The following is a 57,671-nucleotide window of genomic DNA, read 5'->3' on the forward strand; positions in this document are numbered from 1 at the left end:
CTAGAAGCTGTTTCAAAACCCTGACGTTATAAGCTTGCGCCAGGCAACGATTTGCGTTACACCTACCATCGAAAGGAGTCCTTCGATGGCTGGAAAGCGTGAGGTTCTGCTCACCGACGAGCAGTGGAAAATGGTGAAGCCGTTCATTCCAGAGGTCCCGACAACTCGCCGGGGTGGAAGACCTCGGGCGGATGATCGGGCCTGTTTTGAAGGCATTTTGTGGGTGCTTCGCAGCGGGGCACGCTGGAAGGATCTGCCGGATTGGTATCCATCGCCCAGCACCTGCTGGCGACGATTGGCCGAGTGGGAGGAAGCAGGCGTCTTCGTCGATATGTGGCATGCGTTCATCGATGAGCTCGACGAACAAGGCCGCATCAACTGGGATGAGATCTTCATGGACGGCAGCTTCGCTCCAGCAAAAAAAGGGGCCACGACGTGGGCAAAACCAAACGTGGAAAAGGTACAAAGTGGATGGTGGTGGCAGATGGCCAAGGAGTACCTCTGGCATGTTCCGTCCACTCGGCGTCGAAGGCGGAAGTGAAGCTGGCCGAAGAGACGCTCCAGAAAGCGAAATTCCCCGAGAAGCCGACGCCAGTGGTCGCCGACAAAGCGTATGATAGCGACCAACTTCGAGACGACCTGGCCGAGCAGAATTGGGAACTGGTCTGCCCACACCGCAGGAACCGAAAACGAAAGCCTCGGCAGGATGGCCGAAAGCTGAGAAGATACCGCCGCCGCTGGATCGTCGAACGAACGATCTCGTGGATCGGCAACTTCCGTCGACTGGTCGTGCGGTACGAACATCACTCGTGGATTTACCAAGCCTTCATACATGTAGCGTGCGGGCTCATTTGTTTACGTAGGTTTTGAAACAGCCCCTAAGACCGTTGAAGCTGCGATGCCGCAGCAAATTACACCTCCGCCCGCCGACTCTACGAAGGCGGTAAAGTGGGAAGCGGGATACGCTCCGGAACCCGTCTTTATCGGAACGTGCAATAACGTAGCAGGTAAGGAGATCTTCCTGCTGGGCGTGCGTTTTGACAACGACAAGCGACTAACGGACCCTTCCTCCGGGTTTTTCCTGCATTTTCTCATCGTCGATCCCAGCGACTCGAAAACGAAGATGCACCGACTATTTCAGCAGAGAAACGTGGCGTATTCCGAGAGCGGGGTACCAGGTGACACGTTATCTGTCAAAGAAGTCGATAAGTCGGAGCGGCAAAAGATCTCACTGCCCAAACGTCACGAGAGAGCAGTGAGATGGCCTTTGTTCGATGGGAACCCTATGCAGTTCCTGGCACAGTTCTACCTGCCCAACACCGCAACTACAAAAAAGTATTTGTCTTGGGATGACACGGTCTTTCTTTTCCAGGCCATCAAGGACGATGAGCCTATCTATGCGGCAACGATGCATGATATCGGACAGCAGACGGCAGAAGATCACTATGCAGCTGAGCGGTAAGTATGGCCGAACCTTTTGCCAATCGCGGCTGGGTGGCACTGCTAATTTTAGCCTTTTGCCAGGCTTTCCGAGGTGTGCCACGGCTGCCCTCAGCAGTGTGAACCTGCGACGCAAAAGAAGAAAGAGTCTTAGCCCCTTAATCTCTTCTGTTAATCTCTTTAAAACCACGCCCTATGGGTGTGGTTGCTTAGTCCGTGAACGCCGTGTCCTTTCTTATCCATAGTTCGTGGGGAAAAGATGCTTTGCGACCCACCAATGGCTCTATATCCCCCTTGGCATGAATCCCAGAATGAAACGAGGTGACCAGGAAAAAGCAATGATCATCAGATTGAATTAGAATGTTGTACACATGGTCCGAGTTGGCAATGGTTTGCCTTCTATCTTCCGAAGGCAAACCTTTGTCCTCAATCGCCAAGATTGTACCTTGAAAGTCGTCAACATAGAAGAATCTATCGCATTCAATTGTTGTTAGGCAGTTGACAGGTTGCAGGTAGCCTTCCACTGCAGTATTTGGCGCACATCCAGCAAGAATGCCTATACACCCCGAGACCATGGAGATACACAAACGATTTAGTGTTTTGAAATTGCCACGACAGAAGTCTTTCATTTGGGAGCCTTCGATAATGCGAATGAAGGTGGCTGAGCTACCGGTCCAGAGCTAGAGTCTCCATCAACTTCAATCCACTCTTCTCCTCCAATCGTGAAAAAGTTCGTCTTCGCCTTCTCGGTGTTTATAGAAGAAAAGAGACCAAGACTCTCAAATCCTCTTTTCTCAGGTCTTTTCCCGGACGCTGACCCGCTCGAAGCGGCCAACAATTAACCCTCGTCCCAGCCTTCCAGTTGCTCCTGGAACTCAAGCCACTTGCCTTCCAGTTCCGAGATCTCGTCGGCCAGTTCGGTGAAGCGGGCGTGGACTTTCTGGGCTTCGGCGGCGTCGGTCACGGTCAGCAGTTTGTTGTTCAGAGCCTTCCGTTCGTCATCGAGCTTGGCGATTTTGCTTTCCAGCTTGTTCAGCTCTTTCCGGGCGGCACGGGCCTGTTGGTTACGCGCCTTGCGTTCTTCTTTGGCCAGGTCGCCGTCGCGGTTATCGCCACCGCTTTGACCGGCGGCAACGTTGCCATCTTCGTCGTCGATTTCCTGGCTGAGGCGATAGAGGTAATGCTCGTAGTCGCTCGGGATGTGCGTCACTTTGCCGCCACCCACTTCGATAATCTGCGTGGCGATGCGGCGGACGAAGTAGCGATCGTGGCTGGTGAAGATCACGGTGCCGTTGTAATCGTCCAAAGCTTCGCACAACGAGTCGACCGTTTCGACATCCAAATGGTTGCCAGGTTCGTCGAGGATCAGGATGTTGTATTTGCCCAGCAGCAAGCCGGCGAGGCAAAGTCGAGCACGCTCGCCACCACTGAGCACTTTCACCTTTTTCTTCACATCTTCGCCACGGAAGAGGAAGCTACCAGCGACGCTAAGTAGTTGCTGATGATTGATCGACGGATCGCGGACGCTCAGCAGGTAATCTTCGACGGTGTCGTTCGCCGGTAGCGAACTGTAAACATGCTGGGCGTAGACGCCGATTTCGGTGCCATGGCCCCATTTCACTTCGCCTGCCTTAGGATCGAGCGAACCGACCAGCGTGCGAAGGAATGTCGTCTTACCCTGACCGTTATCACCGACCACCGCCGCGCGGGCACGGTGTTCGATGTCGAGGGTAATTCCGTCCGCAATCAGCTTATCGGGATAGCCGATCGAAAGATCTTCGCAGCGGACCGCGGTTCCCTTACGAGGGTCGACCTGGGGAACACGAATGTAGGCGCTTGCTTCTTCTTCTTCGATTTCCAGCAGACTCAACCGGTCGAGTTGCTTCTGTTTGTTCTTCGCCTGGGCGGCGGTATTGGCACCGGCGCGGTTCTTATCGATGAAGGTTTGCAGTTGCTTCTGCTTCGCCTTGGTAGCGGCGTTCACGCGTTGGTCGTGTTGCTTTCGCTCTTCGCGATATTCGATGTACGATTCGATCGTGCCAGGGTAAAGCGTCAGCTTACCGCGCGACAGTTCCAAGGTTTGGTTGCAGGTCTGCTTCAAGAAACCTCGATCGTGCGAAACGATCAGATAGCCACCCTTGTAGCTCTTCAAGAATCGTTCCAGCAACATCTGGGTACGAATGTCGAGGAAGTTCGTCGGTTCGTCCAGGATCAGAAACGTCGGATCGTGCAGCAGCAGGGCGGTCAGCTTGACACGCGTTTGCCAACCGCCAGAAAGGCTGTGGACCGGAACGTCGAGCATCGCCCCTTTGATTTCAAACCGAGCGGCGACTTCGCCACACTTCCAGTCGGGCTGCTCGCTGTCGCGCATCAGAAACTCGACGACCGTCTCGCCAGGGACAAACGGGTCGTGCTGGCGAAGGTAACCAAGTCTTGTCTTGGGGTGCAGCACCACCTCCCCTTTTTCTAGTTCCTCGTCACCGAGGATCGCTCGGCAGAGGGTCGACTTGCCGGCCCCGTTGCGGCCGACCAGGCCCACTTTGTGGTCGTCGGTGATGGCGGCCGTAGCGCCGTCGAGGAGCGTTTTGTGACCGAATCGCTTCGTTGCGTTCTGAATGGTAATGACAGGAGGCACGGTGGCAGTTTTCGCTGGAAAGCAAGGTTTCAAAAAAGACGTAACACGATCTTCATCGAGTGCGACTATCGAATCTTTTCTTCGGACCGTATCTTGGTGAGTCCAAAGGAACTAACACGTTTGTGGGGTCTGTTTGCCGGTGTGAAGCCATCGCCCAGATGAACAAGTCGCAATCTTCGGTAATTGTTGCGGAATCCGCTTCCGCGTCCAAGACGGCCTATAACGAAGGCAAGCTGACGCCTGCCGTTCTGGCCGATTTAAAGGCAAAACATCCCAATTTCACGGGAGATTGGCTGCACCTGGTTCAGTTGGAGCAAAGCCTTCGCCGGCCTGGTTCCGATCCGCAGCGCTTTAGCGACTGGAATCTGTGGCGGCACGAGGCCCTGGAAGGGGACCAGCCGCAGGACAAAGTGGTTCACCTGGAAGGCATTTCGCTGCGAAGCGCCGACCTGCGAGGCGTTCACCTGGAAGGGGCCGTGCTTCGCGACGCGACCGTTGCCGCCAGCGATTTTCGGGGGGCCCGTCTCGCCGGAGCGATCCTGACCGAAGCGAATCTCTCGTTCTGCGATTTCGCCGAAGCCGATCTGGCCGAGACCGATCTGCAAGATTGTAACCTCGATCATGCGAATTTTCGGAGTGCCAATCTTGAAAAGGCAAATCTAACCGGAGCGATCCTGACCTCCGCGAAGCTAAAACAAATCCAAGCGGCCGAGGCCAACTTTGGCCGTGGCAAACTGGTGGCGGCCGACCTGACCGGAGCGAACCTGGCCAGGGCCAACTTCGAGCGAGCCAACCTGGCCGACGTGACCCTGGACTCGGCTTGTCTTGATGGGGCGAGCCTGAACGATGCCGACTTGAACTATGCCAATCTGCAGAATGCCAGCCTGAAGCAAGCTGACCTACAGCGGGCGAATCTGCACGGGGCATCGGCCCACGGAGCCAATTGCGAGAAAGCGGACTTCACCGCGGCCATCTTGCGACAAGCGAACCTTGGCAACTGCGATCTGCGGGGGACGATTGGCCTGCTGCTGGACGAAACGTTCGTTACCGGCGGCGAGTTCGATGCGAAAGCGAACGACCCCTGGACGCGGCTGCTGCAAACGTACACCTGGCGAAACCTGGCCCTGGTCGGTCTCTTTTTCGGGCTGCTCGCGATCCCATTTACGGTTGGGGGCTATTTCAAGTCGGCGAAGGAGTTGATCGAACGTCCCATCCCGCGGCAGGTCGAAGAGATCTCCGCGAACTTCTTCAAAGTGGCTCATACCGATTACGAGATCGAAGAGTTCCTGCGATTCCGCTACGACGAATTTTATGCTCCGCAGGTCAATAACCTGGCTAGTCGCTGGACGCATATCTACCTGGCGCTGGGTGGCATCGACGGGATGATCTTCTGGTGCACGGTCACGGCGATGACGTTCTGCCTGATGCAGCGCTGGGCACTGACGCGAAGCATACAGCGGCTGCAATCGCAGAACGCGATCTTTCGCCGGACACCCAAGCTGAACGAGTACATGGGGCCGTACGGTCCGATCGGTGAAGAACCGCATAGTTGGTACTTCGCGTTCGCCAAGTGGTTGCAAGGACACGTTGTCGAAGAACGAGTCGACCATGGGCAACCGCAGCAGACAATGCGACCACTGCGCTGGGCCGGGTTCCCGGGTTGGTGGCTCGCGGCGATGCGGTCGATCAATCCCCTTTGGAAGGCGACCCCGGAGAACCTCAAGCGAACGCCGCCTCCCTCTTGGATCGACGCCCTCGGCATGACGCGGATCGACCGGATGAACCAGTCGCTGACCTGGGGGATCGCCGTGATCATTCTGTTTCTGATCTGCCGACTGGTGATCGAGATGGTGCTGGGGAGCCAATTGCACTTCGGCCAATAGCCAAGATTGCCGGAATTGTGCAGTGCTTAGACACGGTTTTCACGCAGATGCGGCGATCCGAAACGTGCTGTGTTGGCCGTTACAGCCGGTACGACCGCTTCAGATGGTCGATCTTGAGCCCAACTTGCGCGGAAGAATCATCCGCTTTCCCGTATCGACACGTTTTTCCGCAGTACGGGCCGGCTCACAATGACCTACCTTTAAGAAGCATTCGGCAACGGGATATCTGGGGCCGAAGTTTTCCTGTGTTGGATCTGAACTCGGCCAGAAACAAGCATGTCTGTAACTACACCTATTGCCACCCAGTGCCACGGCTACACGCCGGTTCCGATGGCGCTAATGACGCCTGACGAGGTGCCTGCGGTAGATCTATACCGACGCGACCTGAACACGGGCCGGTTGCAGTTGTATCGCGCCGCGAACGTTCCGATCACCCAGGACGACTTGAACAAGCTCTCCGAGGCCCAGATCAACTGGCTTTACGCGGCCGAGATCGATCCGGAAGAAATGCAGATGGTCATTCGTCGCAAGCTGGACGCCCTCGTCCGCGACGACTCGGTCGGCATCCGAGATCGCTTCCGTAAATTGAACGATATCGTGACCGAAGTGTTGTCTTCGGCGTTCGAGGTGAACAACACCGACGAGATCGTTTCTTCCAGTGCCGAGATCGGCCAACTGGCGGTGCGAGTGCTGTGCGAAGACGAGATGACCGCGGGCGATCTGATCTCGCTGATGCACCACGATTTTCAGACGGCGACCCATTCGCTGAATGTTGCCTACATGATGGTGATCCTCGCGCGTAAGATTCACCTGGTGCCAGACGCAGAACTTCCAGCCGTTGCCACCGCTGGCATTCTGCACGACATCGGGAAACTTTCGGTCAGCGATCGCATTCTTTCCAAGAACGATCGACTTCAGCGTCGCGAACAACGCGTCGCCCAGAAACATCCTGCCTTGGGATTCAATCGGCTTTGCCGTCGCGTCGATATCTCGTTCGCCCAGTTGATGGTGATCTATCAACACCATGAACGGATGCACGGACGAGGCTATCCCGTCGGCGCGTGCGACGACGAAATTCATCCTTGGGCACGCCTGTGCAGTATCGTGAACGTATTCGATTCGCTTATCAGCAATCGGCCCTACCGCAAACGTTATCCATTGCACGAGGCAATCTCGATGATGGACGAACATTTGTCGGACGGCCTGGATCAAGAGATGTACCGATGTTGGAAACAGTATATTCTCAAAAAATGAAGCTGCTGTTGGATCGGCTTCGTTGCCGGATCCAGCTGCCAGACCAGTTTGCCGACCTGGAACATCGTCGTGGTGTCTTGCCGTCGCAGTCGAATGATATGCGCCGTGCGGCTCGCGTCTATTGCCCGGGCAAATTGCTGATTGAATCGTTCGCTTCGCTGCCAACCGTTCCGAGGAACCATCAATACGTGGTCGGTTACTCGGTCGATATCTCGTCGACGGGGATTCGTTTTCTTCACGACACCGAACTTTATCCTGGCGAACAAGTCACGCTGTGGACCTCGGCCCAGCGGCTGACCTGCACGGTGATTCGCTGCCGACGACTGAACAAGTCGTGTTACGAAGTGGGAGCGTCGTTTGTCGACGAAGATCCTACTTACGATTCGCCCCAGGATGTCGCCTCGCCCGAGCAAGAATCGCTCGCTGGCCAGGACTTCTTGAACTAGCCCTGCGACGGGCGGCGCCTGTTAACTTTTCTTTCAATTGTATTCACGTCTGTTGACTGTTAGTCACGCGTGCTTTATCCATGGTGTCAAGTCCCATGTAGGTTTGCCCGAAGGAGAATGGCCGTGAGCGTGGCTCGAGAGTATCTGGATGGAAACGCTGCGGATATCGTCACCGCGATCCGCACTTTGTTTCAAGAGCGAGGCAGCTCGCAGTATGGCTTCGAGGCGGTCACGCAGCTTGAACATGCGCTGCAGTCGGCAACGTTGGGTCTCGAGCAGAATGCTTCGTCCGAGTTGATCTCTGCCGCGCTGTTGCATGACGTGGGGCATCTTCTGCACGACCTGCCCGACGATGCCCCTGAGCAGGGAATCGACGATCATCACGAGAACGTCGGCTTTCACTTCCTGAAGACGCACTTCGGTCCCGAGACCTACGAGCCAGTGCGACTGCATGTCGCCGCAAAGCGTTACCTGTGTGCGACCCGAGAAGGATATCACGACCAGCTCAGCGAGCCCTCGCAGGTCAGCTTGCGTCTGCAAGGGGGGCCGATGTCGGATGCCGAAGTAAAAGAGTTTGAAGCGAACCCGCACTACGAAGCGGCGATCGAGCTGCGGATCTGGGACGATACCGCCAAGGTGCCGAACCTCGTCACGCCGGGCCTCGATCAGTTCGAGGCCCATTTGCGTCAATCGCTTCGCCCGGCTTAAGGCTGCCAGGCTTCGTCGAAGAAGTCGGCGGCGAACACCTTGCCAGGGGCCGAGCCGTCCGGGTGCTGCGAGATATCGATCAACGCCCAGTCAGGCAGCTTCGGATTTTGCAGGCTGTTGGTGCGGTCATGATCTTCGCGGAAGGTAGGACCACTGTTGATCACCAGGTACTTCTTCGGATTCAACGGATTCGGGTAGATCATCACTGGGACATGGTTGGCGGCGTCGGCGGTATGCTTGCCGATAGCGACTTCCTGGGCGTCCCACTTCAGCGGAAGCTTGTCGATGCTCTTCTTCAGAATCGAGTTCGTTTCTGGTGTACCCCAGGCCACGATGTTGTACTTCTTCAGGTCGTCGGGGGTGACGTCTTTGTCGAGCTTCGTTCGCAGCTTGCCGCGGAACAACGCCTGCCAGCGATCGGCCAGATGCTTTGACTCGAAATCGACCCAACGCTGCACGACCGCGTTGGACGACTTGCCAGAAGGTAACACGACCAGGAACGGTCCATAGAACGCGTCATCGATCGGGCCCTGCAATCCTGGCGACTTGATCAACTGCTTGGCAGGCGTGTCCTTGGTGCTGACGCTCCAATGTTCGCCTTTGGTCAGATAGATCGCGTCGGCCGATTCCTGCGTCAGATCGACCGGCAGTTTGTCGCCGTCGATTTCGAGGTTGAATTTCTTCTTGTCGCCGACGTCGAGCTTCATGCGGGCCACGTTACGCGTCACCACGAACAGCTCGTCGTCCGACTTCCATAAGGCACCGACGCGGCTGTCTTCCCAATGACGGTTCAACTCCAGCAGTTCGACCCAGTGCATCGAACCATAACGCAGCGTCGGCGTCTGAAGACTGACGTTTTGTGGGTAGGCTTCCTGACCCGCGTCCCGGGCCAGCTTTACCATTTTCAAGATTTGCTCCAGCGTTTCCGGAGCGTACTTGTGACCCATCTTGGGGCCAATCAGATGGGTGAGCTGCTGGCCTTCCTTCTTGAAGGCTTCTTCCATCACGCGAGCCGCTTGGATCTGCTTGTCGTTCTCGCCGCTGTAAGCAACGACCGGCAAGTTGAACAGGTTCGTCGTGTAGTTCGGAACGTCGTACAGCTTCCACAGTGTTTGCTCGTACTGTGGCGGGAAGTTCTCTGGCTTCAGGTTCTGGTAGCGGGCCGTTTCCGCGAAGCCGGCACCAGGGCTCATGGCGACGAAGTTCTCCGCATAATGGGCACCGATGTGCCAGCAGCCAGCGCCCCCCATCGAGAAGCCCATCAGGACGATTCGTTTATCGTCGATCTTGTACTGTTGTTTGACCGCCTCGATGGCGTCCATCACGTCGATTTCGCCCGCCGACTTGAAGCCGATGCACTGCCGGCCAAACGGATGCAGCACGATCGCGTCTTCTGGCGAAATCTGACCGGTTTTGGTCGAACGTTCGTGAATGAAGTGCATGTCGGTCGACTTGTCGCCGCGACCATGCAGCCAGATGTAGAGCGGCTGTGGCTTGCTGAGGTCGAGCTCTTTCGGAATGACCAGCCCATACGGCTGAACGCTTCCGTCGACGTCGCTGGTATAGCCACGAACCAGCAAGCCAGATTGTTCTTTCCAAGGCGTTTTGCCAGCGGCCAGGCTGGCGGCACGATTCTGGGCCATGATCAAGCAGGCCTGAGCCTTCTTGATGTCCCCTTCGCCGTAGAACTCGTTGTGCTTCAAGGCGTATTCAACTGCCTTGCAATAGACGGTTGCATCGGCAGCCAGGGCGTGGTCTTCGACTTTGGCACAAGCTTCGACCGCTTTGGCCAGGTCTGCTTCCAGCGACTTCCGGGTTTCTTCGGGCAGCTTGTAATTGCTTGGGGCGGGCAAGCGATGCGGGATTGGCTTGATCGGATCTTCAGCCGCGGCGAACGAGACAAACAACGCAATCAGAACGACAGCGACGCTGGGGCGAATCATGGCAGGCTCAACGAGGAAGGAAGGGGAGTGAGAAAGGCGAGATGGAAAATCGGCAAGCAGACAGTCGGGTGAGGAGACGCCTGCTTGCCGAAAATTCCAAAGCTCGATGAGAGCATTCGGTCAGAGAAACGACTATTTCTCGACAACCCAAATGTTGCGGTACACGACTGGATTGCCGTGACCCTGCAGGTAGATCGCGTCCTTTTCAGGGCCTTCCTGGTGACGGCCTGGCGTGTTGCTGGGCAGTTCCAGATTGTCGTGAATGACAACGCCATTGTGTTTGATGGTTACGCGAGCGTTCTCGGTCTTCTTGCCTTCGGCGTCGTACTTCGCGGCGGTGAAGTCAACGTCGTAGGTCTGCCAGGTAAGTGGCGGGTAGCACATGTTGACCTGTGGCTTCGAGATCTTGTAGATACCGCCACATTCGTTGTCTTCGCCCGACAGGCCAAACGAATCGAGGACCTGAACTTCGTAACGGCTCTGGACGTACAGGCCGCTGTTACCACGGGCCTGACCACGAGCGTCTGGCTTGAATGGCGTGCGGAATTCGAGGTGCAGCTGGTGATCGCCGAACTTGTCCTTCGACGCACAGTCGGCCAGCAGCAGGTCTTCTTGAACGATCTTGCCGTTCTCGAAAGCTTCGGCGCTCGAACCGTCGAACAGAACCTTGGCACCTTCCGGAGCCTTGGCACCCAGGGTTGGGCTCTTACGAACGACCTTCTTCAGCGTGCCGACTTCGGTACCATCTTCGCCGACGATCTTGATTTCGCTGGGGGTCAGCGTGGCCACAAAGTGCATGCCTTTGAATTCGACCTTGTCACCGCTGGCGGTGCCTTCCGACTTCAGCAGATCGCCGTAGTCGCCACCGTCGTAACCATCGCCTGGCAGACCGCCTGGGTAGGCAACGGCCTGAAACTTATCGTGACCCAGGGCAATCACCTGGACGCCGTACTTCTTCTGCTCGCCATCCGCACTGACGGTACCGGTGTACTCGCCCTGCAGTTGGTACGAGGCTGGCGCTTCGTCCTGGGTGGTATAGGTCTTGGTGTCGTCCGCGGCAATCAAAGCCAGCGGAGCGGCGACTGCGAACAGGGCAGCCAGAATTGCGTGGGCAAGGGGACGCTGCATGATGAACTCCCGGTAGTTTATCTGGGGGGTGAAAGTGCAAAGGAGAGGGACGATTCATTGTGGTTTGCCACGGTCGACGATGCAACCATCCACCCAGAATCCCCCTAGCTGGCGGTTGATCGCCGGCGAGGGAATCCGATCGGGATGGTTTGTGGCGGAAGCCGACGACCAGCGTGCAGGGCCCGAGTCATCTCGGTTTGCTCGGCCGGTTCGACCTGCTTCAGGAACTGGATTTCGCCTCCGCGTTTGAAGGCAACCAGTTGGCCGTTCTGCCAGATCAAAGCATTCGTGTGGATGGCTGGAACCTTGGCGTCGTCGGACATAACTCCAGCCAGGTTCAAAGGATCGGTGCCACTGACCGCGACCCAAGGATCGTCGGCTGCGGCCTCACGAAGCTTACGCAGGGCATAGATGGCTTGTTCGGTGCCGTACTGCTCGCCGCCGGCATTTTTCACAAAACGACCTCCACGCAGCTCGCCACGGCGTTCCATTCGGCGAAGCATCGGTACCAGTTGAGCCCACGAAGGAGCCGCCGTTTCACGATGAAGCAGGTCGCGGAAAAGCACCCCGTACCGGGCCACCAACTGCATGCACCAGCGATGCAAATAGTCTTCGGCGGTCACTTCTTCGACGATGCCGGGGAACAGAGACCAGCGACCGGCCCGGGCTGTCGCGTTGCTCTTACGGCGATTGCGAGACTTCTTTGCGCCAGACTCGTCGACGATTGTTCGCACGGCGCTAAAGCTGTCGCAGGTCACCAGCCCCAGTGCGGCCAGTTCCCGCAGTGCTTCGTCGAGGTGCGTTGGCAGTAGCTTGGTCAGAACGCGGATGTCTTGATGGAACAATGCCCCGCGAGCCTTGAGAGCTTCGAGCACGTCTTGAGCGTTGCCCCGAGCCAACGCATCGGCAGCCTGGCGAACGTCCGGGATCAGCCAGCCAAGGTTTTCGCGGCGAACAATCGCCATCGGAACACTGCGCCGCAGCGATGCCATGCTGGGGCCTTCTTCGGCATCGCCTTGCGGCGGACGGAGGCGTCCCCAGATCAATTCGCCGGAAGTCAGTTGATCGTCGAGCCAGTCAGGATCGTAGTCGTCCATACGACCAGCGATGAGGCTCCGTTCCCAACTACCGGCCGACGCCTCAAAGCCTTGCAGCAAACCCATCACCGCGTTCAGCCCACGGGCGCCGGTCGATTTGGTTTCGCGTTGCAGGTTCTGGTGCCGCACCAGAAAACGAAGGAAGACGTCTCGTTCGACCGGCTGAATTTGCTGGCGGAGACCATGTACCGTCAAGCGATGAATACGAGCCAACAATCGGCGGTCGCACCACTGCAGGTCCCCTTCGTGCGTCGAGCCTTCGGTCGAATAGTGACCTCGCAAGATCACGCCTTCTGCTTCCACCGATTCGCACGCCGCCATCACGCTCGAATGCTTCAGGCCCCATGACTGGGCGAGCTCTTCCGTCGAAAACGGACCGAGATAAGGACAAACATTGCGGACCAGTTCGACCCACGCTTCATGCGATTCCATCTCTTTGGCGACATCGGCCGGGACATTCACCGCTGGCTTCGCCGTGCCGCCGGGCAGGGCGGCGGTCAGAATCGGAAGCGTCTCGGTCGCGGTCCAGATTGGCTCGTGCCCTTCACGCACGTAGCTGGTGGCCCGGCCTGCTTTGACCAGCTTGTCGAACAAGTCTTGCCATTCCTGACCTTGGGAAGCAGGCAAAGCGATCATCGAACTGAGCACATCGTGAAGTTCGTCCGGATCGCGAGCCGTCGGCCAGGCCTCGCGACGCACCGTAGCGATTGCTTCGGGCGAGAGCTGTCCGAGTTCTTTCATCTCGCCGGGGGCCAATGTGCGACGTGTCGTGACGGCACGCGTGCGGCGGTCTTCGAGCCCGGCCGGATCGAGGAACGAATAAGGGTTCGCGTTGATTCGCTCGTGGGCGAAGGGCGATGGTTCGCGTGTTTGCCGGGCGACAAACTGCACTTCGCCTGCCTCGACCGCACGCAGCAAGTCTTTCCAGCGTTCGACATCCATCCCTTCGGTCAGGCAGTCGTGCAGCGTCTGCTGAACGAGCGGATGGTCGGGGTATTTGATATCTTCGCTATGGTTCTCGAGGCAGCCGACTTGATCGGGAAAGGCCGCCGCCAGTAGGTCGTCTGAGCGGAAGCGGATCATGTGGGGCGGAACCTTCTTGCCTCCCATAAATCGCAAGATGGCCAAGGCTCGGGTCGCGTTCCAACGCCAGCGAATCTGAAACATCGGAAACGCCAGGAGTGCCTGTTCGAGCAAGGCCTGGCCGTTGTTCGAGTTCAGCATCTTGAACATATCTTCCAGCGGGAAGCTATGCTGCGGACCGAGCGAGAGAACAATGCCGTCGTCGTCAGCGCTGGCCTGCAGTTCAAAGTCGAACGAGCGACAGAACCGCTTTCGAAAGGCGAGCCCCCACGCACGATTGATTCGCGTTCCCAGCGGCGAGTGCACGACCAACTGCATGCTGCCTGCTTCGTCGAAGAATCGCTCGAACACAATTTGCTTCTGTGTCGGAACGAGCCCCATCGCGGCGTATTGGGCGGCAATGTACCGGACGGCTTGCATCGCGGCCCACGTGGTCGCGTGACATTCCCCTTCGACCCAACGCACGATTTCGACATCGACTTGATCGAACGACGACTCCAACAGGCTGCCGTCCTGGGCTTGTAGCTTGAATCGCTCGCGCGAGGGATCGTTCTGGGCGGCGACGATCTTCTCGGCAATCTCTTCCCGCAGATCGGCGACTTCCTTCGAGAGCTCGATCGAACGACCAGGCGACTCGCCAAACCAAAAGGGAACGCTCGGCGGCTGGCCTTGGGCATCTTGCACAATCACGTCGCTGCCGCGAATCGCCAGCACTCGCCACGAGGTGTTGCCGAGCAGAAAGACGTCGCCTGCTTTGCTGTCGACGGCAAAGTGTTCGTCGACCGTACCGACGACCTGTTTCTCAGGATCGGTGACGACCCGATATATCGGCATCTCAGGGATCGCGCCGCCAGAAGTCGTCGCGCTGATCCGTGCTCCGCGACGTGGCCGCAGCTTGCCATTGATCCGATCGCGGTGGATGTGCGCCCCGGTCTTGATCGAACGGGTAACCCCTTCGTTGACCATCTCGAGCACGTCTTGATAGCGTTGATACGTCAAGTCGCGATAGGGCCACGCGCGCTTGATCAGTTCGTATAACGCCGCTTCGTCCTGTTCTTCGGCAGCCACCTCCGCCACGATTTGCTGGGCCAGAATATCGAGCGGCGCGACCGGGATCTCGATCCGATCGAGGACGCCTCGTTCGACGCTACGCATCAAGGCCAAACACTCGACCAGTTCGTCGCGGGTCAGCGGGAAGAGGCGTCCTTTGGGGGTGCCGGTCAACGAGTGGCCCGAGCGACCAACACGCTGCAGGAAGTTGGCAATGCTGCGGGCCGATCCGATCTGTACGACCAGGTCGATGTAGCCGATGTCGATACCCATCTCGAGTGAGGCGGTCGCGACGATCGCTTTCAGTTTGCCTTCTTTCAGCCGCTGCTCGGCCGAGTGGCGAATCTCTTTCGAGAGGCTGCCATGGTGGCTGGTGATCACTTCGTCGCCGAGGACTTCGGTCAGCCGGTGGGCGATCCGTTCCGCCATGCGACGCGTATTGACGAAGACCAGCGTGCTGTGATGCGACTGAATCAGTTTAACCAGATCGTCGTAGACTTCGCCCCATTGCTCGTTGGAGCAAACTGCTTCCAGCGGAGAAGGGGGGACGCTGACTTCCAGGTCAAGCTTTCGGCGGTGACCACCATCGACGATCGAGCAGTCGGGCACGCCCTCTTCATCGACGCGTTGGGCTCCTACCAGAAAGCAGGCGATCTCTTCGATCGGCTTCTGCGTGGCGGACAGGCCAATGCGTGTGGGAGGCTCGATGCATTGGGCTTCGAGCCGTTCCATCGTGATCGTCAGGTGAGACCCTCGCTTGTCGCGTGCCAGGGCGTGGATTTCGTCGACGATGATCGTATCGACATGCCGCAGCGTCTTCCGGCTTCGCTCGGCCGTGAGCATCAGGTAAAGCGACTCTGGCGTGGTGACCAGGATGTGCGGAGGTCGCCGAGTCATCGCTTGTCGCTGCGACGAAGGGGTATCGCCGGTGCGAACCGCGGTGCGGATTTGTGGCGGGAGCATCCCCATGCTCTCGGCCATCTCGCAGATTTCCATCAACGGAATATCGAGGTTGCGATGGATGTCGTTGCTGAGGGCTTTCAGCGGCGAGACATAGACGACGTAGGTGGTATCGAGCAACTTTCCGGCCAGCCAACGTCGGAAGAGCCGATCGAGGCAGACCATGAAGGCGGCAAGCGTTTTACCCGAACCGGTCGGGGCGGCAATGAGCGTGCAGCGTCCCTCGGCAATCGAAGGCCAACCCGCGTTTTGCGCATCGGTCGGCTTTCCAAACCGCTTGGTAAACCAGGCCTGAACAACAGGATGAAAAAGCTGGAGCGACATCCCGGGCATTATATCGCACTGTACGGATGTGCATAGCAATTTATCGGCGGACATGCCCGTGCCGCCTTGCAGAGGGGCTACAGCGTTTCGAGCTCGATGTTCTTCAGAGCGGCCCCGGTGTTCCAGGTTCCGATGCCCAGCGGCTTGGTCGTGTCTTGCTCGATCCAGATGCCAAGTTGGCGTCCTTCCGGGTTATACGAGATGATTTTTTCGTCATCGAGCCAGACTTGCACCTTGGTGGGTTCGACCCGAATGCGGATCTTGTACCACTTGTTGTTCTCGAATTCGGTGTAGCCGGTGGTTTCATTTTCGACGGCCGCCATGCCATCGATGTTGGACACTCCGGTGACCCCGCCACCCCAGCCGCCAATGATCAGCGTCTGATGGGCTTCCCCGACTGGGAAGGTGAGGCCGCAAAAGAAGTCGGAACCCTTCACCCGCATCGCTTCCAGGCGAACCTCGTAGTTCATCGTCGGAGGCTTGCCGTCGATCACGATGCCGGTGGCCGGATCCCCTTTGCTGAGCTGGATCGTTCCGTCCTTAACGGTCACTTCGCCGTGGTCTTCGTAGAAGCCTTCGTCGTTGACCTTCCATCCTTTGAGTGTCTTGCCATCGAACAGCTTCTGGACCTTGGCTGCAGCCGGGGCAGGCTTCTCTTCCGCGGAAAGCGTGGCAACAGGAAGGGCGAACAGGCAAAGCATCGCGGCGGCGCGGAGCATGGGCAAACCTCAAGAAACAGGGAAGGGCGAGACTTGTTCGATTCTCGCAGGTGAGGCCCAGCCTGGCAACGGTTGGGCTTATTGGCAGGTCGAGGTGGTCGCTTGACGCGAGAGTTCGCCGAATCGCTGCACGATCTCAAGCAAGGCAGCTCGTTTGATTGGCTTGGTGAAATAGTCGTCGCAGCCAGCTTCCAGGCAGCGCTCGCGATCCCCTTTCAGGGCATGGGCCGTCAGCGCGATGACGGGCTTGGTGAACTCTTCTTCCCGCAGCAGACGCGTGGCGGCGTAGCCATCGAGCACGGGCATCTGCATGTCCATCAGGATCACATCCACGCCGTTGTCGGCTTCCACGCCGGCGGCCATGGATTCCTGGCGATGGCTGCGGACCCAATCGACCGCTTCCTGACCGTTTTCGGCAAGGGTTACGTCGACGCCTGCTTTCCGTAGGAAGGTCGAGATCACGACTTGGTTGTCGTGACCATCTTCAACTAACAGCACGCGGTAACCATCCAGGTTCGGGAGCTCGGGCTTCTTGGAATCGGACGTTGGCTGCCGGACAGGCAAAATGGATTCGCTGGGAACCTCGACCGGAATCCGAACCAGGACCGAGGTGCCGTTACCGACTTCGCTTTCAATATCGAGCGAGCCACCGAGGATATGCACCAGGCGGCGACTAATCGAAAGACCAAGGCCCGGTCCGGCATGGCTGCGCGAAGGGGAATTGTCGGCCTGGTTGAACGGTTCGAAGATTGATTCCAGCCGTGCTGCCGGAATCCCGGCGCCTGAATCGCGAATGATTAATTCGAGGGTCGGCGTTGGGAAGCGATGGAAGTGGATGTCGACACCTACTTCCCCTTCGTGTGTGAACTTGATCGCGTTGTCGATCAGGCGTGAAAGGATTTGACGGGTGCGTGTGAAGTCGATGAACAAGTATTCAGGTGTGTCGGGGTTGAGGTTGACCGCCAGTTTCAAGCCTAGCTCGGTCGCTTTCGGGCGAAACACTTCCACACCACATTGCACCAGATCTTGGATCGAGGTCTTTTCGAGCTTGGCGACTGGGTGGACGGTTTCAATGCAAGACAGTTCCAGAATATCGTCGAGCAGTTTCATCAGCTCTTGGCTGTTGCGGCAGATCGCGTCGACCGAATCGTTGGTGTCCGAACGGTTGGTGAGATCGCGGATCAGGTCGGCATGCCCCAGAATCGCATTCAACGGGGTCCGAATGTTGTGGCTCATGTTCGTCAAAAATTCGTTCTTGGCGATGATGGCGGCTTGGGCTTGTTTGTGGGCCTGGGCCAGTTCGATTTCCACTTCTTTGCGCTGCGTGATATCGACTGCCGAACCAAGAATCATCGAGCGGCTTAGATCGTCCGAGCGGAGTTGCCCGCTGAGGCTATACCAGTGATAAACACCATCGGCATGCTTTAGTCGGCATTCAACCTGAAATCGGCCGGCGTCTTCGTCGAAGTGAATATCGACGGTGCCGTACAGCGTGTCGCGGTCTTCAGGATGTACGAACTCCAGCCATTGTTCTACGTTGGCCGGAAGCTGTTCGTGCGTCAGCCCCAGCATCTGTTGGAAGTGTTCCGAGAGGTAGATGAAGTTGAGGTGGCGATCCCACCACCATAGGCCGACATTCGCTTCGGCTACTGCCAATCGGTACCACTGCTCGTGCATGCGAAAGTGCTGTCTTAAGCGGGCTTCTTCCATTAGCTGACGCATCTTGACGCGAAAGTCTGGCGAATCGAGTTCGTTCCAACGCAGCACATAGGGGGAAACGCCAACATGGGGTTCGTCTTCGATTCGTACGTTCAAGCAGTTGCCCAAGAACTCGGGGGTACGTTTCGGATCTGGCAGAAACGAAGGCTCGCCGTCGCGGTTGGCTACGCGCCAAATACACAAGGCAAATCGATTGCGAATCAGCTCGGGCCAGGCATCTGGCCGGATCAGGGTAATGTGCTCTTGCGAAACGCCGCACGACGAGAGCAACTCGGCGATTTTCATCGAAGGTATCGCTTCCGCAACAATCGCAATCTCAATCTGGTCGAATTCCATCATCGATTTGCCCCCACGCGCATCAATTGCGGCGTGAATCAATGGTCGCTCGAAGTTCGTTACTTTGAGGGGGTGTCGTTTACCGACGTGGCCCCTTTGGCAAAGTTACTTCACAGAACGACCCATTGCTTAGTCAGCAGAGGGAATATGGCCAGACCGAGCCATAGTGGTATCGATCGTAGCGATTAAAGTACCTAAAACAGCTAGAAGCGAAGTCGAAAAAATCGGGGCTGTCTGAGACGCGATTAATGTTTCAGCAGTTCTTCGCGATATCGAGCCATCACGTCCGCCCGGACCAGCAAGCCGATCAGCACGCGCTTGCCACCGGTCGTGATTTCGACCGGCAAGGTGCCGACGTCGCGCGAACCGAAGTCGCGCAGCGCCTCCAGCAGGTTCTCGTCCGGAGAAACGGCGATTGGCGAGATCATGGCAATGTCGTGCGCATTGACCAGGTACGGAGAGATATCGGTGTCGAGCACCCGGTGCAGGTCTTCCGGGCGGATGATCCCGTGCAGGCTGCCATCTTCGTTCATCACCGGCAGGCTCTCGATATGAGGGTTCTCGCGGGCGATCTTGATAATCTGCATCAGGTTGTCGGTGTACTGCACCGTCGGAAACTTGCGGACCATCACCTCGCGAACGGCGATGTTCTCGATATGGTGTAGGTCGTGGCTGCGGGCGATTGATTCGCCTCGGCGCGAAAGCTTCTTTTCGTAAATACTTTCCGGATCGATCCAACGGGCAATCAAGCTCGAGATGCCAGCCGCCGCCATGATCGGCAGGATAATGCGATAGTCGTCGGTAAGTTCGTACACCACGACAATCGCGCTTAAGGTTCCGTGCGTGGTGCCAGCGACGACGGCCCCCATCCCCACCAGCGCATACGCCCCTGGGTGATCGCACCACTGCGGTGCGAAGAGGTTCAAGAACAGCCCGATCACCGCGCCCGTGGTCGCTCCGATAAACAAACTGGGCGCAAAGATACCGCCAGAGCCACCACCCGCCAGGCAGGCACTCGTAAGGAACGGCTTCACAATCACCAGCGGCAGCAGCCAGATCAGGTTCTGCCACATTTGATGGCGAGAGAGGCGAATATTCTCGTGATGCTTGTCTTCGGCCGTCATGTCGGCGTCGGTCAGCTTCTGAGCGTTTTCCAGATGCAACGTATGGCTGATCGCCGCGTAACCAGTTCCGTACAGCACGGGGATCGGGTGTCTGCGATCCGGGTCTTGCTGGGCGGCTACCGATTGCTCGGGAGCGATCGGATAGATCATGTAGTAGCCAGTTCCGATGATCCCCAGCAGCAGCCCACACGCGATGGCGCGGACCCAATGTTTGGGGATCCAATATTCCGACTGGTCTTCGAAGTAGTACAGCAGCTTGGTGAAGCCGACCGCCATCAGGCCGCACACCACGCCGAGCACAATGTACGACGGAAGTTCGTAATAGGCTCCGTCGAACTGATGGTCGATGTGAGGGAACTCAGGCGTGTGCTCCCCTGTCGAGCCATGGTTCTGCTGGACGACATTCGCCAGCACGGCGGCAATCACGATCGGTGAAAGGCTTTCGACGGCGAAGTTCCCCAGAATGATTTCGCTGGCGAAGATCACCCCGGCGATCGGAGCATGGAACGTGGCCGAGATACCAGCAGCCGCACCTGCCGCGGCGAGCACTTTCATGCTGCGGGCAGAGAGCTGAAACAATTGTCCGGCCGAGCTACCAAACGCGGCACCAATCTGAACGATTGGCCCTTCGCGCCCGATCGAACTGCCAGTACCGATACAAAGGGCACTGGCCAGCAGCTTGACGATCGCAACCGGCGGTCGAATGACCCCGTCGCGTCGGGCGATCGCTTTGATCACTTCCGGCACGCCGTGACCGACCGCTTCGGGATAGTACTTTCGGGTATACCAAGAGACGATCACCAGGCCGAGCACCGGGCAAAGCACCAGGCCGATCAGACCCAGCCAGTTGGTTTCAGCCAACTGCATGCAAGGAAGAATGGTGTAATCCTGGATCCAGCCGATCAGAAAGGTCATGAAGATCGAGCTATAGCCGGCCATCACACCAACCAGGCCAGCCAGAAAGATAGTCAGTGGTTGCGCAGGAATGGTCCCGCGCTTCAAATGCACGGCCAGCCAGTTTTGAGCCGGCGCCATCCACCCACGAACCCGAGACCAATGCATAGAACTCGTTCGAAAACAGCCCCCGGACGTAGATCCCGGAGGAAACCCAATTGGCAAGGAAAGCATTTCAGCGTATCAGGGAAGCCGCTCAGGTTAAAGGGTGGACCACAGATCACCCCCACGGATTGCCGCCGCCAATATCAGGGCAACGTCAACTGCTCGGCAGCCAAGAGCTAGCCTGGAAGCGATTAAACCAGAGCTTTCAGGCAATAGAAATCCTGAAAGGAAGAACGGGGCAACTGCTATCGTCGGCTTTAGCGAGCCTTCTTTCGTTGGGCTGGCACGTCGAAATCGAATTCGCCGGATGACTTTGGCAGGTCGAAGCTTTCCTCGAACGGCTTGAACAGCAGGTTGCCATCCAGGTTATCACCCACCGCGACGCCGTCGAAGCCTTCGATTCGGACGACGTGCGGACCGCCGACCAGGCCGAAGCTTTCGCGAGTGGTGTAGGTGCCGTCGTGAATGATCGCCTTGCTGCCATGCCCCGCGTTGCCTTGGGTGGTGTCGGGCGAGAAGGTGATGGTTCCGGTCGGGACCGGATTTCCCTGATAGGTCACTTTGCCGGTCAAGTGAACCGACGTATCGCCGGCGCCGCAGCCCGCCAAGGTCAGGCAAGCCAAAACCAGGCTGCCTGACAGAATTCGATTTCGCATGTGCATCAATGCCGAGCGAATCATTTAGAATCCCCCAATCCCGGAAGCTGGAGCACCGTCGCTGATCTTCGCCAGAGTCTGGTAGGTGGCCAGGTCGATCGTTTCAGGGATGAAGTGAACCGAGCCATCTCCCATCAGGAACTCGCATCCGCCAGGGTGAAAGCTGCCAAACAGCTTGGTCATCACGTTGAGCGTGTCGGTCTTCATCCCATCGCGTGGGTCCGAGTTGATCTGTTCGCGAGCCGCAGCCAGAACCAGCGGTGTACCCCAGGCGTCGAGCTTCGTCGACGAGGCCCAGCCGTTGTGGTAGCCGTCGGCACGGCCAGCTGGCGTGAGGCAGTAACGCGTTTCGCCCACCATGAAAATGTTCGACGAACCATCGGTCAGGTCGCGGAACCCGTTCTTCGAGTTGAGGTGCATCACACCGTTGCGATAGAAGACGCGCTGACCGGAAGAGGTCGAGCACGATTCTTCTGAGGCCGGGCCACCCCCTTGCACCCCGTAATAGCTGATCGAGTTCCAGTCGCCATTGCTGGCAGGATTCGATGGGCACTGATAAGCCTTATTGCTCAGCTTGAACATGTTGTTGTTCGCGGTCACGCCCGGCACGTTGCTGGTCGCCGTGAACTTGCCGTTGAGATCGAATCGGTCGTACACGTGGTCTGTTCCAGGAACGGCAGGATCGCCACGGTCCAAGGTTCGCGAGGGCCATCGATACCGCCGGTCGAACACCAACTGGAAGTCGAGAAATCGATCTCCGGCGTGAATCGGCTTCCGGCAGGGAATTGGCCATACGTGTCGTGGTGGTTGTGCAGGGCCAGACCCAATTGCTTCAGCTGGTTGGTGCAACTCATCCGCCGGGCCGCTTCACGGGCCTGCTGGACCGCCGGCAAAAGCAACGCAATCAACACGCCGATGATGGCAATCACGACCAACAGTTCCACCAGGGTGAAACCAGAGCGATGCGGACGAGACATGGAAAGGGTCTCTTAATAAAGAACAAGAGAAAGATTCGAGAGATAAAGACGTGTGTCATTAATATCGGGTTTTTATATCAATTTTATGATCGGCTCAAGGATGAATTTGCGAATTTCAGCCTGGGGGAAACCGTAGATCCTTCCACTTTCATAGTTGGTAGGGAGCTAATCTGGTCGTACGAGGGAAGATCCCGCAGTATGAGCTGAACGATGCTAAGGGAACTCTGCCAGCCAGTAGTGTCGGAAGTTGCTTCAATTTCGAGAAGCTACGTAAGAAACTTCACGGTTGTCATGCCACCGAACAGCGATGATAGAAGTGCCTGTCCCCGCAGGCTCGCTCTGACCTATGGAATGGAACCTGCCAATGTATCGCCTGCCTAAATATTTCTTCGTCCTTGTCTCGATCGCGCTTACAAGTCACGGTTCGCTCTTTGCCGCCGAGCCGCTTGCCGTGCCCGACGACTACCCGGCCGGGCCGCTGGGGGAAGTCGTTCGCCTGGGACAGCAACTGGTTCACGAGACCAAAGATCATCCACTTTCGAAGCCATTTGTCAGTAACCAACTCAACTGCACCTCGTGCCATTTAGAAGATGGCCAAGATCCTCAGGCCGGCAGTTTCATTGGCACGGCCTCGGCGTACCCAGCCTGGTCGCCACGGGAGAAGCGTGTCATCACGCTGGAAGATCGAGTTCTGAACTGCTTCATGCGCAGCCAGAACGGCGTGCGGCCTCCGAACGGAAGTCAGGTCTCGGTAGCGATCAGTGCGTACATCACCTGGCTCTCTAGCGGAACGCCGATCGCAATGAATCCCAAGAAGCCACTGGGGCCAAAGCATGTTCCGCCGGTCGATTTAAGCGAGATCGAAACGAGTACTGAGCGTGGCAAACTTCTGTACAAAGCCCAATGCCTTGATTGCCATGGTCAAGCGGGCGAAGGGACCGCCGACGGACCTCCGGTCTGGGGACCACAATCGTTCAACGACGGAGCCGGGCTGAGTCGAAACGACAAGCTGGCGTCGTGGTTGAAAGTAGGCATGCCGCTCGGCGATCCGTCGCTCAGCGTGCAAGAGGCCGCCGATCTCGCGGCGTACATTAACAGCCACGAGCGACCTCACTTCAAGCTGGAAGAACATCTGCCGGCGCATGACAAGCGAGGCGAGTACAACGCCGAGCCGTAGTTTTAACCGAGGAACAACCGATAGACAGGGTTCTCGGTTTCGTCGACGTACGGATACGCCACGCTGTCGATAAAGTCTTGGAAGGCGGTTGTCGCGTCGCTGGGGATTTGCAGCCCGATCAAGATTCGTCCGTAGTCGGCACCCTGGTTTCGATAGTGGAACAAGCTGATGTTCCAGTCGATCGGCATCGCCGAGAGAAACCGCATGAGCGCTCCTGGCCGCTCCGGAAAAACGAAGCGAAAGAGCTGCTCGCTGGATGCTTGTTTGCTGTGCCCACCCACAAGGTGCCGCAGGTGCAGCTTCGAAAGCTCATCGTCGGTCAGGTCGAGCGTATCGAACCCGTGCGAGCGAAGCTGTTCGGCGGTTCGCAGTGCTTCGTCTCGGCTGCTAACGGCCAGACCGACGAACACATGAGCGACGTTTGAGTCGGAGATCCGGTAGTTGAACTCGGTCACGGCACGGGGCCCAATCACTTCGCAAAGTCGCTTGAAACTTCCGCGCTCTTCCGGGATCGTCACGGCAAACAGGGCTTCGCGTTCTTCACCCACTTCGGCACGCTCGGCAACGAACCGGAGGCGATCGAAGTTCATGTTCGCGCCGCAGGTGATCGCGATGAGCGTTTCGTCCTGCAGACCGTGGCGGGCCGCATACTGTTTCAAGCCGGCGACGCTGAGTGCTCCGGCCGGTTCGAGAATACTGCGGGTGTCTTCAAACACATCTTTGATCGCAGCACACACGGCGTCGGTGTCAACGACGACGTAGTCATCGACCAGGGCCTTGGTCACGCGGAAGGTCTCTTCGCCGACCTGCTTTACCGCGGTGCCATCGGCGAACAAACCGACGTCTGTCAGTTGAACGCGTTCTCCTTTTTCGACGCTGCGAATCATCGCGTCCGAGTCGTTCATCTGCACGCCGATGACTTTGATCTCCGGCCGAACTGCTTTGATGTAAGCCGCGACGCCTGAGATCATGCCACCGCCACCAATCGCGACAAAGATGGCATGGATCGGCTTCTGATGTTGTCGCAGAATTTCAACCGCGATCGTTCCCTGGCCGGCGATCACGTCTGGATCGTCGAATGGATGAACGAATGCCATGTCGTTGCTTGTGCTCAGCTCGATCGCATGCTGGTACGAATCGGTGTAGCTTTCGCCAAACAGAACGACGTTCCCGTCCAGAGCTTTAACGGCATCGATCTTCAGCTTGGGAGTCGTCTTCGGCATGACGATGGTGGCCTGGCATCCCAGGTGCTTGGCGGCCAGGGCAACCCCTTGGGCATGATTGCCAGCCGAAGCACAGATGACCCCGCGCTGAAGTTGCTCCGGTTCAAGCTGGGCCATTTTGTTATAGGCCCCACGCAGTTTGAAACTGAAGACCTGTTGGCTGTCTTCACGTTTCAGCCAGATGTCGTTTTTCAATCGCTTCGAGAGCTTCAATGCCCGGTCGAGCGCCGTTTCGTGAGCAATCTCGTAGACCTGGGCGTTCAGAATCTTCCGCAGATAATCCATCAGTCCAAGATGGGTGCCATCACCCACGAGGCCACGCAAGGAAGGAGTCGAAGGTCCGGAGCTGGTTCGAGTCGAGCGTTTCATGCTTTCCATTGGAAGCAAACCGAAGCAAAGGGTCTAGTGGCACCAGCCACATGTGTGGGAAACGTACGCCGCCTTAGTGTGGCAGAGGTCTGCCAGGGAAGGGTGTTCGGGGCTCAGATGGCGAAGGTTGCCCCGTACGATCGATACGACCCGAGCGTCCTGACCAGCGACGGGTAGGAACGATGTGGTTTCATGCAAGATGCCCCGTTCCCCTTCGTATCCGCACTCACCGAGTCGGTTTGTATCACAAGCTTGCCATTAGAGCCGTCTTAGTGGGGCGGTTTTGATTGCAGGGTGAAATGAGGATTGAAAATGGCCATCGCCATCCATTCTCGACAACTCGAACATCGCACAAGTCGCGCAGGCGTTCGACGCGCCAAGCTGTTTTTGTGCAACCGATCGGCGTGCATCTCGTCCCCTGAAACGCTCGGTCTTGGCTCGCTTTGCTGGCTGCCACACGTATCGCCGTGAACTTGACGGTCGCGCCATCACAAGCCGCGTTTCATCGAAAGATAGACACACGCGGCCTGGATAGGTGATCTCGTTTTCCATTCTTCTCCGCTTTCCCTTAACCTGGTGTACCTCGATGCAAGTGCTGATTGCCGACGATAGCGCGCTGGTGCGTGCCATGCTGCAAGACACGCTGGAAGAAGCGGGGTACGAGGTCATCGCTTGCGCCGATGGACTGCAGGCCTGGGACGCGATTTCCCGCGGCGAGTCGCGCCTCGCGGTGCTCGATTGGATGATGCCTGGGCTGAGCGGAATCGAGATCTGTCAGCGGCTGCACGAATCGAACGTTGCCAACTGGGTGTACGCGATCCTGCTGACCTCGAAGGATTCGCCAGACGATATCCTCCGGGCATTTCAGGCCGGTGCCAGCGATCACGTCTGCAAGCCGTTTCGCGAAGCGGAGTTGCTGGCACGCATTCGAGTGGGCCAGCGAATGATCAACTTGCAGATGGAACTGGCCCAGTCACAGAAACTGGAGTCGGTCGGGCAACTTGCCGCGGGGATCGCTCACGAGATCAACACACCCACGCAGTACGTGGGGGACAACATCCGCTTCCTGAAGGATTCGTTCGAGGACATCGGCGAAGTGCTCGAGGTTTTCGACCAGCTCCTGCAGTCGTTCAAAGCAGGCAGTGTCGATGCGGACGCGCTGGCGAAGGTGGAACAAGCGATGAAGCGGGCCGATGTCGACTATCTACGGGAAGAGATTCCCCAGGCCATCGATCAGTCGCTGAGCGGAGTCGAACAGGTCGCAAAGATTGTCCGCGCGATGAAAGACTTCTCGCATCCTGGCGGTGAAACGAAAACGATGGTCAATCTGTCCGAATCGATCGAGACCACAATCTCGGTCGCTCGGAACGAGTGGAAATACGTTGCTGAGGTGGAAACCGACTTCGATCAGTCGCTGGAAGATGTCCCCTGCATGCCAGGCGAGTTGAACCAGGTGCTGCTGAACTTGATCGTCAACGCGGCGCACGCGATTGGCGACAAGCTCGGCAGCGAATCGACCGAACGAGGAACGATCACCGTCGGCACACGGCGTCTGGATAACTTCGCCGAGATCTTCGTTCGCGATACGGGCAATGGGATTCCTGAATCGATTCGACGTCGGATCTTCGATCCTTTCTTCACCACCAAACCAGTCGGCAAGGGAACCGGCCAGGGGCTGGCCATCACCTATTCGGTGGTGGTTGAAAAGCATGGTGGCGAAATCGATTTCACTTCCGAGGTCGGCAAGGGAACGACCTTCTTTGTTCGCTTACCGTTGGCTTGTGGAGTCCCGGCATGAATACGCTACCACTGCCAATTCGCTTTGCCGATGCGGAATGCGCCTCCGCCGCACTTCACGTATGCCTGTGGGACGATTGGGTAGGTCCCTTGGTCAGCGCGTGATTAGCGCGGGGAAGTGATCGATGCCAGGTCGACGTCGTCGAGCGGCACCAGGGCAGCAGCTTTTATCGTGGAATCGAGCGCCGTTGGCCCCCCAGGCAATGAGGCGGTTTGCCTGCAACGACGCTTGGTTCGACGGAATATGCAGGAGAAGTGTGATGACAAAGATTTTGTTTGTTGACGACCAGGCCAACGTGCTATCGGGCCTGAGAAGGATGTTGCACGGGCACCGCGACGAATGGGAGATGGAATTCGCCAGCGGTGGCATGGAGGCAATCAAGTTGCTAGAGGAGAAACCGTTTGATGTGGTGGTGACCGATATGCGGATGCCAGGCATCGATGGGGCAGAACTCCTGCGACGAGCTCGGGAGCGTTGGCCTTCCATCGTGCGGATTGTTCTGTCGGGGCAGTCAGAACCGGAGCGAATCCTCCGCGCGATGGGGCCAACGCACGTTTACCTCACCAAGCCATGCGACGCGCAACGCCTGACAACCGTCGTTTCGCAGTCGAGCATCCTTCGCGATCGCTTGCCGAACGCGGCGCTGAAACGGGTGGTCTCGCAGCTGGACGCGGCACCTTGCCAGCAGGCAACATTCGACCAGCTGGTGGCTGAACTGGAATCGCCATCCCCTTCGCTCGAACGCCTCGGCAAGATCATTGCCACCGATATCGGCATGACCGCCAAGATCTTGCAACTGGTCAGTAGTTCGTTCTTCGGACAGCCGCAGCGAGTTGGCTCGCCCCAACAAGCGGCCGCGTTGCTGGGGAGCGAATTGCTGCACGAGTTAGTGCTGAAAGTCGGTATCTTCCAGCCGGTCGACTTCTCGCGGATCGAAGGCTTCTCGTTGGAAGAGATCAACCGGCATTCGGTGGAAGTGGCCGCGTGTGCCCGCATGGTCGCCGAGTTGGAAACCAGTAACAAGCAGACCATCAACGATGCCTGGTTGGCTGGCATGCTGCACGACATCGGCAAGATCGTGCTGGCCAGCGCGATGCCGGCGGCCTATCAGGAAGCGGTTCGTCTGGCCCAGAACGGAAACATGAGTCTATGGCATGCCGAGATGCAGGTCTTTGGGACCAGTCATGCGGAAGTCGGTAGTTATCTGCTGAGTTTATGGGGTCTCCCCGAGCCCATTTGTGAAGCAGTCGCCGACTTCCGTTCCCACAGTAGTTACGAAGACTTCAATGAATTCCGCCCGGTGACGGCCGTTCATGTGGCAAACGTCCTGCGCCGCCGGAATTCGTTGGAGCAACTGTTCCAGAAGGTTCACGAGGAAAGGAAGGCGGCGGAAAGCGAAGAAGCGACGCCCCATTACGAATCGTGTCCATTGCACTGGCATCAAGGTCCACACACGAACGCATCGCAAGGAACCTGGTAATGAGCAAGCGTATTTTGCTGGTGGATGACGAGCCGAACATCTTGAACGGATATCGACGTCATCTACGAAAGCTGTTCGATGTGGAGGTCGCCGAGAACGGCACCCAGGCCATCGAGCGGCTCGAACAAGACGAAGCGTATGCCGTGGTGGTCTCGGACATGCAAATGCCGGACGTCAGTGGCGTTCAGGTGTTGGCCCATGCCGCCAAGCTGCACCCCGATACGGTCCGCATCATGCTGACCGGCAACGCCGATCAAAAGACGGCCGTGGTGGCCGTGAACGAAGGACGCATCTTCCGCTTCCTCAACAAGCCGTGCGAACCAGAAGTGCTGGCCAAAGCATTGGACGCCGGGCTGCGGCACTATCAACTGGTGCGAGCCGAGCACAACTTACTGTCGAAGACGCTCGGAGGAAGCGTCAGCCTGATGACCGAGGTCCTTTCGCTGGTCAATCCGACGGCGTTTGGAAGCTCGACCCGGATACGTAACCTGACACGCCAGATGTGCGCGAAGCTCTCCATCGCGAATGCCTGGGAGGTGGAGGTCGCCGCCATGCTCTCGAAGATTGGCTGCGTCTCTGTCCCCCAGGCAACGCTGGAGAGGTGGTATGCCGCGGAGAAACTAACCGACGATGAACAGAAAATGATCGACGCGCATCCGGAAGTGGGGGCCGGCTTGGTTCGCAAGATCCCGCGTCTACAAGGCGTGGCGAAGTTAATCGAGATGCAGAACGTGCGAATCGACCAGCCGAAGAAAGGGGAGGGGGGAGCCGTCGAAGAAGTGCCGATCGGTGCGAAGGTCTTGAAGGTGCTCGTCGATTACGACGCGCTGTTGTCGGCATCGTCGGTGGCCGATGCGATGGGCGTGATCTTGAATGATCGGAAAGCCTGGTACGAACCGACGATCACCAAGGCACTCAAAGAGATCGTGGGTGAAGGCTACGTGACTCGATCGTTGAAGATTCCGGAACTGAAGTTCGGAATGGTGTTCGAACAAGATGTGCAAACGGTCGACGGCAGTATTCTGGTGACCAAAGGACAGTGGGTGAACGAGTCGATCATTCGCCGTCTGCAAAACTTCGAGCGATCGCAGGGCGTTCGGCAGCCGATTTCGGTTCGGGAGTACACGGATGACATTCCGGCCGAAGCTGCTGCCGAACCTGCGGTGGTGGGATAGCAGATGTTACTCGTCGATATCGAGTGGCAAAGCTAATTGGCCGGCGGAAGAAGTGGCTTGTTCCAACTGCAGAAGTCGCTTCTTCCGCCATAGGCCACCGGCGTAGCCACAGAGGTGACCGTCGCTACGAACCACGCGATGGCACGGGACGACAATCGCCAGACGATTATCTCCGTTGGTGCGACCGACCGCACGGGAGGCGGTCGGTTTGCCAACCTTGACGGCAAGCTGCCGATAGCTGCGTGTCTCGCCGAAAGGGATCTCGCACAACTGTTGCCAGACGGCCGATTGAAACGGCGTGCCATCCATCCGCAGCGGCAAGTCGAACGTCTTTCGCTTGCCTTGAAAGTATTCTTCCAACTGCCGGGCCGTCTCGGCCAGCACCGGATGTGAGCCTGGCAAGATCGGCTGGGAAAAGAGCTTGCTGATCCGCTCGAACTGCTTGGGAAGCATCTTGCGATCGACGAATTCCAACAAACACAGCCCGGCGTCGTTACCGGCAGCCAGCATCGGACCGAGCGGCGTCAGAATGCGCTCGACCAGGATGGGATCTTTGTGCTTGGCATCAGTCGGCGTGTGGCCGGTCCACTTCCGAAGGCTTTCGCGAAATCCACTGAGCGACTGAAAGCCATGATCGAGGGCAACCGACAATATATCGTCTCCTGACTGCAGCCCATCGACCGCCAGGCCAAGGCGCCGAGTTCGCAGGTACGCGTGAAACGTCATGCGGTAATGTTCCTGAAACCAACGCCGAACGCGAATCGGCGAGAGCCCAAGCGTTTGCAAGTCGGCATTCGTCCAGCGGCGACTTGGCTCCGATTCCATTTGCTCGAATAGCGGTGCCAGCCACACGGGAACGCTGCCAGCAAGCTCTAAGGGACGGCAGCGTTTGCAAGGTCGATAGCCAGCAGCCAGGGCTTCGTCGGTCGAAGCGAAGAACTCGACGTTCTCGCGGTTGGGTGTCTTCGCTTTGCAGCCAGGCCGGCAGAAGATGCCGGTCGTTTTCACAGCGACAATAAAGATCCCTTCCATCTCGACGTCGCGGTCGACGATGGCCTGGTACATCTGTTCGGGGCTGGGCAATGTGGCGGTGGCGTTCATGGCTGTACTATACGAACGCCACCTTCAAGCCGGCGACCGAAAAGAGAACAAACAATTCGGAATCTTAATTCAGGATGGTCCTGGTTTGAGCGACCAGTTCCGAAATCTTCTCGGGCGAGAGTTGAGGCGAGACGGCTTCGTTCACCTTCAGGCCATCGTTGTTCCACATCATGACCTGGACTTGGGTCGAAGGGGCAAGGCCATAGCCGGCCGGGCCTTCCGCACCATCAAAAATGGTGAGCGGCGTGTTCTCGATATGCTGCGAAATTTGCACGCGGTGGAGGTCTTCTTTCACGGCGTCTGATGGATCGCCGATCACGACCATGAACGCGGACAGCTTCTTGTCGGCGTTCTCGCTCACTTTCTGGTCGATCTGCTGGACCAGGCTCGTGACGGAATCGTTCACTTCGCGGGTGAAGATCACGACGGTCGGCTTGCCAGCATATTTGCAGCGATAGCAAAGGTGTTCGCCAGCGGCTGGTCCCGTGACATCTTCCACCTGAAAGGCACCGGGCTGTTCGCCAAGTTGCAGCGAAACGACGCGCGAAGTGCGTGCATCGGACGCGATCCGATTTCCAGGGGTGCTATCCAGATCGGGCGTTTCGATTCTGGTGCAGCCAACCAAAGCGATCGTGCAGAACGACAGGGCGAACATGGAGAGAAGAGTTCGCATGGGACACCTCCGAGTGGAAAACCGAGCATCAGCAAGATTAGGATCGATCCGTCCGGGAATCGATCGGAAGGTGCCTGGCAGACGGATGCTGCTCTGGGCCAACTTCCATCTTTATTATATCTTTCCCACCACGCATGCCACGACTTAGACACCCGTGGCAGAACTTTTCCGGGCTGATCGGCATAATCGGCAAATTTTTGAGCCCGTCCTGACGACACCTAAATTGATGACGCCTATCTTTTGGGGACGATCGTCCCTGTTTAGCTAGCACGAGACGAGCAGACGGTTATGGGTGAAGACGCTCTTCAGGTATCCCAGCAATTTGAAGTTTGGGCCAACTTGGTTTTGGCTTGGGTCGGGTTCGGTACGCTGACGGGGCTGTTTGCGAAAGCGATCATGCCTGGGCGCGACCCAGGCGGTCCGATTGCCACGCTGGCGATGGGAATTGGCGGCTCAGTGATTGGCTGCGGGATGGTGACGCTGCTGTTCGAGGGCTACCAGGTTTCGCCGATCAGCCCAATCGGGTTTGTTGTGGCGACCGGTGGTGCGTTCTTCATTCTGTTCTTCTATCGCCTGCTATCGGGCCAGGTGGTCGATGAGGCTCAACCGATGGCCCCGAAACGCATGCGGTTGTACAACACGCGCCGTCGCGCTTCGACGCGTAGTGCTCATCACGAAGACTATTAGTCGTCCGAGCGATCTTTGTGAGCCGCGCATAAAAAAAGCCGATCCAGATTTTGGATCGGCTTTCGAGAGAGAGTGAGTGTCACTTCGTGCGCTGTGCCACGTCGGCTATCTCGAATCGAGGCGTTCGCCTTAGAGGGCGGACGACCCGGTTTCTGCCGTACGGATACGGATGGCATCGGTCAGCTCGGAGATGAAGATCTTTCCATCGCCGATCTGGCCTGACTGAGCTTTCTGGATGATGGTGTCGACGATTTCCTGGCACTGCTCGTCGGTGCAGACGATTTCGATTTTGATTTTAGGAACGAAATCGATCGAGTATTCCGCACCACGATAGGTCTCCGTCTGTCCCTTCTGACGTCCAAATCCCTGGACTTCCGTAGCGGTCATACCACCGAACCCCTTCGTGACCAGGGCTTCTTTAATTTCGTCCAACTTGTGGTGGCGAACGACGGCTTCAATCTTCTTCATTAATGCATACTCCAACAAACTGACGTGACGTTGTATGGACAGGTCCGAAACTTGATGCTCTTACGAATCTTACGAAGTGGAGCCATGCACCAAAACAAGGCGGAGAGCGAGTGCATGATGTGTCTACGGCCTAGTTGTCCGATGCCCCCGTTCGTTTGCAACCGTTATGCCAATTAACCGATTCGGGAGCAATCGCTTCTTGTAACCATGTGAATAATCAGCGGTTACGTCAACTAACATTTTCGGAAAATGGGTTTCGCCTCATGCCTTCTGCGTGACAATTTGGCATTGAGAGGGGCACCTGCCTAAGATGGTGACAGGAAAAAGTTCGCGAGAATATCCTTTAGCGCAAAAAAATAGCCGAGGTTAAGGAGGCAAAACCTCCTCAACCTCGACTACCGTTCGCGGCAGCCCCACTGCACGCGAACAACACCCCATCATGCTTCCACACTGTTCGGGTCAGGTCGTTTTGTTGTCGACCTTCTTTTGCTTGTTCGGTTGAGGAAAGCGAGGCGATCAAACTTGGCCCCACCTCTTACGACACTCCTTATCTCAGAAGTGCGGGGCAAGTCGAAGTATCGCAGTCGCAAGCTTCGGTTCTGGGCGTCACGGTCCTTCGTGATGGGCCTCGAATCTACTCGCGATTCGCTTTCGCCACACATTAGATGCAAGGTGTGTGCCAATTCAGACACGGACCCAAAAAACGTGTCGAAATTGGCCTGTTTCCCGGTATTCTTGCAGGAAACGCTGCGTACTTTTTTCAGACTGCCCCTAATCGGCCAGCTGATAACTGCCTAAAATGCACGCAGGTGCTGCCTCCTAAGGCAACGTGCCTCGCCGAACTTGCGGGAGACCGTGATTATGACGGCATTTTGCAGGCAGCTTTGCCTGCGGCTTCGTCGTTTTCTCGGCCGTTTATCTTGCCGTTCGAGACCGATTGCCCGTTGGCTGCATCGCAGTAGCGGGCACGATCGGCCACCGGCCGTTTTGCCAAGCGATTTTTTCGCCGACTATCCTTATTTCGGCGATCGATTTCCATGATTTTCCTTCTACCCCACTCGAGATTCGCAATGTCTTTGGATTGGTCCTCCTTGTATTCCTCTGGCTACAGCTACAGTGACTTCCTGGCGAAGTACGGCAACGAAAATCAGCAGCAGCGCTGGGAGGCCAAACGTCGCACGCTTGAGCTCAACGAAGCACAGACGTCCTTGTTGGGGGGCTTTACCCGCAAGATGTATATGCTTTGCCTGGCAGGCGCCTGGTGTGGCGACTGCGTCGATCAGTGCCCGATGTTCGACCTGATTGAACAAGCGTCGCCGAACATTGAAGTTCGCTACGTCGATCGCGACGAAGCCGACCCAGGCCTAAAGGAAGCAATCAAGGTTTGTGGCGGCAACCGCGTGCCAGTGGTGGTCTTCCTTAGCGAAGACTTCCAGGTCACCGGGATGTACGGCGATCGGACGCTGGCCCGTTATCGCCAGATGGTCGAGAAGCTGACCGGGGCGGCCTGTAGCACCGGCATTTCGCTCGGTGGCGACAAGATGGACACCTTCACCGGCGAGGTCCTGGCCGAGTGGATCGGGCAGTTCGAGCGAAACCAATGGATTTTGCGGACTTCGGCACGACTGCGTGAAAAGCACGGGGACTAGAATAGAAACCGATCTACCGGGAAACTGAAGCGATCTGGCCTTTCCAACCAAGACGAGAAGTACGTTGAACGAACCTCCCTCCCTGACCGCTGAAGAACTGATCGATGACTTCGAGTTCCTCGATTCGAAAGAGGAACGCTTGAAGTTGATTATTGAACTAGGCCGCGAATTGCCGGATCTGCCGGAACCGCTGCGTCGCGAAGAGTTCAAGGTTCAAGGCTGTCAGAGTCAGGTCTGGCTCGTTCCTGAAATCTTCGAAGCGGAAGGGGCACCGAAGCGGATCGTCTTTCAGGCCGATAGCGATGCCCACATCGTCAAAGGATTGGTGGGCATCCTGGTGATGCTGCTTTCGGGAAAGACTCCGCAAGAGATTCTCGACTTCGACCTGCGAGGTTTGTTCGATCAGTTGAAGCTCGAGAAGCATCTCGTTCCGGCACGCTCGAACGGACTGCATTCGATGGTGCGGCGAATCAACGAGATCGCCGCCAGCGTTGCCTAGCCCGGCACGCGCCTGTCAGAAACTGGTTTAGTTCTGATCGACCAGTTGCATCAGATCATTGGTGGGAATGTGCTGTTCCCACCAATCCTTGGCATCTTGCTGCGACCAAGGATATTCCGCCATGATTGCTTCGACGGCCTGCAGAACTTCGTCGGCCGACTGAGGGCGATCGTTGGGATCTTTCGCCAGGCAGCGAGAGATCAAATCTTGCAGGGCATCTGGAATGACCCGGTCCGAGGCTTCGTGAATCGTGGGGATCGGTTTCGTGACGATCTGCACCAGTACTTCGACGGCGTTGTTCGAGTGGAAGATCGTTTGCCCGGTGAGCATGAAGTAGGCAGTCGCACCGAGGGCATAGATGTCGACGCGAGGGTCGGCCTGGGTCGGGTTTTTGACCCGTTCCGGCGGAATGTACATCGGCGTGCCGCTGATCTCGGTGGTGGTGGTTACGGCGGTCGCGTTCGGATCGGCAGTCAGGTTTTTCACCAGGCCGAAGTCGAGCACCTTGGCAACGTCGAACTCGCCACCGACGCGGCAGAGCATGATGTTCAATGGCTTGATGTCGCGATGGATCAGGCCATTGGTGTGGGCTTCGCGAAGCGAGGCGGCCACTTGCCGCATGACTGAAAGCACCCGGGCCACCGACTGCCAACCATATTGCCGGACCAGCACCTCGATCGTGATTCCATCGAGGTACTCCATCGCGTAGTAAAACACGTTGTCTGGCGTCTTGCCGTAGTCGTAGATCTCGACCGTGTTGGGGTGCTTCAAACGGCTGGAAAGCTGTACCTCGCGTTCAAAACGCTTGAGCAGCGCCGAATCGGTTTGCTCGGGACGCATCAGCTTGATGGCGGTCGGACGCTTGAGCATCTGGTGTCGGGCGAGGTAGACCTGCCCCATGCCCCCTTCGCCTACTTTTCGGAGTAGTTGATAGGCACCGATCACGACGTTCTCGCCCACGTTTCGCCGCATGTGCACCAGCGAAGTCGCCGCGTAATACGCGAGCCCTGCGAAGCCTGCGATCAAAAACAGCAGTCCGATCTGGGCGATCGAAATGTAGGTGAACGGTCGATACGCTTCCTGGGCTTCCGTTTCGTACGTGACGCCAAAGTTGTAGTCGTCGAGCCATTGCCAGGCACCAACGACATCGTGCCCGCGATAGCCATCGTAAGGATCAAGCATGATCCCCGCGTTGATTCCTGCTTCATGCGAATTGAGGGCACTGGTAATCAACCGCGTGAAGCGTGGATGAGGCGAGCTTGGCGGAGCATTCGCCGCGTAAGGAGGTCGCAGGACCAAATTGGCTCGGGTCGGTTCGCCTTTCGGCAACATCCCTTTCTGCCAGAGATCGGCGGTGAATCGACTTTCGGTCAGCATCTTGCCGTCGGCGTTAAATGCGTACGCTTCGCCTGTCTTGCCGGTGCGAGCTGTGGTCAGCGAATGGGTGAAGTTGCCGATCGAATAGTAGCCGAAGCAAATCACCGCAGCCGGGACACGATTCTCGTCATAGATCGGAGCATAAACCCACGCATAGGCCAGATTGGGCAGGCCGGCAGGAAGCGAGATCTCGTCGTCGGTGCGAGTCGGAGGAATGAAGCCTGGCTTGTTCGCAAACAGGTCGGCCACGATCTGCAGACGACGCGTCCCACGAAGCTTCTGATTGATCGTTTCTGGGATCGAAGACGCGATGATCGTCCCCGTCGTATCGGCGACGATATAGACCGCTTCATCCTTCAGTACGGCGGGCTGTGGTACTTCGTCCGTGGCGCCGATTGGCGTGACGGGATCGTGCTCGGCGACGAAGTCCGTGATCTCGCGCTTGGTGTGCGAGAAGTTGGGAAAACGCTTGGCGAAGAAATCGAGCTCTTCCTGAACGTCGACCGTCGAATAGTCATCTTCGCGAGCGCGTTTCTTGCGGAGCATACTCAAGATCGCTACTTGAACGTCTTTATCGCGTGCGGCGACCGCTGCGCTCTCTTTGCGGGTTTCGATCCACATGGTCAACGCTTGCACGTCGGCCCCCAGCAATGCGTTGAATTCCTGTTCACGGATCTCGCACAGTTCGGTCCAGACAACGTAACGCGAACCAATTCCCAGCAGCACGATGAGCGTGACGAACGAGACGATCGCAATCGTCCGGTAGGCCCGCGAAGCCCAGACGCGAACCAGAACGCTGGTGCCCGGCAAAAGGCGGCTATTGCCTTGCTTGGGATGAACGGAGTGCTGCGAAGGAGTGGCGCCGCCAGCGCCGTTGGAGGTGATCTCGAGGCTTTGGGGGACCGGGGTCTTGGCTGGCCCACCGACGAGCAACTCTTCGACACGCTGGCGCAAGATCACGTCGGTGCCACAGGTATCGTCCAGGAAATCTTGACGAGCCTGCCCGCTCCGTCGACGTGCCTCGGCGGTAATCTTCTGAACGAGCTCTCGATCAGTCTTCGACATGCTTCCAGAATACGATTCTAAGCGAAGTGGGATTCGTCCATCATCGTAATGGGAACCGATCCGATTGGTGAGGCTTTCGGGGGAAAAAAGAGGGCTCGAACCAAGAAATACGAGTTGATTTTGGGGATGGTTTGCTGACGATGGGACCGTTCCACAAAAAAAGGCGGCATCCTATCAGGATGCCGCCTTTGTGCTGATCAATGTCTGTTTCGACAACTGTCGTTACTTCTCGACCGAGAACTTGTGAACCGTCACTTCGTGGAACGTTTCGCCTGGCTTCAGCGTGGCCGAAGGGAAGCTTGGCTGGTTCGGGGTGTCGGGGAAGTGTTGGGTTTCCAGACAGAAGGCTTCGTGCTGGTTCAGGCCGCCATTGGCGTCGCTGCCATCCAGGAAGTTACCGCTGTAGAACTGAATGCCTGGCTGCGTCGTCCAGACTTCCATCACGCGCCCCGAGGTCGGTTCTTTGACGGTCGCGGCCAACGCCAGCTTGTCGGTCTGATCGCTCAAAACAAAGCAGTGGTCGAAGCCAACCGGATCGCCACCGGTCTTCTGGATGTCTTTGCCAATCGCCTTGAACGAGGTGAAGTCCATCGGCGTTCCTTTGACCGTAGCCAGGTCGCCCGTTGGAATCAGGTTCTCGTCAACCGGCAGATACTTGTCAGCTTCCAGCTTCAGAAGGTGATCGTAGTTCTTACCACTCTTGGCGCCCGCCAGGTTCCAATAGTTGTGGTTGGTCAGGTTCAAGACGGTGGTGGCGTCGGTGGTCGCGGTGTAGTCCATGACCAACTCGTTATCTGGCGTCAGCGTGTACTTCACGGTGACCTTCAGGTTGCCAGGGTAGCCTTCTTCGCCATCTTTACTGGTGTAGTCGAACTGAACGCCGACGGCGTCTTCGGTTTCGATTTTCTTGGCAGCCCAGACCACCTTATCGAAACCCTTTAAGCCGCCATGGAGCGTGTTCGGGCCGTTGTTGGTCGCCAGGGTGTACTCTTTGCCGTCCAGCGAGAACTTACCCTTGGCGATGCGGTTGGCGTAACGACCGACCGTGGCACCAAAGTAAGGAGGACCGGCGAGGTAGCCTTCCAGGTTATCGAAACCGACGTTGATATTGGCCGACTTGCCATCCTTATCAGGGGCCGAGAGGCTGGTCATGACGGCGCCGTAGTTGATCAGCTCCATCACGAGGCCGTTGCCGTTATCAACGGTGTATTTTGCGATCACGGTTCCGTCCGGCAGTTGGCCGAACTCGCTCGCGGTCACGTTCATGGGGGTGTCCTTTCCTTTAGCTGCAGGCTCAGCGGCCGAAAGGCCGGTTGCCGTCATTACGATTGCCGCAAGGCTCAATGCGACAGAGGTTAAGCAGCGTGTCATCATCGGAACTCCAGACATTTGGGGCTAGTAGAGAGACGGCGTGAAACACCGTCCAGGGAATAGCTAGGGTGACGTGCATTGAGAACTATTATCCGACTCCGTTTTTCAGAAGTCTAGCGATTAACGGTATTTACGGTTCAAACCATAGGGGAATTTCCTGCGTAGTAGAGTTGTTTGAGAATGATTGCACCAGCACCTGAGATATTTTGCGAAAATTTCCGGAAAACGGCAGCAAGGTTTTCGCCTGGCCGGTAACTAACCCAGCGAGAAAAGGATGACACCCACCGAGATTGCAGGAGTCGACGTGAAGCCAGAGCCAGCAGCATTGCTCCAGCAGCATGACCGCTGGCTGAGGACTGCGCTGATCGCTCGACTTCGCAACTCGGTGGAAGTCGATGATGTGATGCAGGAAACGGTTACCGCGGCGCTGGTGAATTGGCAGCAGATTAGGGACCCTGGCGCTGCGGGACCGTGGCTCTACAAAATCGCCATTCGACAGGCATTGTTGTATCGCCGTAAGCAAGGACGGATTCGCAAGTTACACGAAGACGCCCAGGAGCACGCGCCCCCTCGGGGCGACTCCGGGCGCAACCCACTCGACTGGCTTCTCGCCGAGGAACGCGACCAGATGGTGCGTGACGCCCTGAGCGAACTTCCTCGCCGCGATGCCGAGATCTTGTTGTTGAAATACACCGAGCAGTGGAGCTATCGCGAAATCAGCGAGCATATCGGGATTAGTACCAGCGCAGTCGAAGCCCGACTCCACCGAGCCCGACAACGAATGCGCGAACGACTGATGGCCCGGGAAGTGATCTCCACGGGCACCTAGTTCAAAAACGAATTTTGAAACCATGAACGATTTACCCAATTCGATCGACGACCGCATGCTCGACCGCCTGGTCGATGGCGAACTCTCTCCGGACGAGTATCGCCAGGTGCTCGTTGCTTTGGAGCAAGCTCCGGATGGTTGGCGACGTTGTGCCCACGCGTTTCTCGAATCTCAAGCGTTGGGACAGACTCTGCCGCTGGTGATGCAGCCCGCCTTGACGACCTCCCAGAGTGAGGCGGCACCGACGGTAGAGGCGTCGCCGCCGCCATCGAGCTCTTTTTCCTTCCATCGCATGGAAACCATCGCCGCCGTCGCGGCCTCGGTGGCCATTGCGTTTGGCTTGGGCTGGTACATCTCGGACCTCGGGGGAAACACTCCAGGGGTTGTGACACCAGGACCAGGCCCTAGCACGATGGCGAATGTGGTCAATCCACCAATGCCCGCCGATATTCCGCGGCATGAGGTGAAGAAGCCGCAGTTCGTTTATGTGAATCAATGGGACGGTCAGGGTGGCAGTGGCATGCCCATTCCGATCGACCCGACCCGCAAGTTCAATCCCGAGCAAAACTGGGATCCGACTTGGGGGATGTCGCCTGCCGAGGTTCAAAAATTCCAGGACGCCGGCCATCGCTTGAAGACCGAGAATCGTTTCATTCCGGTTTCGATGGACGATGGTCAGCAAGTGGTTGTCCCTGTGCAGGACGTGATGATTTATGACCAGCCGGCCTTGCCGTACCACTAAGGCCGTGATCGATTTGCCCCGCGGTTCCAGCATTAAATTCGTTGCCCAGTTCCAGACAAATCAAACCCTCACAGTAGAAAAGGAGTGAACCATGAAGGTCCAGTTTTGGTTAGCACCAACTCTGTTCGCGATGGGAGTCATCGCGTCCCCCATGCTTAGCCAGGCTCGCGCGGACGATGCCCCTCAAGCTGAAGCTGAAGTACAAGTGGAAGTAGAAGTCGAACAGGCCGAAGCTGAGGCGCCAGCCGCAAAGCAGTATTGGCTGGGTGTGCAGTTGGCACCGACTCCCGAGATTCTCAAAACCCATGTCGAACGATTGAAAGATGGTGCCGCCATGGTCGCTGGCGTGGCACCTGGCAGCCCGGCCGAAAAGGCTGGCCTGAAAGCGGGCGATCATATCTTGAAGGTGAACGACACCGGCGTGACCTCTCCTAACCAGGTCGTCGACATCGTCAGAACGAGCAAGGAAGAAGCGTTGTCGCTGCGAGTGCTTCGCGGTACCGAAATCGAATCGCTGACCGTTAAACTGGAAGAAGCTCCGGCCGATATGCTCTCGAAGCAGGTCCCGATTCCTCAGCCAGAAGTAATCGGTATCGCCCCAGGCGAAATGGGTGAGCCGAACGCTCGCTTCCGTTTCTTCGGACCTGGTCAGATCGTTCCTCCGCAAGTTCGCGTGAAGGTCCTGGGCCAGCCACTACCGCAGAACACCACCATTCGCGTCGAGCGTAAGAACGACGAGCCCGCCAAGTTGCACATCGAACGGGATGGCAAGACGTGGGATATCACCGACAAAGAAATTGACAAGCTGCCAGAAGACCTGCAAGAGTTTGCTCGAAACTACCTGGAAGGTGGCGCTGGCATGATTGTGATCGGCGAGCAAAGTGTACCATTCCTGCAAATGCAAGAACGCATGCGTGCCTTGGTTCCAGGAGAGCAGCCGCATCAGATCATCGAAGGCTCGGCCGTGGGGACTGCGGAAATCGACAAATTCCACAAACAACTCCAGCGAGACATGGAAGAAATGCGAGAGATGATGAAGCAGATGCATGAGCGCATGGACCAAATGAAGAAGGCTGTTCCTGTCCCGCCTCAGCCTGAAGAGCCCGGCGAAGCGTAACGCCGAACGATAGACCTCGAAAGTTCCTGGCCCCAACTCTACGCCAGGAAACAATTTGGGCCGCTAGTCTTTGATCGGAGACGGGCGGCTTTTTTGTTCTTGAATCTGACTGCCTGATACGATCGGATTAACTGCCACTGGGTAGATAAAATGCCTGTTTTTCCGGTCTGTTTTGTGCAATTGAAAGAACAAAGTGCTGGCGAGCCACGAACATCTTTTTGTCTCTTCTTTTCCAACACCTCGTTATGTCGCTACCTTGAAGGAACGTGGTCGACCCTAATAATTGACTCGCAGCCGCTATTGCCCCACGGAAGTCGATCCAATGGTTGCCCGTTCCAGCAAGTACCCATCGCATGACCCGATCCGACCACGATCCATTTCAACTGCTGGGAGCAGCGATTCAAGAGAATCCGCGTCTGGCCACCATGCTGACGCAGATCTGGCGGCAACTCGATACGGCCGACCAGCTCTTGCAGTTGTTCACCGGAATCTGTAGAGCGCTGGCCGAATCGTTTCCCAAGTCAGCCGCTCAAGTCTTGCAGCAACAATCGTCAGGCGACTGGAAGCCGGTCGCGACGGCCGGAAACCCAGGCAAGGTGCGCTCGCAGCAAATCGATCAATGGCTGCAAGCAGAGATCTCGACCGGAAGCCCTGCGGCCGTTTCGCTGCCAATGGATAACGAGCCGCAACGTTTGCTGATCCTCGAAGGTGTCGAATCGCTTCCTTCTCAATCGCTGCACGCCATTGCCCAGGTCGCCCGGTTCGCGGTCAATCGGTTCATTGAAAACCAGAACAAGAACGATCGAGCCCAGCGCCTTAAAGCGATGCTGAACATGGTGCAGCGCTGGCATCATACCGACGACCTGGTCTCGCTGCTGAATGAGATGGCTCAGTGCTCGACCGAGTTCTTCAGTGCCGAGCGTGCCAGTATCTTCCTGTGGGATAAAGCGAAGCATCAGTTGATTGGCCGGCCAGCCCTGGGGGTGGAAGATGGCAAGCTGGTTGTGCCAGACGACAAAGGTGTCGTCGGGGCGGTCGTGCAAAGTGGCGAGCCGCGCCGCGTCGACGATATGCTGGGGCACGAAGTCAATCGCGAGATCGACAAGCAGTTAGAGTTTCATACCCGCAGCCTGCTGTGCGTACCGCTGAAAGATCGCAAAGGAAAAGTGTTCGGCGCGTTCGAGCTGATCAACAAGAAGGAGGGCAACTTCACCACCAAGGATGAACAAGGCCTCGCGGAAGTCGCGGTTCACGCGGCGGCGGTTCTGGAAAGTTCGCAGCAGATCGCCGAACTGACCGAGAGTCGCGACCGGATCGCTCAGGCCCAAGCTGCCGAGATCCAGCTGATTGGCGAATCGCTCGCCATGCTCGAGCTTCGCCGCAACATCGATCGCATCGCAGCAACCAGGTTGCCGGTGCTGGTCCTGGGAGAGAACGGTACCGGTAAGGAAGTGGTCAGCCGACTGATCCATTATCAAAGCGATCGTCGCGGCCAGCCTTTGGTCGCGGTCAACTGCGCGGCGCTGCCAGACACGCTCCTCGAAAGCGAACTGTTCGGTCACGAGAAAGGGGCTTTCACCGGGGCCCATGAAACGAAGGCCGGCAAGTTCGAACTCGCCTCCGGTGGGACGTTATTCCTCGACGAGATCGGCGACATGAGTCTCACCGGTCAGGCCAAGCTGCTGCGAGTTCTCGAAAACCATGTCGTGACGCGGCTGGGCGGACAGGGCGATATCGAGATCGACGTTCGCGTCGTCGCAGCGACCAACCAGGATCTGCCGCAACTCGTGAAAGAGAACAAGTTCCGGCAAGATCTGTTCTATCGCTTGGATGTCGTCTCGGTGACGTTGCCTCCGCTGCGCGATCGTGGGAACGATATTCTGATCCTGGCCGAGAAGTTCCTCGACCTGTTTTCACGCAAGGCCCGGCGACCGCTCCCGCAGCTTTCGACCGACGCCAAGTCGCGGCTGCTGGGGCATGCCTGGCCGGGCAACATCCGCGAGCTTCGTAACACGATGGAACGCATCGCGTTTCTGTGCGATCGCGACGTCATCACGGCCGACCTGATCCCGCTCGAGACGATGACCGGCCCCCATGTCAATCAGGTACCAGCCCAACTCGACCTGGCGACCGCGACTGAGCACTTCCAGGCCGACTTCATTAGCTATCACATGGAGCGGACCGGAGGGAACATGGCCCAAGCCGCCAAAAACATGGGCGTGCATCGCTCGAACTTGCACCGGAAGATGAAGCAGCTAGGGCTTTTAGACGAAAAAGAGTAGGCGGATTGCCCCCAGATTTCAAGGAATTCGCCCACCAGCCCAGGCCCGCCACGAATTTCTTCAAGCGTCCCCTTCACCCCAGCCGAGAAAAGCGGTAAAGTATGCGTTTCGTAACCAGAGTCCGTGAAGGACTAGGCGAAATCAGAGGCCCAGCCCGAACCATTTCGGTCTCCTAAGCCTCCTAAAACCAGATCGCTCCCTTAGCTCAATTGGCAGAGCAACTGACTCTTAATCAGTAGGTTGTTGGTTCGATTCCAACAGGGAGCACTTTCTAAACCCTGTGAGTGTTTGCACTTACGGGGTTTTCTTTTGCGCTGAAAGTCGGTGAGCTTCGCGGATTATCACCGGATTTGTCACTTCTGACAATATGGTCTTACTCTTCCATGGGGGTTCGCCGCTCGTGTGCGGATTGCAGTACGCTGACTACGTCATGGTCGAGATATTGCAGCTTTGAACGCATCTCATGCCAGTCAGCGTTGAGGGATAGGTTCTCAATTACAGCCAACCATTCAACCGCTGGCTGAGTATTGGGAAACACGGTTGCAAATGCCTTATCGAAATGAGTGGCTTTTGACCTAACTTTGTCTTGAAGAGATTCCAATCGACCTCGTAGATCGTCGATCCTGGGTTGCTCGTATTCATTCTTCCCTACAAGTTCGAGCGGAATACGTTTCTCGACAGACTGAATCGCCACACTTATTTCATGGCAGCTGTCTAGAATGTAGGTCAAGTTTTGCCATTCCTTAAGCTTACTAGCTATTTCCTCAAGTATCCCCTCGCTTGATTTTGGGTCGAGTACATTCAGAATCAGCATCTGTCTCAGCCGTCCGATGAATTTCTGATGCACCCTTCGCTCGCCTTTATCTATGGAATTCTCCCAACCATCTATTGCCGTTAGGAGTGTAGCCTGTAGATGGATCTTGGCTTGTTTGGCGAGCTCCAATTGTGATTGTTCTTGAGCGTCGGCAGATTTTCTGAGTTCCCATTGGGTAATAATCAACTCCTTTCGCTGTTCCGCAAGTTCTTGCTTTTGAAGCCAAATAGCCGCGATGACTCCGACCAGTGCCAACGATGAGATAAGCGAGTTGATGAAACCAAAACTGTCTCCAAATTCACCAGCCTTATCTAGCCCTAGTGTTAGTTCCCACGGCCATTCTTCAAATTGAAGAAACCACGGTACGAAACCAAAGCACCAAACAAGCAGGACTAAAGTCAGTCCCATCCAAATCGGCTTGAGTGAAACTTCCGGCATTGAGCCAAGAATTTCTTTTAGTTCAGGATCGAGATCGCGAGTCCTCACCGGTTTAGATTTGTCTGACATGGCATAACATCGACTATTTGCAACGTTGATAAGTCTCACTCATATGACGACCAATTTAGCCTCAATTCAAAGCTACGCAAACTTCGATGCTTCTTTTGGTGTTGACCCGCAACACTGCCAAAGCAATTCCGCCGTTCGTTCAGCATCCTGTCCAACGTAAAACTTCAGCGTCGTCTCAATCGACTCATGCCGCATGAGCTCCCGCAGCTGCTGAGGGAGCAGCCTTTTGGACCATCGTTCCCCGAATGCCCGGCGTAAGTCGTGGACGCTGGCGAATTTCTCTTTTTCGGTCCGTCGGTCGACGTTGACCACGATCTTCGACTTTTGGCCGATCTCGCTGATGACCTTCAAGGCCCAGTCTGCCCTTGGACGCTTGCCCGGCGAGACTCAGGGACAATTCTGAGCGTCTTTGGCAGTTTCTCGGTCAATCTCACGGCATCGTCGGGTAATAGCCGGCAGGGTAGGGCTGGGTGTCGACGGCGGCGGACATTTGTTCCAGGGCGGCGATGCGTTGTTCGAGGGAGTCGACCCGGGCTTGGGTTTCGGGGTGCTCGCCGTTGCAGGTTTTGCTGCCGAAGCTAAGGCTCAAGCAGCCAGGGTTGGCAAGTAAAGTCAGGCTAGTAATCAGCAAGCATGGCAGCAGTCGTGGGGCACGCATGGAGAGAAACTTTCTTCCCGAGGTGAAGCGAAGGCCAGACAAGTCAAAGCCTGGCGATCGTCGCAAACCCCCAAAAGTGGGTCAATTCCAACTGCCCCAATTCGGCCTGATCGACAAGTCGCCCCCGGACAGGCTTCGGTAAGCCGAGCAGTGCCAGCATGCCGCAGCTTTCACCTGGGCCGGCCAGGCCAACTACTCCTTCGTTGCCCATTTCATCGCGCGGTCGAAGGACTTGGAGCCGGTGGGCCATTCGTGGTCGTCGGGGACGAAGCCGTGGGTTTCGATGATTTCGGCGAGGGTCTGGCCTGCTTCTTCTCGGTTGCCGGCTTGGGCGAGTTGCATGCCGAGGCGGACGATCGTGCGGCGGGGGTAGTCTTTCGCGATCTCGATCAGGCCGCTCAGGATGCGGTCGCGCGAGAAGTTCAGCTCTTGGAACATGGCAGGCCAGCCTTCCGACTCGGCCAGGTAGAAGGCAATCTGGAAGTAGAGGGCCTCCCCTTGCGGTCCCTCGATGCGGTCGGCGATCGACGTGGCATAGGCTTCGGCTTCCTCGTCGGTGCCGCCATTTTTCGGCAGGTGGGTCATGGCGGCCTCGGCGTAGACGCGAGCATACGAAGGAGCTTTGTCAGCGGCTCGGTCGAGCACGAACTTCATTTGCGAACGCGTCCAGTTCAAGTCGCGGCCGAGGCGGACTGCCGCGGCGAAGGCTTCCGGCGGAGCGTCGTCGCGTTGAATGAGCGGCGTGAGAATCTCTTTGCACTCTTCCATCTGATCGCGATACTCACTCAGCACATTGCCAGGCGTCGACGCGTCGGGCTTGTCGCCGCGGGCCTTACGGGCAAGGTCGTATTTCAACTCGAACAACGCGAGACGGATCAGCTTGGAGTCAGGGCGAACGGCCAGGTAATCGCGGAGCTTCTTTTCGTACTCTTCCGCTTCGCCAGATCGCACCGAGACTAAATTCAATCGGAGGATGAGCGACGAATAGAGGTTGTCGGCAATTGCATCGAGGGCGGGCGTGTTCTCTCGTTCCCACCGCTGGCTGAGGAGCTCTAGCGTGTTGTAGCGTCCTTCCTGCATCAGCTTGACCAGTTCCAGGGCCAGCAGGTACTCGCGCGAAAGCGGATTCCCTTCCAGGTTCCAGGTCGTCACATTCCCTTCGGCGTCGAAGTTCAGGAACATGCCGGCATCGGGGGCGAGGCGGATTCCTTCGACCGTTTCGATCTCGGCAGGCAGCTTCACCGGGCCTTCGTGGCGGCTTCCTTCCCAGTCGCGAATGTCGATGCAGCGATCGGTCAGAAACCAGAACTGCCGCCCGTTTGTAGCGAACTTGCAGCGGCGAATGTCCTGGAGCATTCGCTGCGAATAGGCTTCGTACTGGGCGTTCTTCGGGTTGGTGACCTGCAGCTTCACGAGGTTGTTGCCATTGAGCACGGCGAAGCGGTAGCGCCCCGAAGCGATCTGCATGGAGGTGTTGGTGTGGATGGTCGCCTTTTGACCGGCGAGCCCTTTCTCTTGCGGGACCAGCACCGAGACTTCGACCCGGTCGGCGAAGCGTCGGCCTTCCAGGTAATGACCATGGTTGTCGATGCTGCCGGAGATTGGTTCGAGCATCGGCTCGTTCTTCGGATTCAGCAGGCGAATATCGACATGCTTCTTGTCGCCGTCGCGAATGGTGTGCAGGCCATTCGCGGCATCGATCGCGTAGAAATGTTTTCCGTTGGTCGACATGCCAACGTCATGGATCGGGGCTGGCAGCCCGGCAACTTGATAAGTCGCTTCGCCCGTGTCGAGGTCGTACTGCTCGACCCCACCTTGTTCGGTCCCGATCACCAGCAGCTTGCCATCGTGCGAGATCGCCACGGCACCTTTGCCAGGAGCCTTGTCGGCAGTGAGCTCGAAGATCGATTTGCCGGAGGCGATGTCCCAGACACGCAGGTCGCCACTCTCGTCGAGGGTGACCGCACGCGTGGCGTCGGCGGAGATCTCCATCTTCCAGGGACGCTGCTTGCCGACCGAGAACGAACTTCCTTTCTGAAAGCTGGCGCGATCGGAAGCTCGGACCAGGGCATCCAGTTCTTCAACCTTGGCCAGTTCCCATTCGGTCGGAGCGAGTTCCTCGGCCGGAACCGATGGAGCTTTCACTTCCAGACGAGCCAATTGATAGGGGCGATCAAGCGCCCAGGTCATCATCTTCTCGAACTCAGGCATGCCTCCGTTGAGAACGTCAGGAACTGGCACGCCGCCCACCGATTCAAAGCGTTCGGCCAACTGCTTTCCCATTGACTTATCTTCGAGTTCATGGGCGAGCTGGATCGCCATCGAGAGATGCATGTTTTGCCTTGTCGAGTCTCGCAGAGCCATCTTGGCATAGCCTTGCATCACTCGTTCTTTCGAGAAGCCGAGGCTCTCGAAGGTGCCATACCAGCCGTTGTAGTTGCGGATGCCCCGTGCGATGTGGGCGTAAAGAATGTCTCCTTCATCGCCCCCGACGGCATCGGCGACTTCCTGGGCCAGGTCAGAAGAAGCCTCCTGTGAGCCGCCCCAACGAGGCATCAAGCCGATCGCCGCTTCGGCATAAATACGAGGATAGGTCGGGGCGTTCTTTCGTGCCTCGGTCATCAGGTAGGTTGTTTCCTCCGGCGTCCATTGGCTCACTTTGGCCAGCTCCATTGCCTGGGCGTAAGCTTCGGGGCAAGGGGGCGATTTTCGCTGAAACAGCGGCATCAGCATGTTCTCAGCTTGTTCGAGGTTGAGCTGGAAGAACTTCGATTCCTGTTCGTCGACTTCGCTGGCAAAGCCTCGGCCTCGACAGTCCCAAGCCATCTTGATCGCGTCCATTGTCAGCACAACGCGAAAGAACTCGCAGCTTGGGTGCTCGGCCAGGAACTTCTTGTAGGTGGCAAACTGCGTTTTCTGTTCCCAATGGTTGGTGTGATAGCTCCGGACAAAGTCGGTCAGAAAGTAATAGAGGGTCTGTTGTTCTTTGTCGTACAGATCGAAGTCTTCCGCTGCCCAGCGCTGGGCCAGCAGTTCGATCGCTTCAAAACGATGCTCTTCCAATAATCCTTGCAGGTTATTCAGCATGGCCGCATGCAGCCGAGCCTGGTTGTCGTGCAGTTGCCAAAGGTCGACCTCACCTTCGCTGGTGATGAAAAGCAGCAAGTCATCATCAGGGGCGGTCAGGACGTGGGCGACTTCGTAATCGATTTTCGGATAGCGAACCAGATCGAACAGCGGCATGTAGTTGGCTGTGCGAACCTCGACACCGCTGGCGGTTGCTGTCCAGGCCGTTTGATCTTGCGAGTCGAATCGAATGTTGAGCGGTGGTGAAAAGAACTTGTCTTGCTTGTGGGTGTACTTGAGTGATTCCGGGTCTTTATAGAACTCGAACAGGCCGCGATCGTCGGCGAGCCACAGCTGCCGATCATTCGCGGCAGTAGCGGCGACCGGGAAGGGTGGCCCTCGAAGAGTCGCGGTCGAATAGCCAGCCTTCGTGGAAAATACGACGCCTGCCTTGCTGGCCATGGCCGTGGCATAGTTGCCGCTATTGCTTACGGAAATGTCGACGGCCGGGCGAAGGTCAGGAAACTTCTCGCTACTTTGAACCTTGCCAGGGGCTAGGGCTTCGGCGATGTAGGCCTGACCTTTGATGTCGGCCGCTGCAATACGATTGCCGTTGGTCGAGAACGCCACGGCACCGATCGGAAATTGAAGCTGGTCGTGGGTGAACTTCAGTTGGCCAGTCTTAGCATCGAGCAGCAACACATTGGTCGAGCCATCGCCGAAAAGAATCTGCGAGCCATCGGCCGAGATCGCGATGGCGGCCTGGGCCGAGGGATTGTTCAGCTTGTATTCGGCAAGTCGCTTGCCATCGGGAAGGCTCCAGGTCGTCAGCCGACGATCGGAATCGTACGTTAGAAGCGTCGTGCCATCGAGTGACACGTCGGCCGCAACGATCGGCTTGTCGCCCAACGAGAACTTGCCTTGATGGACAAACTTCGGCTGCAAGTCGCTTGTGCGCAGCAATTCGATTTCGTCGACCAGTTGCTCATCCGACTTGCCGACAGTAATCGGGTTCCAGAAGGGACGCTTGGCGGCCTCGTCTTCGAAGAACCGCTGCGTAGGGCGAAAGGTCTGCAAGCGGAACTCGCTCACCGCGGGGTACTCGCGTGTGAAGCGTTCAGGCTTGGTGGCCGCCTCTTGAGCTTGGATAGAAATGCTGCTGGTTAAAAGAAACAACCAGCCGAGAGCGAGCCAGCGAGTCAATCGCGGGAGCGTAGACGCGGTCATCGAATGCGTACCGTAGCGAATGGAGGATGAAGTCGACGAGGGGAGGCCAAGGCAAAGTCAGCAGGAAAGCCAGGCCCCGAGATGGGCTAGGAGAAACCTAGTCTACCATCGATTCGATCTCGATCGATAAGTTTTATTCGTTTCGCTGGCAGTAAGGATTTATAGATATAGCCATGTTTTTACTGACATGGCATGAGCATTTGCATACGACAAAGGCGCAAGTTTCTGTTAACCGTCGGCGCCGGAAGTCGTTGGGTGCTTCTCGTGTTCTTTCCAGAAGGTGATGTAATCGAGGTGATCTTTCTGCACGGTCGGGCTGAAGACGCACTGGATCAGCTCTTCCTTTTGTTCGACGAAGCGGCTGAGGTCTTTCTCGTCATCGGGCTTGAAGATTGGGGCAGGGCGGTCGTAAACGATTGTCGCTCCATTGGCGCCGTCGGAATGATATTGCGAAAGACCGACCACACGATCGCTCACGAAAAGGGCTTCGTTCAGCTCGTGCGTGACGATCACGACGGTATAAGGAGGAACACGATTTTCGGAGCGAGCTCGGACATTTTCGGCATATAACTGAAGCAGCATCAACTGCAGTTCTTCACGTGTCGCCTCATCGAGTGCGCCGAAAGGTTCGTCCAGCAGCAGCACGCTGGGTTGCATGATCAGGGCCTGGGCGATCGCCACGCGCTGTCGCATGCCGCCCGACATTTCGCTCGGATATTGATCGCGGGCAGCGTACAGGCCGACTTTCTTCAGAAACTCGTCCGCTTGTTCCAAGTGTTGCTTGCGAAGCTTTCGCCAGGCGAAATAATTGAACACGCGGAACGGGAGCGATGTCTGGTCGAGCATCAATCCGAAGGCAACGTTCTGCCGTGCGGTCAGGAACTCGTACAAGCTATAGTGCTGGTAAACAATTCCAACATCGCGTGTCGGGCCATCGACTACCTTTTCGCCGACCAGCACTTGGCCAGATTGCGGAGGATGCGTTCCGAGGATCGCTCGGAGCAAGGTCGACTTGCCACATCCACTCGGACCGACGAGCGCAACAACTTGCCCGGCACCGACCCGCAGGTTGACGTTGTTGAGAACTTTTTTCGGCCCGTAGGCATGAGAAACGTCGACAATTTCCAAGTTGGCCATGGTTCGAGCGAATAAGGGGTAGCAAAATTGAACGTGCCAGGGGTTCCGATTATCGAGAACGCCTGGAGAGAAAACCAGTAGGTGCCTTTTTAGCGTCGTGTCATGGATTACCACTTCGACCCAACCATCCCGATTCAGGCCGCACCGACTCCGCCGGCGTCATGGTACACCGACCCTTTGGTCTTTGCAGCCGAGAAACGCCAGGTCTTTGAAAAGGCTTGGATCGCCGTGGGACGCAACGACCAAATTACTTCGCCGGGAAGCTACTTCACCGGCGATCTGGTCGGCAATCCTTATCTCGTAGTTCGTGACGAGGAAGGAAACCTTAGGGCGATGCACAATGTTTGTCGACATCATGCGGCGCTGGTGGCCCAGGAATGTGGTCGAACTTGTGAACTGGTATGCCCTTACCATGGTTGGACCTATCGACTGGATGGTCGGCTGAAAAAGGCTCCGCGGATGGGCAAGATGGCCGATTTCGATGTCGAGCAGTTCTCGCTTCCGCCGATCAGCGCGACGCAGTGGGGGCCGTTTGTCTTTATCGATCTCGACGGTCCGCTGGGGGGCGAAGACAATCCGCGTAACCTGGCGGCCGACTTTCAGCCGCTGGTCGCTCCGCTGGCAGAGCTCGGCATCGAGGGGATGAAATGGATCGAGCGACGCGTCTACACGATTCGTTGTAACTGGAAGGTGTTTGTCGATAACTCGCTCGATGGCGGATATCATGTCGCCTATGCCCACGAACAACTGGCGGCCGGGCTCGAGTTCGACGGCTACGAAACCCACATCTACGATCGCTCGTCGGTGCAGATTTGCCGATCGAGCGGTTCCGACGATCGACTGGGCGAGAAGGTCACCTATGCCTGGCTGTATCCCAATTTCTTCATCAATCGCTATGGACGAATGATGGATACGAACCTGGTGATCCCGCTGACGGTCGATACCTGCCAGGTCATCTTCGATTTTTATGCCGACTACGAAGATGTCGAGCAGTGGGATGCTAAGCGAACCATTCGCAAGTCGATTCAACAAAGCCACGTGATTCAGCAGGAAGACGTCGATATCTGCGAGTCGACGCAAAAAGGATTGCAGTCGATATCGTTTCATCGCGGTCGTTATTCGTCGAAGCTCGAACAATCGGTCCACGCGTTCCACCAGATGCTGTGGAGCGAGATCAAGGAAGACCTCCCAACATGACAAACAACTACGATTTCTTCACTCGCCTCGCACGTTTGCTCAACTCGGGTCAGGCCCGTAGTGTGATTCTGTGCGGCAACATCTATGACCTGCAGTGGGATGGTGCGCAGTACGTGCCGCTCAATTCGTTCCTGCTGGAAAAGACCAAAACGCCTGGGCTGATTCCGCTGGTTTACGAGTTGAACGGCCCCATTCGCATCGACGACGCCGCGCTCGGCAAACTGCGCGGCGCGTGGGTGGAATGGAAGTCAGGCGTCGATGCCAACACACTGGCACTGCAAGATCTACAGTCGAAGGGATCGAAGCTCGAGTTTTTCCAGCAAGAGTTTGATCGGCACCTGCAAAGTGCGACCGGCAATCCAACACTGGCGTTGGAACTCCTGCGACAACTGACGATCTGCTCGCGTGCATCGCTGCGAGAGAATTTGCTGATCATCGTCGAAGCGGCCGACATGCTGCTGCCGGAAGCTGGTTCGCTCGCCTCGCTGAACGACCGTCAACTCCATCGAATCAGCATCGTACACGATTGGTTCGGCGACCCGGAGTTTGTCGAAGGGAACGACTCGGTCGTGCTGCTGGCTGAATCGCGAACGCTAATTCACAGCCGCATTTCCCGCATGCCTCAGGTTTTGAGTGTCGACGTACCGGCACCTTCGCTGGAGCATCGCGTGGCGTACATTCAGCATTACCTGAAAAGCAAGACGCCGACTCCGAAGTTGTGGGCGACGCCGGAAGCCTTGGGCGAATGCACGGCAGGGCTTTCGATTCAAGCCTTGCGGCAGATGCTGGCCGGCGCGGCCTATACCGGCGACCAGCTCACGGCGGACAGCGTCTTCACGAAGGTCGAAGAGTTCATCCGCACGCAGCTCGGGGACGATGTCGTCGACTTCAAGAAGCCTGAGCATTCGCTGGAAGATGTCGTTGGTTTCACGAAGCTGAAAGAGTTCCTCGGTCGCGAGTTGATCCCTCGCTTTCGGGCGAAGGGAGCCAAGGCTCTGCCTGGGGCGGCCGTTGCCGGGGCCATCGGTAGTGGCAAGACATTTATCTTTGAGGCAGTCGCCGCCGAGCTCGATTTGCCGGTGCTGGTGCTGAAGAACATTCGCAGCCAATGGTTCGGCCAGACCGACGTGATCTTCGAACGGCTCCGGCGGGTTCTCGATGCCCTGGAAAAGGTGGTCATCTTCGTCGACGAAGCCGACACGCAGTTTGGCCGCGTCGATGCGAACGCCCATGAAACCGAACGCCGTCTGACGGGCAAGATTCAAGCCATGATGAGCGATCCGATGCTGCGGGGCAGGGTGCTGTGGCTGTTGATGACGGCTCGCATTCACCTGCTTTCGCCTGACATCCGCCGACCAGGTCGCGTGGGTGACTTGATCATTCCGGTGCTTGATCCCGAGGGAGAAGATCGTCAGGCGTTCATCGAGTGGGTGTTGAAGGGGATCGACATCAAGTCCCCTGGCGAGCAAACCAAAGAGGCGTTTATCGAGGAGTTAGATCAAAGCGTGCTGGAAGAAAACTACTCGGCGGCGGCGTTCGCGTCGCTGCGTTCGCTGCTGAAGGCAACCGAGCCTGATAGCTGGGAAGCGGTTCGCGCGGCGATTCACGATCAGATTCCCCCAGCAATCGGCGCAACACGTGAATATCAGACATTGCAAGCGTTATTGAATTGCACGCGTCGATCGTTGTTACCAGACCCCAATATTACGGAAGAAACGCGGGAAGGGTGGCAAAAACGAATCCACGAGCTCGAGTTGCAAGGGATTCGCTAGTTGGGTTGCCCCTGACAGCGTGGTAGATTGGCAGGCAAACGGCCTGGGGTCGCGACCTGCGTAGGCAGACAGCGACAACAATTCGCCCGATTCTTTGCAAGATTGACGCTCACTCGACGAATACCTTGTCGAACCAATTTTCGGGAGACACAGATGTATCGCAATTTGCTTCTCGCGCTGACGATCGCGAGTCTATTTCTGGTATCGCCAGGGCATGCTCAGCAGAAGTTTTCGAGCATTACCGGCCCTTTGGATGTGAAACCAGTTCAAAGCGGTGCCCAGGTCAACGTCCCATTCATTACTTGGGGCGGTGATGCCGCGACCTTCTTCGCCAATGGGGGGCTCGATACGACGCCTGACTCGATTTATGGCAAGAGCGGGCTGAAGTTGAAGCTGACACCAGGGGACGATTTCGTTCAGCAGGTGAAAGATTACATGGGAGGCAAGTCACCGTTTTTACGTGGCACCTTCCGCATGTTGGGTCAGGCCAGCGAAGTGATCGGTAAAGATCCGCGCACTAAGCCAGTTGTCATCCTGCAGTTGTCGTGGAGTGCCGGCGACCATATTGTCTCCCGCGAAGGTTTCAAAACCTTGAACGACCTGAAGCGGGAAGGCAAGAAGGTCCGTATCGCATGCCAGCAAGGTGGTCCGCACGTCGGTCTGCTGTACGATGCGTTGGCTGCCGCTCAGTTGACCAACAAAGATGTCGAGATCGTTTTCGTAGAAGACCTGACCGGTGCCAATGGTGCCGCAGAGAAGTTCCGCAAGGATTCGACCATCGATGCCTGCTGTGTGATCACGCCAGACATGATCGGCCTGACCGGTGGTGTTGATTCCGCCGGAACGGGTGCCGAGGGTACGGTCGAAGGAGCTCACGTGCTCGTCTCGACCCAGAACATGTCGCGATCGATCGCCGACGTCTATGCCGTTCGCAGCGACTGGTACAACGCCCACAAGGATGAAGTCGAGAAGTTCGTCGCAGGCTATTTGAAGGCTACGGTCGAAGTCAAAAAGATGCGTGACGACTTCGAGAAAACCCAGCGGATGTCGCCGGAGTATCGCAAGCTGTTGACCACGTGCCAGAAGATCTTTGGCGAAGAGGTGTTGCCGACGCTGGAAGTCGACGCTCATGGTCTGCTGCTGGACTGTAACTTTGTCGGCTTGCCGGGGCAGATCGCCTTCTTCAAGCAAAGCGGGAACCTGAGCGGTTTCGACGCGAAGATGAAAGCGGCTCTCGACCTGGCAACCAACTGGGGTTATGCCGGCGCTCGAATGGGATTCGATCCGGTCAACTTCGACTACAAGAAGGTCGCCAGCTCGGCCGGCGTTCCTTATGCCGAACCGCAGAAGATTGTCAAAGGGGAAAGCCTCACGGAGTTCCCTGGCGACGATCTCGATACCGGAACGATTGTCAGCTTTACGATCTCGTTCGAGCCGAACCAGACCGACTTCTCGGTCGATCGGTACGGGGCCGAATTTGATCGGGCATTGCAGTCGGCCAGTACGTTCGGCGGTGCGGCCGTCGTGATCCGAGGCCACTCGGACCCAACCAAGACTTTGGTTCAGTTGATCAAGGCTGGCTTGGAAAAGGGTGTCATTCGTCGCACCGGCCAGCAAGGCAACTATCGCTACTTCATCAATACGAAGCAGGGCACCCAAGAACTCGATTTGAGCCAGACTGGCGCGATGGTGGAACTGATCAAGAGTGGCGCCTTTGAAGGTGCCGCCGACAGCCCACTGCAAACGATGCAGGCCGCTTTGAACTTGTCGCAGGCTCGTGCCGAACAGGTCAAGCAAGCAATTATTAACTACGCCGAACAGCGCGACATCAATGTCAACCTGTCACAGCTTCAGCCACTGGGGGCTGGGATTTCCGACCCGGTGATCTCCAAGCCATCCAACATGGCCGAAGCGAAGCAAAACATGCGAGTCGAATTCCGGATTGTGAAAGTGAATCCGGAAGAACTTTCCGAGACTGACTTTGACTTCTAAACCAATCTTCTTTCGCTGCCTTGGCCGAGCGATTCGGGCGAGGCAGCACGAAGAGGATTTCTTTTCGACGATTTGGGGGACACGATGATTCAAAAGATGCTACTGGTATGCGCGGTGTGCGGGCTCTTCATTCCGCTCCATTCCGCTTCGGCGGCGAACGAATTGAATGTCGTGGTGATCCTCGATAACTCTGGTTCGATGAACCAGGTTATGAATCGGGGTAACACGCGGATCGTCGCTGCCAAGCAAGCGATGTGGCGAGTTCTTTCTCAAGCACCCGAGGATGCCCAGATTGGTGTCGTGCTGCTGAATCCGGTCCGCAATCAGAAGTGGGCGGTACCGCTTGGCCCCGTCGAGCCTTCCGTTGCCCAAGAAGCGGTCGAGTCGCTCCAGGCGGCCGGCAACACGCCGCTGGGAGCCACGATGAAAGAAGCGGCCGACGCGCTCTTGGAACTTCGCGACAAGCAGAAGTATGGCACTTATAAACTGCTGATCATTTCCGATGGCGAGGCAACCGACCGAGCCTTAGTCGAGCAGTATTTGCCTCAGATCCAAGCCCGCGGCATTCTGGTCGATGTGATCGGCGTATCGATGGGGCAACAGCATAGCCTGGCGACGCGGACGGCAACCTACCGCAACGCCGACGATCCCGCTTCGCTGGAGAAAGCGATTTCGCAGGTCGTGCTTGGCGAAAGTTCGACCGACACGGACGACAACACCGGACAAAGCGATTTCGATTTATTAGCCTCGGTGCCGTCGGAAGTGGCCGCGGTCTCGCTCGAAGCGTTGACGACCCCGCACAACGAGCCCATCGGCGCGTTCGCTGGCGATCCGGTGGCCGGGCTGCCCAATAGTTATCAGCCGCCGCAGCCGGCCAATGCCCCCAACAACGGCTCGAATCGTGGTGGAGGCCCTGGTTTTGGGACTTTTCTGATGATCGGCTTTGTAATCCTGATACTATTTCGGGTGTTCGCCTCGATTGTCAAAGCCCGTTAAGACCGTCAAAATAGTGATCTATGTTTTCTTAACGATGATCTCGGCGGCATGGCCAATATCCTCGCAACGTTGAAATCCAACAGGAGCAGTTGAGTGTCCAAAGGCAAGTTGCTTGCCGTGAGCATTGTGTGGCTGCTGATTCTCGCGGCTGGTGTCACTGTCTGGAAAGTCGTCTTCGCGCCGGCCGTGGAAGTCTCGCTCGAAGAGCAAAAGCGAATCGAGGCCGAGAAAGCTCGGGCCGAGCGTGACAATCAATTGCGCCGTGGTGGCACGGATAGTCGTTATCGTACCCAGGTCAATCTCGCCCTGGATGGCTTCAGTGGATACGCCGTCTTTCGCAGTCCCGAGTTCGCCGACGAACTAAGCAAGCAGGGAATCAAACTTCAGCTGAGCGACGACGGTGCCGACTATTCGGCTCGGCTGGAAGCGCTGCGCAGTGGCAAGGTCGACATGGCCGTGATGACGATCGACGCCCTGGTGGCGACCAGCGCCGATGCTGGCGATCTTCCGGCGACCATCGTGGCGATTGTGGACGAAACGGTCGGGGCCGACGCGATCGTCACCTATCGCGATACCTACCCGAACGTCGATTCCTTGAACCGAGCCGATACGCGGTTCGTGCTGACGCCTGACTCGCCGAGCGAAACCTTGGCACGCGTGGTGATCTCGCGGTTCCAGCTTT

The 57,671-nt window shown here is 57.1% G+C and carries 43 protein-coding genes, 1 tRNA gene and 1 pseudogene (1 of these 45 running past the window's edge); 25 read left to right on the forward strand and 20 right to left on the reverse strand.

The window, feature by feature from the left end; all coding sequences use genetic code 11:
• The first annotated feature begins 85 nt into the window (after positions 1–85).
• From AB1L30_RS06380 to AB1L30_RS06390, 3 genes are read left to right on the forward strand one after another with little or no spacing between them, the layout of a single operon-like run.
• On the forward strand, positions 86–541 hold the full coding sequence (locus tag AB1L30_RS06380; RefSeq protein ID WP_367012600.1) for a transposase: 456 nt from the start codon (positions 86–88) through the stop codon (positions 539–541).
• Positions 472–870, forward strand: a complete 399-nt coding sequence (locus AB1L30_RS06385; RefSeq protein WP_367012601.1) for an IS5 family transposase — start codon at positions 472–474, stop codon at positions 868–870. Before AB1L30_RS06380 ends, AB1L30_RS06385 begins: the two co-directional genes overlap by 70 nt.
• A 28-nt stretch (positions 871–898) precedes the next feature.
• Positions 899–1,462, forward strand: coding sequence for a hypothetical protein (locus tag AB1L30_RS06390; RefSeq protein ID WP_367012602.1), 564 nt, complete (start codon positions 899–901; stop codon positions 1,460–1,462).
• A gap of 187 nt (positions 1,463–1,649) precedes the next feature.
• On the opposite strand, the gene AB1L30_RS06395 is transcribed toward AB1L30_RS06390, so the two are convergent.
• The gene (locus tag AB1L30_RS06395; protein ID WP_367012603.1) at positions 1,650–2,069 is read right to left on the reverse strand and encodes a hypothetical protein; all 420 of its coding nucleotides are present in this window, start codon (positions 2,067–2,069) and stop codon (positions 1,650–1,652) included.
• 209 nt (positions 2,070–2,278) lie between these two features.
• On the reverse strand, positions 2,279–4,075 hold the full coding sequence (locus tag AB1L30_RS06400) for an ABC-F family ATP-binding cassette domain-containing protein (protein WP_367012604.1): 1,797 nt from the start codon (positions 4,073–4,075) through the stop codon (positions 2,279–2,281).
• Positions 4,076–4,233: 158 nt separating this feature from the next.
• Here AB1L30_RS06400 and AB1L30_RS06405 point away from each other — a divergent pair, with 158 nt between their 5' ends.
• The 4 genes from AB1L30_RS06405 to AB1L30_RS06420 all read left to right on the forward strand — a co-directional run bounded on the left by AB1L30_RS06405 (position 4,234) and on the right by AB1L30_RS06420 (position 8,366).
• The gene (locus AB1L30_RS06405) at positions 4,234–5,958 is read left to right on the forward strand and encodes a pentapeptide repeat-containing protein (protein WP_367012605.1); all 1,725 of its coding nucleotides are present in this window, start codon (positions 4,234–4,236) and stop codon (positions 5,956–5,958) included.
• Between the two features lie 276 nt (positions 5,959–6,234).
• A complete protein-coding gene (locus AB1L30_RS06410) occupies positions 6,235–7,212 on the forward strand; it encodes an HD domain-containing phosphohydrolase (RefSeq protein ID WP_367012606.1) in 978 nt (325 codons plus the stop codon).
• A complete protein-coding gene (locus AB1L30_RS06415) occupies positions 7,182–7,658 on the forward strand; it encodes a PilZ domain-containing protein (protein WP_367012607.1) in 477 nt (158 codons plus the stop codon). The genes AB1L30_RS06410 and AB1L30_RS06415 overlap by 31 nt, the downstream gene beginning before the upstream one ends.
• A gap of 123 nt (positions 7,659–7,781) precedes the next feature.
• Entirely contained in the window at positions 7,782–8,366 is a 585-nt protein-coding gene (locus AB1L30_RS06420; RefSeq protein WP_367012608.1) for an HD domain-containing protein, read from the forward strand.
• Here the strand turns inward: AB1L30_RS06420 and AB1L30_RS06425 are convergent.
• The 8 genes and pseudogenes from AB1L30_RS06425 to AB1L30_RS06460 form a co-directional block, all read right to left on the reverse strand.
• Complete coding sequence (locus AB1L30_RS06425; RefSeq protein ID WP_367012609.1) at positions 8,363–10,309, reverse strand: prolyl oligopeptidase family serine peptidase; 1,947 nt, start codon at positions 10,307–10,309, stop codon at positions 8,363–8,365. The two genes, AB1L30_RS06420 and AB1L30_RS06425, sit on opposite strands and share 4 nt — an antisense overlap.
• A 132-nt stretch (positions 10,310–10,441) precedes the next feature.
• Complete coding sequence (locus tag AB1L30_RS06430; protein ID WP_367012610.1) at positions 10,442–11,437, reverse strand: DUF1080 domain-containing protein; 996 nt, start codon at positions 11,435–11,437, stop codon at positions 10,442–10,444.
• A gap of 104 nt (positions 11,438–11,541) precedes the next feature.
• Positions 11,542–15,951 carry a DEAD/DEAH box helicase gene (locus AB1L30_RS06435; RefSeq protein WP_367012611.1) on the reverse strand — a complete coding sequence of 1,470 codons (4,410 nt, stop codon included), beginning with the start codon at positions 15,949–15,951 and terminating at the stop codon, positions 11,542–11,544.
• 77 nt (positions 15,952–16,028) lie between these two features.
• Positions 16,029–16,670 carry a DUF1080 domain-containing protein gene (locus AB1L30_RS06440; protein WP_367012612.1) on the reverse strand — a complete coding sequence of 214 codons (642 nt, stop codon included), beginning with the start codon at positions 16,668–16,670 and terminating at the stop codon, positions 16,029–16,031.
• Positions 16,671–16,748: 78 nt separating this feature from the next.
• Positions 16,749–18,728: an ATP-binding protein gene (locus tag AB1L30_RS06445; protein ID WP_367012613.1), complete on the reverse strand. Its 1,980-nt coding sequence runs from the start codon at positions 18,726–18,728 to the stop codon at positions 16,749–16,751.
• Between the two features lie 242 nt (positions 18,729–18,970).
• On the reverse strand, positions 18,971–20,884 hold the full coding sequence (locus AB1L30_RS06450) for a chloride channel protein (RefSeq protein WP_367012614.1): 1,914 nt from the start codon (positions 20,882–20,884) through the stop codon (positions 18,971–18,973).
• 281 nt (positions 20,885–21,165) lie between these two features.
• The gene (locus tag AB1L30_RS06455) at positions 21,166–21,588 is read right to left on the reverse strand and encodes a hypothetical protein (protein ID WP_367012615.1); all 423 of its coding nucleotides are present in this window, start codon (positions 21,586–21,588) and stop codon (positions 21,166–21,168) included.
• Positions 21,589–22,541 (reverse strand): annotated as a pseudogene (locus AB1L30_RS06460) (DUF1559 domain-containing protein).
• Positions 22,542–22,905: 364 nt separating this feature from the next.
• On the opposite strand from AB1L30_RS06460, the gene AB1L30_RS06465 reads away from it, so the two are divergent.
• The gene (locus AB1L30_RS06465) at positions 22,906–23,718 is read left to right on the forward strand and encodes a c-type cytochrome (protein WP_367012617.1); all 813 of its coding nucleotides are present in this window, start codon (positions 22,906–22,908) and stop codon (positions 23,716–23,718) included.
• Positions 23,719–23,720: 2 nt separating this feature from the next.
• Here AB1L30_RS06465 and ilvA read toward each other — a convergent pair whose 3' ends face one another.
• Positions 23,721–25,226, reverse strand: coding sequence for a threonine ammonia-lyase, biosynthetic (gene ilvA / locus AB1L30_RS06470; protein ID WP_345090877.1), 1,506 nt, complete (start codon positions 25,224–25,226; stop codon positions 23,721–23,723).
• 670 nt (positions 25,227–25,896) lie between these two features.
• Between ilvA and AB1L30_RS06475 the strand changes: the two genes are divergently transcribed.
• The 3 genes from AB1L30_RS06475 to AB1L30_RS06485 all read left to right on the forward strand — a co-directional run bounded on the left by AB1L30_RS06475 (position 25,897) and on the right by AB1L30_RS06485 (position 29,763).
• Positions 25,897–27,108 carry a response regulator gene (locus AB1L30_RS06475; protein WP_367012618.1) on the forward strand — a complete coding sequence of 404 codons (1,212 nt, stop codon included), beginning with the start codon at positions 25,897–25,899 and terminating at the stop codon, positions 27,106–27,108.
• Positions 27,109–27,367: 259 nt separating this feature from the next.
• The gene (locus tag AB1L30_RS06480) at positions 27,368–28,588 is read left to right on the forward strand and encodes a response regulator (protein ID WP_367012619.1); all 1,221 of its coding nucleotides are present in this window, start codon (positions 27,368–27,370) and stop codon (positions 28,586–28,588) included.
• Positions 28,588–29,763, forward strand: coding sequence for an HD domain-containing phosphohydrolase (locus AB1L30_RS06485; protein ID WP_367012620.1), 1,176 nt, complete (start codon positions 28,588–28,590; stop codon positions 29,761–29,763). The genes AB1L30_RS06480 and AB1L30_RS06485 overlap by 1 nt, the downstream gene beginning before the upstream one ends.
• 6 nt (positions 29,764–29,769) lie before the next feature.
• Here the strand turns inward: AB1L30_RS06485 and AB1L30_RS06490 are convergent, their stop codons facing one another.
• Positions 29,770–30,864 carry a methylated-DNA--[protein]-cysteine S-methyltransferase gene (locus AB1L30_RS06490; RefSeq protein ID WP_367012621.1) on the reverse strand — a complete coding sequence of 365 codons (1,095 nt, stop codon included), beginning with the start codon at positions 30,862–30,864 and terminating at the stop codon, positions 29,770–29,772.
• Positions 30,865–30,928: 64 nt separating this feature from the next.
• Positions 30,929–31,537, reverse strand: a complete 609-nt coding sequence (locus AB1L30_RS06495) for a hypothetical protein (protein ID WP_367012622.1) — start codon at positions 31,535–31,537, stop codon at positions 30,929–30,931.
• Between the two features lie 288 nt (positions 31,538–31,825).
• Between AB1L30_RS06495 and AB1L30_RS06500 the strand changes: the two genes are divergently transcribed.
• Positions 31,826–32,224 (forward strand): GlsB/YeaQ/YmgE family stress response membrane protein, encoded by a 399-nt coding sequence (locus tag AB1L30_RS06500; RefSeq protein WP_367012623.1) that lies wholly within the window; start codon positions 31,826–31,828, stop codon positions 32,222–32,224.
• Between the two features lie 129 nt (positions 32,225–32,353).
• On the opposite strand, the gene AB1L30_RS06505 is transcribed toward AB1L30_RS06500, so the two are convergent.
• Positions 32,354–32,692 (reverse strand): P-II family nitrogen regulator, encoded by a 339-nt coding sequence (locus tag AB1L30_RS06505; protein WP_345088207.1) that lies wholly within the window; start codon positions 32,690–32,692, stop codon positions 32,354–32,356.
• A 1,070-nt stretch (positions 32,693–33,762) separates the two neighbouring features.
• On the opposite strand from AB1L30_RS06505, the gene AB1L30_RS06510 reads away from it, so the two are divergent.
• Both AB1L30_RS06510 and AB1L30_RS06515 read left to right on the forward strand, forming a co-directional pair.
• Positions 33,763–34,341 (forward strand): thioredoxin family protein, encoded by a 579-nt coding sequence (locus AB1L30_RS06510; RefSeq protein WP_367012624.1) that lies wholly within the window; start codon positions 33,763–33,765, stop codon positions 34,339–34,341.
• 64 nt (positions 34,342–34,405) lie between these two features.
• The gene (locus AB1L30_RS06515) at positions 34,406–34,840 is read left to right on the forward strand and encodes a SufE family protein (protein WP_367012625.1); all 435 of its coding nucleotides are present in this window, start codon (positions 34,406–34,408) and stop codon (positions 34,838–34,840) included.
• Between the two features lie 27 nt (positions 34,841–34,867).
• On the opposite strand, the gene AB1L30_RS06520 is transcribed toward AB1L30_RS06515, so the two are convergent.
• Positions 34,868–37,282, reverse strand: coding sequence for a protein kinase (locus AB1L30_RS06520; protein WP_367012626.1), 2,415 nt, complete (start codon positions 37,280–37,282; stop codon positions 34,868–34,870).
• Between the two features lie 222 nt (positions 37,283–37,504).
• Entirely contained in the window at positions 37,505–38,548 is a 1,044-nt protein-coding gene (locus tag AB1L30_RS06525; RefSeq protein ID WP_367012627.1) for an aldose epimerase family protein, read from the reverse strand.
• Between the two features lie 379 nt (positions 38,549–38,927).
• Between AB1L30_RS06525 and AB1L30_RS06530 the strand changes: the two genes are divergently transcribed.
• The 5 genes from AB1L30_RS06530 (at position 38,928) to AB1L30_RS06550 (ending at position 43,890) form a co-directional block, all read left to right on the forward strand.
• On the forward strand, positions 38,928–39,482 hold the full coding sequence (locus AB1L30_RS06530; protein WP_367012628.1) for a sigma-70 family RNA polymerase sigma factor: 555 nt from the start codon (positions 38,928–38,930) through the stop codon (positions 39,480–39,482).
• A gap of 22 nt (positions 39,483–39,504) precedes the next feature.
• Positions 39,505–40,224 carry a hypothetical protein gene (locus tag AB1L30_RS06535; RefSeq protein WP_367012629.1) on the forward strand — a complete coding sequence of 240 codons (720 nt, stop codon included), beginning with the start codon at positions 39,505–39,507 and terminating at the stop codon, positions 40,222–40,224.
• A 91-nt stretch (positions 40,225–40,315) separates the two neighbouring features.
• Entirely contained in the window at positions 40,316–41,341 is a 1,026-nt protein-coding gene (locus AB1L30_RS06540; RefSeq protein WP_367012630.1) for a PDZ domain-containing protein, read from the forward strand.
• Between the two features lie 353 nt (positions 41,342–41,694).
• Positions 41,695–43,623 carry a sigma-54-dependent Fis family transcriptional regulator gene (locus tag AB1L30_RS06545; protein ID WP_367012631.1) on the forward strand — a complete coding sequence of 643 codons (1,929 nt, stop codon included), beginning with the start codon at positions 41,695–41,697 and terminating at the stop codon, positions 43,621–43,623.
• A gap of 194 nt (positions 43,624–43,817) precedes the next feature.
• Positions 43,818–43,890: transfer RNA gene (locus AB1L30_RS06550), tRNA-Lys, on the forward strand.
• A gap of 106 nt (positions 43,891–43,996) precedes the next feature.
• Here the strand turns inward: AB1L30_RS06550 and AB1L30_RS06555 are convergent.
• Complete coding sequence (locus AB1L30_RS06555; RefSeq protein ID WP_367012632.1) at positions 43,997–44,944, reverse strand: hypothetical protein; 948 nt, start codon at positions 44,942–44,944, stop codon at positions 43,997–43,999.
• Between the two features lie 226 nt (positions 44,945–45,170).
• Here AB1L30_RS06555 and AB1L30_RS06560 point away from each other — a divergent pair, with 226 nt between their 5' ends.
• On the forward strand, positions 45,171–45,347 hold the full coding sequence (locus AB1L30_RS06560; RefSeq protein ID WP_367012633.1) for a hypothetical protein: 177 nt from the start codon (positions 45,171–45,173) through the stop codon (positions 45,345–45,347).
• A 27-nt stretch (positions 45,348–45,374) separates the two neighbouring features.
• On the opposite strand, the gene AB1L30_RS06565 is transcribed toward AB1L30_RS06560, so the two are convergent.
• The 3 genes from AB1L30_RS06565 to AB1L30_RS06575 form a co-directional block, all read right to left on the reverse strand.
• Positions 45,375–45,602, reverse strand: a complete 228-nt coding sequence (locus AB1L30_RS06565; protein ID WP_367012634.1) for a hypothetical protein — start codon at positions 45,600–45,602, stop codon at positions 45,375–45,377.
• Between the two features lie 192 nt (positions 45,603–45,794).
• On the reverse strand, positions 45,795–49,895 hold the full coding sequence (locus AB1L30_RS06570) for a WD40 repeat domain-containing protein (protein WP_367012635.1): 4,101 nt from the start codon (positions 49,893–49,895) through the stop codon (positions 45,795–45,797).
• Between the two features lie 228 nt (positions 49,896–50,123).
• A complete protein-coding gene (locus tag AB1L30_RS06575; RefSeq protein ID WP_367012636.1) occupies positions 50,124–51,032 on the reverse strand; it encodes an ATP-binding cassette domain-containing protein in 909 nt (302 codons plus the stop codon).
• A 102-nt stretch (positions 51,033–51,134) separates the two neighbouring features.
• On the opposite strand from AB1L30_RS06575, the gene AB1L30_RS06580 reads away from it, so the two are divergent.
• The 5 genes from AB1L30_RS06580 to AB1L30_RS06600 form a co-directional block, all read left to right on the forward strand.
• The gene (locus AB1L30_RS06580; protein ID WP_367012637.1) at positions 51,135–52,229 is read left to right on the forward strand and encodes an aromatic ring-hydroxylating dioxygenase subunit alpha; all 1,095 of its coding nucleotides are present in this window, start codon (positions 51,135–51,137) and stop codon (positions 52,227–52,229) included.
• A complete protein-coding gene (locus AB1L30_RS06585; RefSeq protein WP_367012638.1) occupies positions 52,226–54,001 on the forward strand; it encodes an ATP-binding protein in 1,776 nt (591 codons plus the stop codon). The genes AB1L30_RS06580 and AB1L30_RS06585 overlap by 4 nt, the downstream gene beginning before the upstream one ends.
• A 153-nt stretch (positions 54,002–54,154) precedes the next feature.
• The gene (locus tag AB1L30_RS06590; RefSeq protein ID WP_367012639.1) at positions 54,155–55,993 is read left to right on the forward strand and encodes a hypothetical protein; all 1,839 of its coding nucleotides are present in this window, start codon (positions 54,155–54,157) and stop codon (positions 55,991–55,993) included.
• A gap of 84 nt (positions 55,994–56,077) precedes the next feature.
• The gene (locus AB1L30_RS06595; RefSeq protein ID WP_367012640.1) at positions 56,078–56,989 is read left to right on the forward strand and encodes a vWA domain-containing protein; all 912 of its coding nucleotides are present in this window, start codon (positions 56,078–56,080) and stop codon (positions 56,987–56,989) included.
• Between the two features lie 93 nt (positions 56,990–57,082).
• Positions 57,083–57,671: the 5' end (the start) of a phosphate ABC transporter substrate-binding/OmpA family protein gene (locus AB1L30_RS06600; protein WP_367012641.1), read on the forward strand. It continues 959 nt past the right edge of the window; 589 of the gene's 1,548 nt are visible here — the first part of the coding sequence; it begins with the start codon at positions 57,083–57,085; the stop codon falls past the right edge of the window.

Origin of the sequence: Bremerella sp. JC817, assembly GCF_040718835.1 — a bacterium.
In the GTDB taxonomy this organism is placed as follows: domain Bacteria; phylum Planctomycetota; class Planctomycetia; order Pirellulales; family Pirellulaceae; genus Bremerella.

What these genes read in the sequence shown, in the direction of transcription:
- AB1L30_RS06380 (WP_367012600.1), top strand. Translation starts at nt 86, where the DNA reads ATGGCTGGAAAGCGTGAGGTTCTGCTCACCGACGAGCAGTGGAAAATG.
- AB1L30_RS06385 (WP_367012601.1), top strand. Translation starts at nt 472, where the DNA reads ATGGTGGTGGCAGATGGCCAAGGAGTACCTCTGGCATGTTCCGTCCAC.
- AB1L30_RS06390 (WP_367012602.1), top strand. Translation starts at nt 899, where the DNA reads ATGCCGCAGCAAATTACACCTCCGCCCGCCGACTCTACGAAGGCGGTA.
- AB1L30_RS06395 (WP_367012603.1), bottom strand. Translation starts at nt 2,069, where the DNA reads ATGAAAGACTTCTGTCGTGGCAATTTCAAAACACTAAATCGTTTGTGT.
- AB1L30_RS06405 (WP_367012605.1), top strand. Translation starts at nt 4,234, where the DNA reads ATGAACAAGTCGCAATCTTCGGTAATTGTTGCGGAATCCGCTTCCGCG.
- AB1L30_RS06410 (WP_367012606.1), top strand. Translation starts at nt 6,235, where the DNA reads ATGTCTGTAACTACACCTATTGCCACCCAGTGCCACGGCTACACGCCG.
- AB1L30_RS06415 (WP_367012607.1), top strand. Translation starts at nt 7,182, where the DNA reads ATGTTGGAAACAGTATATTCTCAAAAAATGAAGCTGCTGTTGGATCGG.
- AB1L30_RS06425 (WP_367012609.1), bottom strand. Translation starts at nt 10,309, where the DNA reads ATGATTCGCCCCAGCGTCGCTGTCGTTCTGATTGCGTTGTTTGTCTCG.
- AB1L30_RS06430 (WP_367012610.1), bottom strand. Translation starts at nt 11,437, where the DNA reads ATGCAGCGTCCCCTTGCCCACGCAATTCTGGCTGCCCTGTTCGCAGTC.
- AB1L30_RS06435 (WP_367012611.1), bottom strand. Translation starts at nt 15,951, where the DNA reads ATGTCGCTCCAGCTTTTTCATCCTGTTGTTCAGGCCTGGTTTACCAAG.
- AB1L30_RS06440 (WP_367012612.1), bottom strand. Translation starts at nt 16,670, where the DNA reads ATGCTCCGCGCCGCCGCGATGCTTTGCCTGTTCGCCCTTCCTGTTGCC.
- AB1L30_RS06445 (WP_367012613.1), bottom strand. Translation starts at nt 18,728, where the DNA reads ATGATGGAATTCGACCAGATTGAGATTGCGATTGTTGCGGAAGCGATA.
- AB1L30_RS06450 (WP_367012614.1), bottom strand. Translation starts at nt 20,884, where the DNA reads ATGGCGCCGGCTCAAAACTGGCTGGCCGTGCATTTGAAGCGCGGGACC.
- AB1L30_RS06455 (WP_367012615.1), bottom strand. Translation starts at nt 21,588, where the DNA reads ATGATTCGCTCGGCATTGATGCACATGCGAAATCGAATTCTGTCAGGC.
- AB1L30_RS06465 (WP_367012617.1), top strand. Translation starts at nt 22,906, where the DNA reads ATGTATCGCCTGCCTAAATATTTCTTCGTCCTTGTCTCGATCGCGCTT.
- ilvA (WP_345090877.1), bottom strand. Translation starts at nt 25,226, where the DNA reads ATGGATTATCTGCGGAAGATTCTGAACGCCCAGGTCTACGAGATTGCT.
- AB1L30_RS06475 (WP_367012618.1), top strand. Translation starts at nt 25,897, where the DNA reads ATGCAAGTGCTGATTGCCGACGATAGCGCGCTGGTGCGTGCCATGCTG.
- AB1L30_RS06480 (WP_367012619.1), top strand. Translation starts at nt 27,368, where the DNA reads ATGACAAAGATTTTGTTTGTTGACGACCAGGCCAACGTGCTATCGGGC.
- AB1L30_RS06485 (WP_367012620.1), top strand. Translation starts at nt 28,588, where the DNA reads ATGAGCAAGCGTATTTTGCTGGTGGATGACGAGCCGAACATCTTGAAC.
- AB1L30_RS06490 (WP_367012621.1), bottom strand. Translation starts at nt 30,864, where the DNA reads ATGAACGCCACCGCCACATTGCCCAGCCCCGAACAGATGTACCAGGCC.
- AB1L30_RS06495 (WP_367012622.1), bottom strand. Translation starts at nt 31,537, where the DNA reads ATGCGAACTCTTCTCTCCATGTTCGCCCTGTCGTTCTGCACGATCGCT.
- AB1L30_RS06500 (WP_367012623.1), top strand. Translation starts at nt 31,826, where the DNA reads ATGGGTGAAGACGCTCTTCAGGTATCCCAGCAATTTGAAGTTTGGGCC.
- AB1L30_RS06505 (WP_345088207.1), bottom strand. Translation starts at nt 32,692, where the DNA reads ATGAAGAAGATTGAAGCCGTCGTTCGCCACCACAAGTTGGACGAAATT.
- AB1L30_RS06510 (WP_367012624.1), top strand. Translation starts at nt 33,763, where the DNA reads ATGTCTTTGGATTGGTCCTCCTTGTATTCCTCTGGCTACAGCTACAGT.
- AB1L30_RS06520 (WP_367012626.1), bottom strand. Translation starts at nt 37,282, where the DNA reads ATGTCGAAGACTGATCGAGAGCTCGTTCAGAAGATTACCGCCGAGGCA.
- AB1L30_RS06525 (WP_367012627.1), bottom strand. Translation starts at nt 38,548, where the DNA reads ATGAACGTGACCGCGAGCGAGTTCGGCCAACTGCCGGACGGAACCGTG.
- AB1L30_RS06530 (WP_367012628.1), top strand. Translation starts at nt 38,928, where the DNA reads ATGACACCCACCGAGATTGCAGGAGTCGACGTGAAGCCAGAGCCAGCA.
- AB1L30_RS06535 (WP_367012629.1), top strand. Translation starts at nt 39,505, where the DNA reads ATGAACGATTTACCCAATTCGATCGACGACCGCATGCTCGACCGCCTG.
- AB1L30_RS06540 (WP_367012630.1), top strand. Translation starts at nt 40,316, where the DNA reads ATGAAGGTCCAGTTTTGGTTAGCACCAACTCTGTTCGCGATGGGAGTC.
- AB1L30_RS06545 (WP_367012631.1), top strand. Translation starts at nt 41,695, where the DNA reads ATGACCCGATCCGACCACGATCCATTTCAACTGCTGGGAGCAGCGATT.
- AB1L30_RS06555 (WP_367012632.1), bottom strand. Translation starts at nt 44,944, where the DNA reads ATGTCAGACAAATCTAAACCGGTGAGGACTCGCGATCTCGATCCTGAA.
- AB1L30_RS06565 (WP_367012634.1), bottom strand. Translation starts at nt 45,602, where the DNA reads ATGCGTGCCCCACGACTGCTGCCATGCTTGCTGATTACTAGCCTGACT.
- AB1L30_RS06570 (WP_367012635.1), bottom strand. Translation starts at nt 49,895, where the DNA reads ATGACCGCGTCTACGCTCCCGCGATTGACTCGCTGGCTCGCTCTCGGC.
- AB1L30_RS06575 (WP_367012636.1), bottom strand. Translation starts at nt 51,032, where the DNA reads ATGGCCAACTTGGAAATTGTCGACGTTTCTCATGCCTACGGGCCGAAA.
- AB1L30_RS06580 (WP_367012637.1), top strand. Translation starts at nt 51,135, where the DNA reads ATGGATTACCACTTCGACCCAACCATCCCGATTCAGGCCGCACCGACT.
- AB1L30_RS06585 (WP_367012638.1), top strand. Translation starts at nt 52,226, where the DNA reads ATGACAAACAACTACGATTTCTTCACTCGCCTCGCACGTTTGCTCAAC.
- AB1L30_RS06590 (WP_367012639.1), top strand. Translation starts at nt 54,155, where the DNA reads ATGTATCGCAATTTGCTTCTCGCGCTGACGATCGCGAGTCTATTTCTG.
- AB1L30_RS06595 (WP_367012640.1), top strand. Translation starts at nt 56,078, where the DNA reads ATGATTCAAAAGATGCTACTGGTATGCGCGGTGTGCGGGCTCTTCATT.